Origin of the sequence: Chryseobacterium oncorhynchi (assembly GCF_002899895.1) — a bacterium.
In the GTDB taxonomy this organism is placed as follows: Bacteria; Bacteroidota; Bacteroidia; order Flavobacteriales; family Weeksellaceae; genus Chryseobacterium; species Chryseobacterium oncorhynchi.
The window spans coordinates 1,071,205-1,128,875 of sequence record NZ_PPEI02000001.1; the positions used below are offsets into that span (position 1 = coordinate 1,071,205).

49 protein-coding genes, 3 tRNA genes and 1 riboswitch (2 of these 53 only partly in view) are annotated in these 57,671 nt (G+C 35.5%); of the genes, 28 read left to right on the top strand and 24 right to left on the bottom strand.

All coding sequences use genetic code 11. The features are described 5' to 3' along the window. From C1638_RS04820 to C1638_RS04830, 3 genes are all read left to right on the top strand, one after another. Positions 1 to 357: the 3' portion of a hypothetical protein gene (locus C1638_RS04820; RefSeq protein WP_109618680.1), read on the top strand. The gene continues 306 nt to the left of window position 1, outside the view; only the last 357 of its 663 coding nucleotides appear in the window; its start codon lies off the left edge, out of view; the stop codon is at positions 355 to 357. 175 nt (positions 358 to 532) lie between these two features. Beyond that, entirely contained in the window at positions 533 to 1,330 is a 798-nt protein-coding gene (locus C1638_RS04825) for a hypothetical protein (protein WP_228428031.1), read from the top strand. Between the two features lie 33 nt (positions 1,331 to 1,363). Further along, positions 1,364 to 1,544: riboswitch (cobalamin riboswitch) on the top strand. A gap of 115 nt (positions 1,545 to 1,659) precedes the next feature. After that, positions 1,660 to 2,043 (top strand): acyl-CoA thioesterase, encoded by a 384-nt coding sequence (locus C1638_RS04830; protein WP_076352366.1) that lies wholly within the window; start codon positions 1,660 to 1,662, stop codon positions 2,041 to 2,043. Positions 2,044 to 2,146: 103 nt separating this feature from the next. Here the strand turns inward: C1638_RS04830 and C1638_RS04835 are convergent, their stop codons facing one another. Together C1638_RS04835 and C1638_RS04840 are read right to left on the bottom strand one after the other, a co-directional pair. Then, complete coding sequence (locus C1638_RS04835) at positions 2,147 to 2,737, bottom strand: HD domain-containing protein (RefSeq protein ID WP_109618684.1); 591 nt, start codon at positions 2,735 to 2,737, stop codon at positions 2,147 to 2,149. Between the two features lie 7 nt (positions 2,738 to 2,744). Then, positions 2,745 to 3,437 (bottom strand): XAC2610-related protein, encoded by a 693-nt coding sequence (locus C1638_RS04840; RefSeq protein ID WP_109618687.1) that lies wholly within the window; start codon positions 3,435 to 3,437, stop codon positions 2,745 to 2,747. A 597-nt stretch (positions 3,438 to 4,034) separates the two neighbouring features. On the opposite strand from C1638_RS04840, the gene C1638_RS04845 reads away from it, so the two are divergent. The 5 genes from C1638_RS04845 to C1638_RS04865 all read left to right on the top strand — a co-directional run bounded on the left by C1638_RS04845 (position 4,035) and on the right by C1638_RS04865 (position 8,699). Further along, positions 4,035 to 4,364 (top strand): PadR family transcriptional regulator, encoded by a 330-nt coding sequence (locus C1638_RS04845; RefSeq protein WP_109618689.1) that lies wholly within the window; start codon positions 4,035 to 4,037, stop codon positions 4,362 to 4,364. A gap of 11 nt (positions 4,365 to 4,375) precedes the next feature. Next, positions 4,376 to 6,100, top strand: a complete 1,725-nt coding sequence (locus tag C1638_RS04850) for a PspC domain-containing protein (protein WP_109618691.1) — start codon at positions 4,376 to 4,378, stop codon at positions 6,098 to 6,100. A 315-nt stretch (positions 6,101 to 6,415) separates the two neighbouring features. Continuing rightward, positions 6,416 to 7,012 carry a 1-acyl-sn-glycerol-3-phosphate acyltransferase gene (locus tag C1638_RS04855; protein ID WP_109618693.1) on the top strand — a complete coding sequence of 199 codons (597 nt, stop codon included), beginning with the start codon at positions 6,416 to 6,418 and terminating at the stop codon, positions 7,010 to 7,012. 32 nt (positions 7,013 to 7,044) lie between these two features. Further along, positions 7,045 to 7,473, top strand: coding sequence for a PaaI family thioesterase (locus C1638_RS04860; protein ID WP_109618695.1), 429 nt, complete (start codon positions 7,045 to 7,047; stop codon positions 7,471 to 7,473). Positions 7,474 to 7,730: 257 nt separating this feature from the next. Then, positions 7,731 to 8,699: a chorismate-binding protein gene (locus C1638_RS04865; protein ID WP_109618697.1), complete on the top strand. Its 969-nt coding sequence runs from the start codon at positions 7,731 to 7,733 to the stop codon at positions 8,697 to 8,699. Between the two features lie 68 nt (positions 8,700 to 8,767). Here the strand turns inward: C1638_RS04865 and C1638_RS04870 are convergent, their stop codons facing one another. From C1638_RS04870 to C1638_RS04920, 11 genes are all read right to left on the bottom strand, one after another. Next, on the bottom strand, positions 8,768 to 8,968 hold the full coding sequence (locus C1638_RS04870; protein ID WP_076352749.1) for a hypothetical protein: 201 nt from the start codon (positions 8,966 to 8,968) through the stop codon (positions 8,768 to 8,770). Between the two features lie 4 nt (positions 8,969 to 8,972). Beyond that, on the bottom strand, positions 8,973 to 9,575 hold the full coding sequence (locus C1638_RS04875) for a MarC family protein (RefSeq protein ID WP_109618699.1): 603 nt from the start codon (positions 9,573 to 9,575) through the stop codon (positions 8,973 to 8,975). 44 nt (positions 9,576 to 9,619) lie between these two features. Next, a complete protein-coding gene (locus C1638_RS04880) occupies positions 9,620 to 11,359 on the bottom strand; it encodes a BatD family protein (protein ID WP_109618701.1) in 1,740 nt (579 codons plus the stop codon). Beyond that, positions 11,359 to 12,102 (bottom strand): tetratricopeptide repeat protein, encoded by a 744-nt coding sequence (locus C1638_RS04885; RefSeq protein WP_109618703.1) that lies wholly within the window; start codon positions 12,100 to 12,102, stop codon positions 11,359 to 11,361. The genes C1638_RS04880 and C1638_RS04885 overlap by 1 nt, the downstream gene beginning before the upstream one ends. 100 nt (positions 12,103 to 12,202) lie before the next feature. Further along, positions 12,203 to 13,210 carry a vWA domain-containing protein gene (locus C1638_RS04890; RefSeq protein ID WP_109618706.1) on the bottom strand — a complete coding sequence of 336 codons (1,008 nt, stop codon included), beginning with the start codon at positions 13,208 to 13,210 and terminating at the stop codon, positions 12,203 to 12,205. Then, positions 13,210 to 14,202, bottom strand: coding sequence for a VWA domain-containing protein (locus C1638_RS04895; RefSeq protein ID WP_109618708.1), 993 nt, complete (start codon positions 14,200 to 14,202; stop codon positions 13,210 to 13,212). The genes C1638_RS04890 and C1638_RS04895 overlap by 1 nt, the downstream gene beginning before the upstream one ends. Next, positions 14,195 to 15,091 (bottom strand): BatD family protein, encoded by an 897-nt coding sequence (locus C1638_RS04900; protein ID WP_109618710.1) that lies wholly within the window; start codon positions 15,089 to 15,091, stop codon positions 14,195 to 14,197. Before C1638_RS04900 ends, C1638_RS04895 begins: the two co-directional genes overlap by 8 nt. A gap of 53 nt (positions 15,092 to 15,144) precedes the next feature. Beyond that, on the bottom strand, positions 15,145 to 16,008 hold the full coding sequence (locus C1638_RS04905) for a DUF58 domain-containing protein (RefSeq protein ID WP_109618712.1): 864 nt from the start codon (positions 16,006 to 16,008) through the stop codon (positions 15,145 to 15,147). Positions 16,009 to 16,037: 29 nt separating this feature from the next. After that, on the bottom strand, positions 16,038 to 16,496 hold the full coding sequence (locus C1638_RS04910; protein WP_109618713.1) for a GNAT family N-acetyltransferase: 459 nt from the start codon (positions 16,494 to 16,496) through the stop codon (positions 16,038 to 16,040). Then, positions 16,496 to 17,500, bottom strand: coding sequence for an AAA family ATPase (locus C1638_RS04915; RefSeq protein ID WP_109618715.1), 1,005 nt, complete (start codon positions 17,498 to 17,500; stop codon positions 16,496 to 16,498). The genes C1638_RS04910 and C1638_RS04915 overlap by 1 nt, the downstream gene beginning before the upstream one ends. 240 nt (positions 17,501 to 17,740) lie before the next feature. After that, positions 17,741 to 19,042, bottom strand: a complete 1,302-nt coding sequence (locus tag C1638_RS04920) for a hypothetical protein (protein WP_109618717.1) — start codon at positions 19,040 to 19,042, stop codon at positions 17,741 to 17,743. A gap of 305 nt (positions 19,043 to 19,347) precedes the next feature. On the opposite strand from C1638_RS04920, the gene C1638_RS04925 reads away from it, so the two are divergent. The 7 genes from C1638_RS04925 (at position 19,348) to C1638_RS04955 (ending at position 27,553) form a co-directional block, all read left to right on the top strand. Next, on the top strand, positions 19,348 to 20,619 hold the full coding sequence (locus tag C1638_RS04925; RefSeq protein ID WP_165826498.1) for a peptide-N-glycosidase F-related protein: 1,272 nt from the start codon (positions 19,348 to 19,350) through the stop codon (positions 20,617 to 20,619). Positions 20,620 to 20,950: 331 nt separating this feature from the next. After that, positions 20,951 to 21,421 (top strand): DinB family protein, encoded by a 471-nt coding sequence (locus C1638_RS04930; protein WP_076352382.1) that lies wholly within the window; start codon positions 20,951 to 20,953, stop codon positions 21,419 to 21,421. Positions 21,422 to 21,524: 103 nt separating this feature from the next. Beyond that, entirely contained in the window at positions 21,525 to 22,262 is a 738-nt protein-coding gene (gene rlmB / locus C1638_RS04935) for a 23S rRNA (guanosine(2251)-2'-O)-methyltransferase RlmB (RefSeq protein WP_076352383.1), read from the top strand. Positions 22,263 to 22,298: 36 nt separating this feature from the next. Further along, on the top strand, positions 22,299 to 23,348 hold the full coding sequence (locus tag C1638_RS04940; protein WP_109618721.1) for a DUF6263 family protein: 1,050 nt from the start codon (positions 22,299 to 22,301) through the stop codon (positions 23,346 to 23,348). An 84-nt stretch (positions 23,349 to 23,432) separates the two neighbouring features. After that, positions 23,433 to 23,663 carry a hypothetical protein gene (locus tag C1638_RS04945; protein WP_109618723.1) on the top strand — a complete coding sequence of 77 codons (231 nt, stop codon included), beginning with the start codon at positions 23,433 to 23,435 and terminating at the stop codon, positions 23,661 to 23,663. Positions 23,664 to 23,694: 31 nt separating this feature from the next. Continuing rightward, positions 23,695 to 26,229: a YfhO family protein gene (locus tag C1638_RS04950; protein ID WP_109618725.1), complete on the top strand. Its 2,535-nt coding sequence runs from the start codon at positions 23,695 to 23,697 to the stop codon at positions 26,227 to 26,229. Between the two features lie 31 nt (positions 26,230 to 26,260). Further along, positions 26,261 to 27,553, top strand: a complete 1,293-nt coding sequence (locus tag C1638_RS04955; protein ID WP_109618727.1) for a glycosyltransferase family 4 protein — start codon at positions 26,261 to 26,263, stop codon at positions 27,551 to 27,553. A 40-nt stretch (positions 27,554 to 27,593) separates the two neighbouring features. On the opposite strand, the gene C1638_RS04960 is transcribed toward C1638_RS04955, so the two are convergent. Then, positions 27,594 to 28,235 carry a hypothetical protein gene (locus tag C1638_RS04960; protein ID WP_109618728.1) on the bottom strand — a complete coding sequence of 214 codons (642 nt, stop codon included), beginning with the start codon at positions 28,233 to 28,235 and terminating at the stop codon, positions 27,594 to 27,596. A 142-nt stretch (positions 28,236 to 28,377) separates the two neighbouring features. On the opposite strand from C1638_RS04960, the gene C1638_RS04965 reads away from it, so the two are divergent. Beyond that, the gene (locus tag C1638_RS04965; protein ID WP_109618730.1) at positions 28,378 to 29,358 is read left to right on the top strand and encodes a YpdA family putative bacillithiol disulfide reductase; all 981 of its coding nucleotides are present in this window, start codon (positions 28,378 to 28,380) and stop codon (positions 29,356 to 29,358) included. Between the two features lie 439 nt (positions 29,359 to 29,797). Then, positions 29,798 to 30,316: a hypothetical protein gene (locus C1638_RS04970; RefSeq protein ID WP_109618732.1), complete on the top strand. Its 519-nt coding sequence runs from the start codon at positions 29,798 to 29,800 to the stop codon at positions 30,314 to 30,316. 58 nt (positions 30,317 to 30,374) lie between these two features. Here the strand turns inward: C1638_RS04970 and C1638_RS04975 are convergent, their stop codons facing one another. Then, entirely contained in the window at positions 30,375 to 31,568 is a 1,194-nt protein-coding gene (locus tag C1638_RS04975; protein ID WP_109618734.1) for an MFS transporter, read from the bottom strand. Positions 31,569 to 31,872: 304 nt separating this feature from the next. Between C1638_RS04975 and C1638_RS04980 the strand changes: the two genes are divergently transcribed. Then, positions 31,873 to 32,751 (top strand): helix-turn-helix domain-containing protein, encoded by an 879-nt coding sequence (locus C1638_RS04980; RefSeq protein ID WP_109618736.1) that lies wholly within the window; start codon positions 31,873 to 31,875, stop codon positions 32,749 to 32,751. A gap of 89 nt (positions 32,752 to 32,840) precedes the next feature. Then, positions 32,841 to 34,781, top strand: a complete 1,941-nt coding sequence (locus C1638_RS04985) for an oleate hydratase (protein ID WP_109618738.1) — start codon at positions 32,841 to 32,843, stop codon at positions 34,779 to 34,781. A 217-nt stretch (positions 34,782 to 34,998) separates the two neighbouring features. Here the strand turns inward: C1638_RS04985 and C1638_RS04990 are convergent, their stop codons facing one another. Then, positions 34,999 to 36,669: a glutamine--tRNA ligase/YqeY domain fusion protein gene (locus tag C1638_RS04990; protein ID WP_109618740.1), complete on the bottom strand. Its 1,671-nt coding sequence runs from the start codon at positions 36,667 to 36,669 to the stop codon at positions 34,999 to 35,001. A 155-nt stretch (positions 36,670 to 36,824) separates the two neighbouring features. Between C1638_RS04990 and C1638_RS04995 the strand changes: the two genes are divergently transcribed. Beyond that, complete coding sequence (locus C1638_RS04995; RefSeq protein ID WP_109618742.1) at positions 36,825 to 37,955, top strand: alpha/beta hydrolase; 1,131 nt, start codon at positions 36,825 to 36,827, stop codon at positions 37,953 to 37,955. Between the two features lie 482 nt (positions 37,956 to 38,437). Continuing rightward, positions 38,438 to 38,605 carry a bacteriocin-like protein gene (locus C1638_RS22250; protein ID WP_165826499.1) on the top strand — a complete coding sequence of 56 codons (168 nt, stop codon included), beginning with the start codon at positions 38,438 to 38,440 and terminating at the stop codon, positions 38,603 to 38,605. Positions 38,606 to 38,759: 154 nt separating this feature from the next. Here the strand turns inward: C1638_RS22250 and C1638_RS05000 are convergent, their stop codons facing one another. Further along, on the bottom strand, positions 38,760 to 39,764 hold the full coding sequence (locus tag C1638_RS05000; RefSeq protein ID WP_109618744.1) for an o-succinylbenzoate synthase: 1,005 nt from the start codon (positions 39,762 to 39,764) through the stop codon (positions 38,760 to 38,762). Then, entirely contained in the window at positions 39,765 to 40,781 is a 1,017-nt protein-coding gene (gene fbp, locus C1638_RS05005) for a class 1 fructose-bisphosphatase (RefSeq protein ID WP_106915080.1), read from the bottom strand. Positions 40,782 to 41,106: 325 nt separating this feature from the next. Between fbp and C1638_RS05010 the strand changes: the two genes are divergently transcribed. The 6 genes from C1638_RS05010 to C1638_RS05035 all read left to right on the top strand — a co-directional run bounded on the left by C1638_RS05010 (position 41,107) and on the right by C1638_RS05035 (position 46,705). Further along, positions 41,107 to 42,345 (top strand): aspartate kinase, encoded by a 1,239-nt coding sequence (locus tag C1638_RS05010; protein ID WP_109618746.1) that lies wholly within the window; start codon positions 41,107 to 41,109, stop codon positions 42,343 to 42,345. Between the two features lie 22 nt (positions 42,346 to 42,367). Further along, positions 42,368 to 44,209, top strand: a complete 1,842-nt coding sequence (locus C1638_RS05015; RefSeq protein WP_109618748.1) for a bifunctional lysophospholipid acyltransferase family protein/GNAT family N-acetyltransferase — start codon at positions 42,368 to 42,370, stop codon at positions 44,207 to 44,209. Positions 44,210 to 44,318: 109 nt separating this feature from the next. Further along, positions 44,319 to 44,391: transfer RNA gene (locus C1638_RS05020), tRNA-Phe, on the top strand. A 257-nt stretch (positions 44,392 to 44,648) separates the two neighbouring features. After that, a tRNA-Phe gene (locus C1638_RS05025) sits at positions 44,649 to 44,721 on the top strand. Between the two features lie 221 nt (positions 44,722 to 44,942). Then, entirely contained in the window at positions 44,943 to 46,289 is a 1,347-nt protein-coding gene (locus tag C1638_RS05030; RefSeq protein WP_109618750.1) for a DUF3472 domain-containing protein, read from the top strand. Positions 46,290 to 46,632: 343 nt separating this feature from the next. Beyond that, positions 46,633 to 46,705: transfer RNA gene (locus C1638_RS05035), tRNA-Phe, on the top strand. 95 nt (positions 46,706 to 46,800) lie between these two features. Here the strand turns inward: C1638_RS05035 and C1638_RS05040 are convergent. The 6 genes from C1638_RS05040 to C1638_RS05065 form a co-directional block, all read right to left on the bottom strand. Continuing rightward, complete coding sequence (locus C1638_RS05040) at positions 46,801 to 47,388, bottom strand: hypothetical protein (protein WP_165826500.1); 588 nt, start codon at positions 47,386 to 47,388, stop codon at positions 46,801 to 46,803. Positions 47,389 to 47,472: 84 nt separating this feature from the next. Next, complete coding sequence (locus C1638_RS05045) at positions 47,473 to 48,231, bottom strand: LytR/AlgR family response regulator transcription factor (RefSeq protein WP_109618755.1); 759 nt, start codon at positions 48,229 to 48,231, stop codon at positions 47,473 to 47,475. 74 nt (positions 48,232 to 48,305) lie between these two features. Further along, on the bottom strand, positions 48,306 to 49,625 hold the full coding sequence (locus tag C1638_RS05050) for a RagB/SusD family nutrient uptake outer membrane protein (RefSeq protein ID WP_109618756.1): 1,320 nt from the start codon (positions 49,623 to 49,625) through the stop codon (positions 48,306 to 48,308). A 12-nt stretch (positions 49,626 to 49,637) separates the two neighbouring features. Beyond that, the gene (locus C1638_RS05055; protein WP_109618758.1) at positions 49,638 to 52,970 is read right to left on the bottom strand and encodes a SusC/RagA family TonB-linked outer membrane protein; all 3,333 of its coding nucleotides are present in this window, start codon (positions 52,968 to 52,970) and stop codon (positions 49,638 to 49,640) included. 10 nt (positions 52,971 to 52,980) lie between these two features. After that, positions 52,981 to 55,563, bottom strand: a complete 2,583-nt coding sequence (locus tag C1638_RS05060; protein WP_109618761.1) for a zinc-dependent metalloprotease — start codon at positions 55,561 to 55,563, stop codon at positions 52,981 to 52,983. Positions 55,564 to 55,675: 112 nt separating this feature from the next. Further along, the gene (locus tag C1638_RS05065; RefSeq protein ID WP_109618763.1) at positions 55,676 to 57,259 is read right to left on the bottom strand and encodes a sensor histidine kinase; all 1,584 of its coding nucleotides are present in this window, start codon (positions 57,257 to 57,259) and stop codon (positions 55,676 to 55,678) included. Between the two features lie 351 nt (positions 57,260 to 57,610). On the opposite strand from C1638_RS05065, the gene C1638_RS05070 reads away from it, so the two are divergent. Then, a protein-coding gene (locus tag C1638_RS05070) for a thioredoxin fold domain-containing protein (RefSeq protein ID WP_109618765.1) crosses the window boundary here: on the top strand, positions 57,611 to 57,671 show its beginning. The gene runs 1,115 nt beyond the window's last position; only the first 61 of its 1,176 coding nucleotides appear in the window; the start codon lies at positions 57,611 to 57,613; its stop codon lies off the right edge, out of view.

Below are 57,671 nucleotides of genomic sequence, written 5' to 3' on the forward strand. Positions count from 1 at the left end.
GCCCCCAACCCATTTATTATTATTGCATTTTTGGTTGCCGTTGCAGGAATTATTGTACAGCTAATGAAAAGTATCAGAAAAAAATATGTGTATCATATTGTATTTTCCTTGATAGGGCTAGCCTCCTTTTTAATCTTTTACATTACATTCCAGTCAAAAATGGAAGGACTTGGAAATAACAAGGTCGGAATGGGACTGGGAAGTGGAGTTACCATCAGCTACGGCTTTGGAACTGCATTTTATGTATGTGGTATCTTATTTTTCCTTATGCTTTTATTTTATGGAACATATTCTTATTTCCTTAAAAATGATCCGGAGGCTATTTATGGTTCTTCCAAGCAAAATACAGAATCTTAAAATACGATATTTACAGATAAAAAAAGAGTGCCTGAATCAGGCACTCTTTTTTAGGTTTAAGATTTACTTTGAACCATTATTCAATATAAATATAAGATTTAAAAGAACTGCAACATTTTAATTATCATCTGAAATACATTTAATTTATATATTTGGGGATCTAAAATTTGTTATGATGATTTCAGTAAACAAAGCACTCTACTTATCCGCTTTCAGTATTTTTTCTTTAGCTTTCGTTAAGGGTCAGAATAAAGTTCCCTTTGGTGTTGTAAAAGCAGAGGAAGGATATGCCAATGTACGCGTACATAAGGATAACTACCGAAAAATTGTAGACAAGATCCGTATGCGTAAAGGTGATGTATTTGTTTATGTAAAGCCTGCTCCGGGAGAAACGGAATGGATCTGGATCAAATATCCTGAAAAACAGGATGATGATAAGCCTTTTGTACGCTATGAAACTCTTGACAAGGAAGGAATGGTCAATAAGGAACGTATCGCTTATATCGATCAGCTTCCGGCATATACCCCTTCAAAATCTAAAAACGGAAAATCATTAATTTTCACAGATAATTCTGATCCTAAAGTTCTTACTTCTCAAAGAAGCAAAGTGGTCATCGATATTTACCCTTCCAATGCCGGCTACCGTAAAAAGGAAAAAGATGCTGAAGGAAAGCTTCTTACTATTGATAAGGTAAAGCCTTGGGGAATAGGAAATGATCTTCCTGAAGGAATGACGGAAATTAAATCTATCAGAGTACAACAACCCGGAAGAGGGTCTGTTTTTGTAAGGGAAGCCATCAAAAATATGTTCCAGCCTACCATGGATTTCAACAACATAGGGGTTACTTCTCTGGACAACGACAATATTTTTCTTTATATGATCAATGGTTCGGGAGAAAACAGATATACCACTCTTTGGACGATCAAGAAAGGAAGAGTGATCAGCCAGATTATTTATCATAATCCGGAATAAATTCATTATTTTTGCACCGAAAAAGTTTAACGCTTATTCATCACAGAAACTGGTTCTGCCTAACCGCAGATTAAAAGGGAACCGTGTGAAAATCACGGACTGTCGCGCAACTGTAAGTAACTGAAATCTTTATCAAAAGATCCACTGTGCGAGGCATGGGAAGGAGATAAAAGATGTTACAAGTCAGGAGACCTGCCTTTTCTTAAACAAGAAACTTTCGCGATCTGAAGTTTTATTGATCTGATGGATTGTTTCAGGGATTTCCAAGATTCCTGTCATTATTCTGTTGTTTTAATATTATTTCATGTCGCCTTAATTAATAATGAAATATGACTACAGAAGAAAGAATTGAAGCAGCCGAAACCAGAATCTTTAAAGCGGTTTTCCCCAACACAACCAATCATTATGATACTCTTTTCGGAGGTACTGCCATGCAGCTGATGGATGAAGTAGCCTTTATTACTGCTACCCGATTTGCAAGAAAAAGAGTGGTAACGGTAAGCAGCGATAAGATCGATTTTAAAAAACCTATTCCTGCCGGAACTATTGTTGAACTGATTGGAAGAGTTTCACATGTCGGAAAAACAAGTATGAAAGTAAGTGTGGAGATCTTTACAGAACAAATGTACTCCTACGAAAGAGAAAAAGCAATTGTAGGTGATTTTACCTTTGTAGCAATTGATGAATTCAAAAAACCAATTCAAATACTATAATAATTTTCGGGCGGCCTTTGGCCGCCCGAAAATTATCCAAAACAGTAATAAAAAACCAATTTCTTTCTTTCATAGAAACAAGATCGGATATTGAGCTGTTTTATTATTTTACTACTTTTTCAGTTTCCAGATTTTTGTTTAACAAAAATTCAAATGCTTCACCCATCTCATCTGATGCTCTGGTAATGGCATTTTCAAGCATATTTCTGATCTGCTTTTCCGTAACGCCGGCTTCTGTCCAGCTTTTCCCTGAAGTATAAGAGTTCAGGATAAAAGGCATGATTCTATCGATAGCACAAGCAAAAACAGCATCAGGAGTTTTTTCCTCTTCAAATTCCAGCCATAAATTAAAGAACTCTGTACGCAAAGGCTCATCCAGAATTCCAAAGATCTTCTGGGCAGAGACTTTTTCTCTTTCAAATTTTCCAACCATTGCTTTCTCATCAAATAAGAAAGTATCCCCTGCCTCAATCTCTACAAGATCGTGAATAGAAAGCATTCTTATCACCCTCAATAAATCAATATCTGTACGGTTTTTTGCATATGGATAAAGGATTTGTGCCAGAATAATGATTTGCCATGAATGCTCTGCCGTATTCTCTCTTCGGGAGTCATCTGCATTGTAATTTCTTCTTTGTACGTTTTTCAGGGCATCCACTGCCAGGATAAAATCGATCTCTTTCTGTATCTTCATCTTACTTTTATTTATTATATCCTTCTGCTGGATATACCTTAGTTTTAGTTACCCATTTATTATTTATTTTTTCTTGTGTGATCACCTTTACATACTTTTCGTCACTCTTATCCTCTTCTTTTTCAAGCACCTTATCCAGTCCTTTATTCGGAATCACGCTATATTCTGTAGTGAAAAAATTGCAACACCCAGACTTTCCATAGCAAATCAAACGTTTACGTACAGGATCTGTTTCAAAAAGATCAAAATAGCTTGATGCAATGTCTGTAAGCTCTTTACTTTTCACAAAGGCCATCCGTGTACTGTTAAACACATATACATCATAAGAAGCACTGCTATAATTACCAAGGTTTCCATTTCTTATTGCTATGTCCTCCGTTCCGTCAAAATTGAAGTCATCAAAAACCACAGGACTTTGCTCCTTTTTTAGCTGAATCATTTTTCCCGGCAGCGGTTTTTGATCATTTTCAAAACTTAACACCAGATTATCAGACGTAAAAGTTTGCACCTTGGCATTTTTGTTATCAAACAATTCTACAGTTCCCTTACCCATACATCCGTCATTATAACAGTTTTCAATATGGATTACTGCTTCATAGCTTTTAGACGCATCTTTAACCTCAAATTGATATTGCCCAAAACACAAAGGTCCTAATAAAATAAAGGCTGATAAACTTTTGTAGTAATTTAAAATATTCATGATTATAGTAAATGTGAATTCAACTGTTTCTTTAAAAGTCTCTATAACAAAAATACAAATCCTATGAGCTATCTCAAAATTCGTCTGGTAATATATCTCAGAATCTCAAAAGATAAATCAAGTTTTTAGAAGCTATTCCCGCTATCCGCTCATACTCCTCGCACCACTCCAAAATCCAAGCATACTGTGGGGTAACCGCTCCTATCGGGGCTATGAAGTCTAATAATAATTAATACTACCATTCTATATCAATTGATTTGATTTCAAATACAAAATATTAGCTGCAATAAAATCCTTGATATTTTTATCATTTTTAAAGTACAACCAATAGTATTTCATTACATTTCTCAATCTTAAGCAGTCAATTTTAAAGTCAAAACCAATTATTTTGCCTCTACAATGAATTCACTAAAATTCAAATTAAAAATTATATAGTTGATTATCAGTTTATTACATATATTATTTTAAAAATTTCACTACTTTGTATTGCATAATACCATTTTATTTACATATCTTTGTAATGTAAAATTAGAATAGGCCCAACTAGCTAGGGGTATTTTTCTAAAATATATAACTAATTAACAAAACTTATCAAAGATGAATACTGAAAATACCAAAGCGCAAATGCGAAAAGGGATTCTGGAATTCTGTATTCTAAGTCTCATCAATAATCGCGAAATGTATGTTTCCGATCTTATAGATGAACTGAAAAAAGGAAAACTGGATGTAGTGGAAGGGACCCTCTACCCTCTTCTTACAAGACTTAAAAATGGAGAGTTTCTCTCCTACAGATGGGAAGAATCTACAGGGGGACCACCCAGAAAATATTATCAAATCACGGAAAAAGGAAAACTTTTCCTGGATGAACTTCTCAATACGTGGAATGATCTGACCGCCTCAGTAAACCAAATCACCCAACAAAATTAAAAAACAAAGCTATGAACAAGACACTCTCAATAGGACTCGCAGGTTTTTCTTTTACCATAGAAGAACACGCATATATAAAGCTCAGCGATTACCTGAACGCACTAAGAAGCTCACTGGATGCTTCTGAAGCGGATGAGGTAATGCATGACATAGAAATAAGAATGGTGGAGATTTTCAGAGATTCTCTGGGAAAACGTGAAGTGATCAACGATACAGATGTAGAAAAAGTAATCGCACAGATCGGAACCCCTGAGAAGATTGAAGAACAGGAAGAGGCTTATTTTTCTGAAAAAAATACAACTAAAAATACGAACAACACAGGAAATAGTTACACAGACAAAAAACAATTGTTCCGTGATCCTGAAAAACAAAAAATTGCAGGAGTTTGCGCAGGTTTAGCTCAATATGTAGGAATGGACATTACTGCTATGAGAGCCATCTGGCTAGGGATTTTCGTCTTAGGAATCTTCACAGCAGCAATTTCTTCTTCATTGATCGGACTTCTCTATGTAATTCTTTGGATCGTACTTCCAAAAGCTGAAACAGCAGCAGATTTCCTGAAAATGCAGGGAAAGCCTATGAACTTCGACAATCTTAAGAATGAGTCTAATAAATTGGTGCAATTTGCCAATGAATCTACTCAGAGAGTTGGAGAAATTTATACGGAAAACAAACCTTACATCAACAATGCCGGAAGCGGTATCTGGAATGTATTCAAGTACATCGTAGGAGGATTCTTCGTATTGATGGCCGTAGGAAGCATTATCGGAGTATTTGTATTGTTTGGACTTTTCGGAATGGATACTGATTTTCCAGGAGCCAATCAGATAAGATTTTATATGGATGATAATGGTCTGGATAAAGTATTGGCTGCCATTATGGTGATTGGAAGTTTAATTCCGGCAATTCTTTTCAGCTTATTAAGCATCAAGATCTTCTCTCCGAAAACTAAACTTAGAAATATAGGATGGGTAATAGGAGGTTTATTTCTTCTTCTAATCGGACTGGGAACTTACTTTGGACTTAGTATGGCAAAGAAAAACCTGATCTATAAAGGAAGCAAGGAAGACACAGAAAATGTAGCCATCAATACTACATCTGATACCATCTACGTAGACATAAAGCAGGTAAGCATTCCTCAAAACTACAAGGCTTATGATGATGATATCTATTCTGACAAAAACTCAGTATATGAGGAAGATTATATTTCTGTAGAAGTAACCAGAAAACCTGATGTAAAAACCCCTTATCTGATCATCAAGAAAGAAGGAAACGGGTACAACTATCCTCTTCAGTTGACAGTTCCTGTAGAAGTTGTAAACAATAAGGTTATACTTCCTAACTACATCAAATATCCTTACGACCACAGATTCAGAGACTACAGAGTAAATTATGAACTTGTAGTTCCTCAAACAGCCGTTGTTATTCCATTGAAAAAAGACAGAATTGATTTCAACGGAGATCTGGATGGAGATGGTATTAATGATGACGATGAGAACAACGATGAAAACCACCACGGTGTAAGAATCGAAAAAAATAAAATCACAGTAAATGGTTCTAGCATAGAATACAATTCTGATGATAAGGACAGTATCATTATCAATGGTAAAAAAGTTCCTAATAACCAAGCTAAGAAAGTAATTGATTCTGTAGCATCCGATATTAAGAAAATAAATAAGGATGTGGACATCAAAATCAAAGACGGAAAAAACGAAATTTCCATACAAACTAAATAATTAACTTTAGAGAGTGGTAGAAGATGTGAATGGATGGCAACCGTTTGAAATTCACATCCTTCTTCTCTCAAAAAAGTGAAAAAACAGAGTATTTAGTTCTCTATGTTAAAAAAAAAGTTTAATTTCGTATTGTTAAAATTTAATAACCAAACAACCAAAAACACACTCTTATCATGATACAATTTGCAATGGAATTCGTAATGAAAATCGTAGATTTAATCAACGGTTTGTTTTAAGAGCAATAATATTTCAATATATTTGTAAAAGTATAACCAATAATTGGTTATACTTTTTTTGTTTTTAATTCAAAAATCTATGAAAAAGCTGATAGGCAAACTGATGTTAAAATTATTAGGCTGGAAAGTTGTTCTACAGGGCGATGTGAACAACCTGAACAGATGCATCCTTGTGGTAGCACCGCATACCCACAATATGGAATATATTTTAGGAAACCTTGCCTATTGGTCCTTAGAAAAGCCATTAAAGATAATCATTAAAGATGCTCATACTAAAGCATGGTATGGAAGTGTTGTAAGAGGATTGGGAGGAATAGGTATAGACAGAAGCCAGAAAAATGATCTGGTTAACTTTGTCGCCAATCAATTTGCAAAGGAAGACTTCAGCCTTGTTATCACCCCTGAAGGCACGAGAAGCTGGGTTCCAAAATGGAGAAAAGGTTTTTATCACATGGCTCTGGCAGCAAAAGTACCTATTGTACTCGCAGCAGGAGACTTCAAAAGAAACACTGTTTATTTAGGTTACACCATCCCTTACGAAAGACTTGCATCCGTTCCCTTTTCAGAAATCATGCAGGAAATTGAGGAATATTATATAAAAAATGATATCGGTCCTAAAATTCCGGCTAACTGGAACCCTAATATTATGGGGAATGGAGAGGAAACTAAAAGTTAGAAGTTACATATTAATCATCTATTCAGCATACAATGAAAGGCCAAACAAAAGAAGAAATCTTAGCATTTATCAATAACTGGGGAGACGTAACCCTGGCAAAAACCCTTGAAATAAAATTCATCGATATTGATATCGAAAACGAAACCCTTACCGCTACCATGCCGGTACTTCCAAGAACGCATCAGCCTTTTGGAATTATGCATGGAGGAGCAAGCTGTGTTTTGGCTGAAACTTTGGGTTCAAGCCTATCTAATATCTTCATCGACGGTGAAAAATATTATGGGGTAGGAACAAATATTAACTCCAACCATTTAAAAAGTAAAAAAGACGGAGTGGTAACTGCTACTGCACGTTTTATCAGAAAGGGGAAAACCATGCATGTCTCCGAAATTGAGATCAGAGATGAGAAAGGAACCCTTATCAATCATACAACGATGACCAATAACATCATTCTTAGATAATCAAGAAAATAAGATAAAATATAAGGCTCAATTCTTTTTTGAGTCTTTTTTTATACTTACTATGACTCTTATTTTTTACAAGATTAAATAATAAGCTCTTTGAAAATATTACAGGAAATGAACAATGTTTCATTAAAAAACAGCACTTTTAATTTTGAGATCTTTAAGACTAATAATACCTTTGCAGAAAGGAAAATCAGCCTCGGAATTTCCTATATCATTTCCGGCCGGTGATTTTCAAAATCCATTCATAGCTAATGATTTATTTCAAACTTCCTTTCGATGAAAGACTGCATTCTGTAGATAAAGAAGCCCATCAAAATGCTGTTAATTTTTATTCCTACAATGGCCTTATCCAAGTTGACTTTAATGGAAACATTATCAAAGTTGATCAGGAGGAATTTAATAATACTCCGATCACCAGTGAATCATTAATCAATGACACTACAAACTTCACTGCTGAAACCAAAGAGAAATATTGCAATACCTTAGAACAGGTTATTGATGTTATCAAGGAAAACGATCTTCCAAAAATTGTTTATTCACGCAGGAAGATCTTCACAGATTTTAATACCATCGATTATAAAGAGAGTTTTAATAACTTATGTCAATCCTACCCAAATGCATTCAGATATCTTTTTAATGATGGTGAAAATGCCTGGATGGGAGCTTTTTCTGAGGTATTGGGAAAATTTAATAAAGCAACCCACGAGTTTGAAACCATGGCTTTAGCAGGAACACTTCCTGTTTTGGAAGAATGGTCTGAAAAAGAAATTGAAGAACAGAAACCGGTTACCACTTATATTCAGAATATCCTGAAAAACTATTCAGAGCAAATTCAACAATCCCAGACTTATGACCATATTTCCGGGAATATCAAACATCTTCGTACAGATTTTAAAACGACCATAAAGCCAGAAGATCTTGACAGAATTATTAAAGATCTCCATCCTACTCCTGCAGTTTGTGGTATTCCAAAAGATTTTTGCAATGAAAACATCAGGAAATATGAAAAATTTCCTCGTGAATTCTATGCGGGTTATATTAAAGTTGAAACAGAAGAAAGCATTCTATATTTTGTAAACCTACGGTGTGCAAGACTTTATAAAGATTCCGTACATGTTTTTGTAGGGGGTGGAATTACTGCACAAAGCAATCCGGAAAAGGAATGGACAGAAACAGAACTGAAGTCAGAAGCGATATTGAAAAATTTAGTTATTTCTTAATTCAAAAAAACAAAAAACCTCTTTCAAATTGAAAGAGGTTTTATATTATCTATTATGTAAATATTTGATTATTTTTTCAAACCGATTCTACTCCATGTATCCATTACAAAAAGTAGGATAAGGCCTATAGCAGCGGCTCCTGCTGAAAATACAAATCTCAGATTATCTTCATCTGCTAAGATATCCGGTAACTGCCAGTTTATAGCATAAAGATTAATGGCCATGAATGCAATAAACACTACTAAAAATACTTTATAAAACTTCTTCATAATTTTAAAAATTAACATAATTCAGCACTAGTTGTGCGAAATTTGCGGTAAATAATTTAATGGAAATTGCTAAAAGGATAATACCGAAAACTTTTTGAAGGATCATTAATGTAGCATCCCCTATTTTCCTCTCTAGCCATTTCGCTGATTTCAGCACCAAATATACGAAAATTGTATTAAGAATAATTCCGCAGATAATATTAATATCATGAAATTCAGCTCTCAGTGATAAGGCAGTTGTTAAGGTTCCTGCACCTGCTACCAGCGGAAATGCGATGGGAACGATGGATGCAGCCTTTGCTTCCGTTGTTTTATTGATCTCGATTCCTAAAATCATTTCCAGGGCTATGACAAAAATCACAAAAGCTCCGGCAATGGCAAAGGAATTTATATCTACTCCAATTAGTTTTAGAATTTTATTTCCTACAAATAGGAACACAATCATAATTGCTCCGGCAGTAATCGAAGCCTTTCCTGCTTCAATCTTTCCGAACTTCTGTTGAAGACCTACTATAATAGGAACTGAGCCGATAATATCAATAACGGCAAAAAGAACCATAAAGCTGGTAACGATCTCTTTAATAGAGAAACCATCAAAAATTTCCATCTCTTTGTAATTAAAAATTTCGCAAAAATATGAAAATAAATTAATTATTTGCTAATTTGTGAATATAAATTAACAATTATTTTCAAAAGTTCATCAATACCATCAGCAGATTTCACAGGAGAATATTTTTCCATCTGGATTTTCTGCTGTAGCTTTCCATATTCTTCTGCTATTAAAGAACCATTATTCTTCTCAAGAAAAGTCTTAAATGCCATAACAGAGCCTTGGGAATACTGGTTTCTTACTTCCTGATCCATTTCCTCCAGTGTTGCAAAGAACTTCTCATAATCGCCGTTGTCCTTAAGATTTTCAAGGTAACCAAAATAATCATTAATATCAGTTTTCAATGATTGTCTGATTTCTTTTTCTGTCTCAGCCACTGAACCTAAAGGTTTTTGAGATATGGTTTCCCTAACTAATGTACGTTTTTTTTGCCAAGTCTTAAATAACAGATAAACAACAAATAAGCCTAAAAGAATGGCAATATTGGTTAAAAGAATATTCCAATGGAACTTACTTTTTTCTTTTACTTTAAATGAAGTGGTCTTTAAAACCGGTGTATCTACTGTCTCTAGAAGATTATTTGTGTACTCATTTACTTTTTCTACAGCGGTGCGGGATTCTAAAATCTGATCATGAGAAAAAGCATTCACAGACAATGTTGCTTGCCCAAGATCTACATATTCTTTATTTTCAGGGTTAAAAAAGGCAAATTGTTCTGTCTTAATGGAAATTGCTCCTGACTTATTAGGAACAATCACATAACTAGCCGAAACCTCCCCCTTCATCCCAGTAGAACCAGGAGAAACTTTAGAGGTGATCTTAGGTGCAAAAACCTCATAGTCTGGAGAAGCCATTATTTTTGGAAGTTCCATATCCGGTAAATTACCCTCTCCTGAAACTTTTACAATAACATTTAATGGTTTCTTTGCTTCTGGTTTTTCCTTTGAAGTATTATAGACGCTTACATTAAAGTTTCCAACAGCATTTTTAAAGCATTCAGGAGCTCCCTCCGGAAGTTTTCTCACATTAAGCTTCACCTTATTGGAAACAATCTTATTTTTGTTAGAATAGGTACTTACTGACGCTGATACTCCAGGAACTTCAACATATCCGGCTTCATTGGGAAATACCATAAATACTGCCAGAACCTGAGATGCCATATTTCCGTTACCAGATGGATCTATTTCAGATTTATTAAAATTGACAGCATGTATGTTGATATTCTCCTGCTGCGGAAGACGGATATTCTTCACTTTACGGAGATTATCCATATTTCTGGAGTATACCTTAAGAACAGCAATGGTTGGTTGATCCTGATACACTTCCCTATCTTCAATCTCCATATTCAGATAAACATCATTGGAAGTGTTACTGGCCAATGCACGCTTATCTACAATATCTCGGATATTGACGTCAAAAGGTTCTGTTTTGTAAATTTTGTTATTAACGGTTACCAATACTGAACCAATTTTTATTTTTCCTTTTTTCTTGGGTTCAAGAGCTATTCTGGAAACTTTTTGGGTAATAAGTGTATTGGTTGCAGGGTCAATGACAGTATTGGTAACTGATCCGCTGCCTATAATATTGAATTTTGAAAGATCCGGAAGCTGGAAACCTGTCTGCTGAACAAGCTCACTTCCGTTCAGTTCCAAAACGATGGTAAGGTTTACAATATCTTTTCCGGCGTAATCAGATTTATCAGCATCAAGAGATAGATTTACCTGTCCGTAAGTAATTACGGATGCTAGAGTAAGCAATATGTAAATCAATTTGTGCTTCATCACCAATCTTTCTCGTTGCTTTCAGGCATCGAATAAGAATTCTTGTTTAAAATTCTTCTGGCGGTTTCTTTTTCTTTTTCGTTTATTTTGTCCAGGATTGCATTTTCAATATTTTTTGGTATTTTGCCCTCATTATTTTGATTCTGCTGAGGGTTATTACCTTGGTCACTTTTACCTTCGTTCTGTTGACCGTTTCCTTGATCTTGCTTTTGATCTTTATCTCCTTTCTGATCTTCTCCTTTGTTCTGATCGCTACCGCCACCTCCTTTTCCTGAGTTATTCTGCTGGTTCTTCTGTTGTTCTTTTTCCTTTTCCTTTAACTTGGCAATCTCATAGTTTTTTCTGGTTGCCTCACTGTATGGATTTTGCTTCAGAGCCTTCTTATAATAATCTGCAGCTTTTTCCGGCTGGTTCATCTGCATATAGGTATTTCCTAGATTATGAAGGGCTGCTGATTTATCGGGAATTGTTTGTGAAAGCTGCTGTGCCTTTTCAAACTCTGCCTTTGCATCCTCATATTTTTTACTTTTGTACAAAGCGTTCCCCATATTGTAGTGAGCCATAAAATCTTTGTCGTTGGATTTTACTGCTTCCATGTATTTTGAGGAGGCTCCATCATAGTCTTTACCATCAAATTTCTGATTGCCTTCATGAACCAATGTTCTATAGTTCTCCTGCCCAAACAAGGGGCTTGAGAATGAGAAAGCAACTATTAACGATAAAAATATGATTTTAGTATTCATCACTTGCAAAATTATTCCTTTATATGTTAAGAAACAGAGTTTTATTTGTTAAAATTCGGTTAAAGTAGCCGTTTTCAATCCTTATGAACAATAAAGAAAACTACACATTAAAATCATTCTTAGGGTTAAAAATATAAATTAAAAAGAAAAACAAGATAGATACCGCTAAGAAATATTGATAATAATGATTAGCATTCTGTGATTTCACTAGTGTTTCAGATCCTGAGGAATTCTTATTTACGGCATCAATGATCCTGTCCGGAGCTTCATTAATGTTATTTCCATCAATATAAGTTCCGCCTGTGGATTCTGCCATTTTCTTTAGAGCTTCTGTTTGTCTCTTTGAAATTACAGTACCACCGTTTACATCTGTTTTATACCCCATCAACTGGCCATACACATATTCCGGAACAGGAGCACCCTCTTCCGTACCAATACCTACAGAGGTAATGCTCACACCCTCTTTATTGGCAAGCCTTATCGCAGCATTATCATTTCCTTCATTATCTTCACCATCACTCAGCAGGATAATCTTTCGTGACCCTTTACTTACATTTTTAAATTTTTCAACAGCAGCCTGCATTCCTTTCAGGAAATCTGTCCCCTGAATTTGCATAGAATTGGTTTCAATACCACTGATATAGGTTTCTGCGGAATTATAATCTGTTGTCAAAGGCATAATTGAGGTTGCCTGCCCTGCAAAAATAACAATTCCGATCTTATCGTTTTTCATTTTCTGCATGGTTCCTATCATCAGGTTTTTTGCTTCAGTAAGACGACTTGGATTAATATCTTCTGCATTCATTGAATTGGATACATCCAGCATAAAAATCACATTATTCAGCTTTTGGCTGCTTTTCACCTCTTCTGAACCATTTAAAAGATCAATAATGGAGAATATCAGGAATAATGTTCCTAACAGATATAATGCAGGGAAAAACCTAATAAATCTTGAATCTTTTTCAAATAAGTTATCATGAAACTGGCTGGCTGCAAAAATTTCTCTCTTTTTCTTTCTCCATTTTAAAAAACGGATCAAAAAGGAAGCTAACAGCGGCAGAAGCAACAGTAATAATAAATACCAATAATTTCCTAACGACCAACTCATCAGCTTAAAATTTTATAAAATACCCACCTCAATAATGCATCCAGCATCAATACTCCTAAAGCAATCCATAGGAAAATTGCAAAATACTCATCATAGTTATACAATTTGGAAACCTTTATATCAGATTTTTCCAACTGATTGATTTCGTCGTATACCTCTTCAAGGCTACTGTTTGAAGTTGCTCTGAAATATTTCCCACCGGTTGTCTGTGCCACTTCTTTAAGGGTATTTTCATCGATGGTAACCTCTGCTTCTGTAAAAATAAGGTCTCCAAAAATATCCTGTGATGTTGGCATCAATGCATAACCATTAGTTCCTATCCCGATAGCATATACCTTTATATTATTGTTTTTTGCCAACTCAGCAGCAAGCTGTGGCGGAATAGCGTTTTGTATATTACTTACCCCATCCGTCATCAGGATAACCACTTTACTTTTGGCTTTACTTTTAATCAAATGATTTACAGCGACAGAAAGTCCCTCTCCAATGGCAGTTCCGGGCTCCAGTCCTGCAGAATTCAGGTTTTTAATTTCATCAATCACCACCTGATGATCTGAGGTTACCGGAACCTTTGTGAAAGCTTCTGCAGCATAAGCAACCACTCCTATTCTATCGTTCGGACGCTTCTGAACAAACTTCACCGCAATATCCTTTAACGCAGTAATACGATCGGGGTTAAGGTCTTTTGCCAGCATACTGAGAGATACATCTATTGACAGCATAATATCAACGCCCTTTGTATCGTCTCTGTCTTGGGAAACGGTAAAGGTTCTTGGTCTAGCCATTGCAATGATGAGTGCAGCAAGAATGATATACTTTGATAATTTTAATAAAAAAAGCACCCCTTGAATTCCATTGCTGGCATCCATATTTTTTACCGTAGGAACTTTTACTCCTTTCCTTTTCTGTTTACCTGCATCTTTTATAAAAAGGGGTATAAACAGTAGAAAAAGTAATAAAAACCACGGACTGTAAAACTCGAAATTAAACATCCTTTCTTAAGTTTTCAAATTCTAAATCTTTGGATGATCTTTTTACAAAATCTTTAATATCGGCAAAATCTTTTTCCATTGTTTGCTGATCCGGAAAAGTCTTGGCAAATTTCACCAAATCTCCTCTCAGGAAAACATCTTCAATTATTTTTTCGTTATCCTGGGAAATTGTGTTGTTCTTTTTCATGACATCAATAAGATCATCAGTAAGAAGAACATCCGCAGGCAAATGATACTGCGTGGCAATAAAATTCCTTGAAATATCGATCAATTCAACATAAAACGATCGGAAGTTTCCTCCTTCAATATATTTTTTCTTTTTAAGTGAATCCAGCTCTTTTAATGTTTGGTTCGTTACTACAACTGGAGAACTTTTTGATTTTCTTCCCCATTTTACGATCATAATGATGGCAACAATCAAAGCGATACCAGCTAATGCTGCAAGAATATAGAATTTGTATAGTTCCCAATAGTCTTTAGGAGCCAGCTTCACCTCTTTATTCTTCATGATATCATTAATCTGATCAGCTTTTTGAGCTGTATTAATGACTTCTATTTCGTAAGGAATTGTTTTAAGAACCTTATCTCCCACTTTAAATTCCAGTTCAGGGATGGTAAATTTCCCTTCATCAAAAACTGCAAATTCTATTTTCCTTTCATATGAATTGGCGTTTTGTCCAATGCTGTCCTTTGTTTCTTCAAAATGAAAAGGAAGCAATTCGTTTTTGGGTGCAGAGATCACCTGTTGATCATTAAGATTCTCAACTTTTATGGTAAGATGATTGACCTCACCAAGGGCAACGGTCTTCTTCTCTACATTGGAGGATAATATCTGTGAGAAAGCATTCGCACAGACTAGAAAAGATAGTATTAAAAGTATTTTTTTCAATGTTAAATAATAAAGGCTAGGCCTTACGTTTTATTTACGGTTAAAATCCGATGTTATTTTTTCTGAAAATAATTATATAATAATTTTGAGTAATCCGAACCTGTATTAATATTCATAAAACTAGCCGAACTGTTGGCAAAATCTTCTTCTAGTGCTCTTAGCTTCTGTTTTTGAGCCTCGGCGAAAGTATATCTCCATCTTGCACTGGAAGTATTTGCCCATATTTGTTTTCCTGTTTCTACATCATATAATAATGTATATCCTACATCAGGAATTTCATTGTCTTTTTCATCATAGATCCGCATGCCTAACAACTGATGTTTTTTGGATGCTACTCTCAGCATTTTGGAGTCATATTCATCCTCAAAATCTGAAAACAGGAATACTAATGATTTTCTTTTAAAGATTCCCATCATATATTCCATCGCTTTATCTATTTTGGACTCAGCCGGAACATAATCTGCAGTCAGAATATTACTGATAATTGAAAGAATATGCTTTCTTCCTTTTTGAGGTGGGATCACTTTATATACTTTATCTGCAAAAAGGATCAGTCCAACCTTATCATTATTGCCTGCTGCTGAAAATCCTAAACTGGCAGCAATTTCTGCTACATATTCTCTTTTCAGCTGAACTTTTGTTCCATAGTCCATAGAAGCAGAAATATCTACCAAAATCATCATGGTAAGTTCTCTTTCCTCTTCCATTACCTTAACGAATGGCTCACGGAAACGCGCTGTTTTATTCCAATCGATTCTTCTAATCTCATCACCAAACTGATAGGGACGGACTTCGGAAAAAGTCATTCCCTGCCCTTTAAAGGCACTGTGATATTGTCCCATTAAAGCAGCCTCCGTCTTTTTTCTGGTACGGATTTCTATCTGCTTTACTTTTTTTACAATATCTTTTATCTGCATATTATCGTTTTATGTTCAATGTATAAATTTTAAGCTTTGAACTCAATGGATACATTCAACCATTCATCATCAAACTTTGGACTGTATTTTTTATAGAAATTAATGGCCGGCTCATTCCAGTTCAATACCTGAAATACCATTCCACTGTATTCATTTGATTTTCCATGCTCCAATGTTGCATCAAATAAGAGTTTTCCAATCTGCTTTCCTCTCATTCTTTCGGTTACTACCAAATCTTCAAGATACAATCTTCTTCCTTTCCAGGTTGAATATCTGTCATAATACAATGATATCCCAACAACCTCACCATTGAACTCAGCAACGAAAGCGCCCCAAACAGGCGATTTCCCAAATCCATCTTCAATAAAATCATCCAGAGTTACGGTTACCTCGTGCAATGCTTTTTCATATTCCGCAAGCTCCTTGATTAATTCCAACATCGAAGCACAGTCTTCCTGAACTGCTTTTCTAATAATAATATCGTTCATTATGGTGCTTGAATTTTTCCTAATATTCTATTGATAATCTCTTCTGTTGAAATTTCTTCGGCTTCAGCTTCAAAAGTTAATCCCATTCTGTGTCTCAATACATCTTTTGCCAATGCTTTTACATCTTCAGGAATAACAAAGGCTCTTCCTTTTAAGAATGCATACGCTCTTGAAGCAATAGCAAGGTTAATGGATGCCCTTGGAGAAGCTCCAAAACTGATATAGTTTTTAAGCTCAGAAAGTCCGTAATTCTCTGGGTAACGGGTTGCAAAAACCATATCCAGAATATATTTTTCTATTTTTTCGTCCAGATAGATCTGGTTAATTATTTCCTTAGCCTCTACAATATCCTGAAGCGAAATCACAGGGTTCACAGTAGGCTGATGAGATGTAGAAACCATTCGCATTACCAGTCTTTCATCTTCGAAAGAGGGATAGTCTATGGTACACTTCAGCATGAAACGGTCACTCTGTGCTTCTGGTAATAGATAAGTTCCTTCCTGATCAATCGGGTTCTGTGTAGCCAGTACCAAAAATGGTTTTGGAAGCTTCATGGTTTCATCACCAATGGTCACCTGTTTTTCCTGCATCACTTCCAAAAGTGCAGATTGCACCTTTGCCGGAGCACGATTGATTTCATCCGCAAGTACAAAGTTTGCAAATACAGGACCTTTTTTTATAGAGAAATCGTTGTCTTTGATATTAAAGATCATGGTTCCCACCACATCTGCAGGAAGCAAATCCGGTGTAAACTGAATTCTTGAGAACTCACCATGAACAGCATCTGCCAATGTTTTAATGGCTAAGGTTTTTGCCAGCCCCGGAACTCCTTCAAGAAGTACATGACCATTCCCTAGAAGCCCTATCAAAAGGCGGTCTATCATGTATTCTTGTCCAATGATAACCTTATTGATTTCTTGTCTCAGAAGAGAAAATAAGTAGTTTTTTTCTTTTACTTTTTCCGTCAATTGACGAATGTCTTCTGCTTGATGTATATCTGACATAGCTTGATTTAAAATAGGTGGTAAATTTCTGATAAATACTTGCATTAATCAACACAATCAATGCCATTTTTGAGTTAAAGTTTGTTAAATATTCTGAAGACAATACCGAATTAAAAGCAATATTGCTTCAATTGTTTCACTTCACCATAACCTAAAATAAAAATGTTGCGATGATATTACCGCAACATTTTTATTATCGTAAATTACAGATCCGTTAAAAGAAAAGAATTTATTAATGCATTAAAGCTTTGTGATGGTAATAGTAAACACATCCTCCGGCTTATCTACTGAATCTTCGTAAGATCCTACATTTATATAATATTCCGTTCCTGCAGTGGTTGTAATAGTCTTAGTTTCGGAACTACCGCCGCCGCCATTATCTTGTGTACCTACACAAACTAAATTATTACATGTACCGCTATATATTCCTATTTTCGGATCAAAAGTAATTGTAGCAGGAGATGCCTTAATTGTAAATTGGCCTCCATCTCCCGTAAATTTGAACCATAGTCCATCATTCATTCCATCATTCGGACACGCAGTTATAAAACCTGCATTATTAGTAGAAGACATCCCGTCACTTTGTACGTAGGTATATGGAAAAACAGTTGCTTGTAAAGCTCCGGAACAAGCATCATTTGCCGGTATTGGAGGAATAGTTTTAAAAATATTATTCGCACAGCCAGTAGACTCACCATTGGCTGAAACAGCTGTCACTTTTAAATAATAATTGGTATCCCGATTCAAAACAATGGATGGTGAAAGATTAAAATTAGCAGCATTTACTGCCTGTTGATTAATAACCTCTGTACCTCCAGGTGTCGTTCCTAAGGAAATCTTATAGGAAGTAGCTCCTATAACGGGCTGCCAGCTAATATTAGGAGACAACGAAATATACTGGGCATTGTCTGTAGGGTAAAGTACAAAAGGACATCCGGGAGTAGCCTTAACCGTTAATCCTGAAATTGTTATTGATGATTTGTAATCAGCTCTTATTCCTCCAGGTGGAGATGCCGGATCAACAACCGCATTATCTCCTTTATAATAAAGGGTAGAATTTGGAATATATGGATAAACACGGAAAGCTTCATCGAAATTATTAATATCAATACTTGGCGCATTTTCTTTTGCTGCCACAACCAAGTTATCTGTATTATTATAGGCAAACGGCGCTGTAAAGACCACTTCTACTTTACCATTATTCTTTGTTACAGTACCTGCAAAGACCTGAGTAAGCTGTGATGAAGTAATCCAGTCTGTACCGGAAGCAAATGCTGTTTTATTGGTATGCCCCAGGTAAACCGTCCAATTAGACGAATCAGAAATAGTAGCAGATGGGTCCACATAAAATGTAAGCCCGGTAATATTTCCTGCTGCATTAGCATTTATCTCATTCTTAAGGTATATCTGTTGAACATAGGAATAGGAAAAAAAGCTGCTTACAGGCGCAGTTCCCACATTTGTACTTCCAATATTGAGATTGATTTGAGCCTTAACACCCAACACTGCAAGTAACAAAGACAAAAGTAAAATTCTTTTCATTATTAATAATATTAACATCGAATATGATGCTAATTTAATAATAAAATATTAATTTTTATAATAAAAAAAATTATTCAATCCTATATACTCATAAAGCGAATACAATAACCACAAATTTAATACCTTACAAAAAAAATATTTACACATTCAACAACAAAACCCATTTAACATAAAAATATGATTGTTAAAACAATATTTTTAATACATATTTTAATATATTTACAGGAAATACCCACCATATGTATAAAAGGCTATTTTTTTCAAGTATCTTCCTTGCAGGTCTTTTTAAGTCACAAACAACCACGATGACTAATCTAATCTCGCAGGCAGTATATTATGACGGTTATGCAGCACCTGTCTCAACTCCTGTACCATCCGGTCTCATCAGACTGGGAAATACCCGGTACGCAAAAAAAATTACAGATGCAGAACTGGATTCTTTTAAAGCAAAGATTGCCATGAGGGTAAGCATAGGAGCTTTATGTGATAATTATGACCGTCTCGGAGAGGTATTTTTGGCTATGGTTCCAAAAAACCAACCTACATACACTATGGATGATGCGAATGTTAAAAGAATTGAAGTAGGCAGATACATTACTCCATTCATGAACAAGAATCGTACTCCGAACGAAGTTCCTTATACCTACGACATCAGTAATCTTTATAATGTATTCCACGATACCACACTCCGAAACACCTATGATATGTATATGGAACTGGATGTTTTTGGAGTTCCTTATGCTGCCCAAACACAAGTTCAAGGTTGTACAGGAAGAATTGATGTTTTTTCCGGAACCCTGACTTTTTTCTCAACAGATGTAGGAGCAACGCCTACTGATTATAATACACTCGTTCCTCTGTTAAGCTATAGCAGAGTTAATAATTATAACAGTACAGACGTTACAGGTGAAACAGTGAGAATTGTAAATTTCAATTTACCAAACCCTGTTACCAATGCCCATTTTTCTGTAATATCCACTCCTCATGGTGCCGATGAAGGCGGTGAGGAATACGTAAGAAGACAAAATTACACCTATGTAGATGATGTACAGGTATTAACCTATACACCAGGAGGAACTTCCTGTGAACCATTCAGGGTATACAACACCCAAGGCAATGGAATTTATGGAGGAGCACCTTCTTCATTTGCAGAATGGACTGCATGGAATAACTGGTGTCCAGGGAATTCAGTTCCCATCAGAGGGTTTACACTTCCCAACATGACTGCAGGAAATCATACCCTAAAGCATACAATCCCTACAGCGGTCTTTAACCAGCAAAAAGGTGATGTCTATTTATCAGTTTATATGCAGGGAAAAAGTGATGCTACCTTAAATGTAAAGGACGTCAAAACCATTGATGTTAATATTTACCCCAATCCTACGGCAGATTTCGTGAATGTAAAATCTAAGGAAGATGTGGCTTCAATGAGTCTTTTCAGTATTGACGGTAGAAAACTCACTGAAATTTATAAAGAAAACAGAATTAATCTTTCCTCTTATACGGCAGGAGTTTATTTTTTAAATATTGTATTGAAAGACGGAACCACTTTTAAGCATAAAATCATAAAAAAATAATAGATTTTACTATTTATCAGAATAATAATTCATCTTCAAAATCTTTATGTTTTATAAAGATTTTCATAAAAGATAGTTAATAAAACAATAAAAAATCCTCCTTTGAAAAAAATCAAAGGAGGATTTTAGCTTCATAAAAACTTATAAATATCTAAAAAGTAGAAGTTAAATTTTCTAAAACCCGCTAGTATATTATCAAATATATTCCCTAAAAGAAAATAATAAATAATATGTTTTTTCAGCATTGCAGAACTTTTACTTTAATCCCCTGTCTAAAAAATTGTCATTTCCAGTTTATTAAACTATTTTTGGAGATTAAAATTTCTGCAAAATGAATTATCATTTTCAAGCACACAGACAGGTGAGAAAGAACCTTTTAGATATCCTGCAGAACACTTCTCATGAAGATCTTCTGCTGATTCCGGACGGTTTCAACAACAATATCTACTGGAATATTGCCCATACAGTTGCTACACAGCAACTTTTGCATTATTACCTTAGTGGAAATCCTTTCCGTATAGATAAGTATTGGATTGAAACTTATAAAAAAGGGACTTTACCTAACCTAAATGTTCAGAAATCTGAAGTAGAAGATCTGGAGTTTTTACTCACTGAAACTTCAAAGATTTTAATGAAAGATTATGATAGTGATTTCTTTTCAGACTACACTCCCTACACCACAAGTTTCGGAATGGATCTGAAGAGCATTCAGGATGCTATTATCTTCAACAACATGCATGAAAGCTTGCATTATGGCTATGCAATGGCGCAGAAAAGAGCAATTTTAGGAGAAAAATATTAATACAAAGCAGGGTAAAATAAAACAGGAAATTTGAAGTGACAATACTTTACAAACCCCTGTAATTTCTAATCCCAAAGCTTAAACATAAACATTAAACAACTCAATGAAAGACGATTTTATTTTCGGGTTACGTCCCGTGATTGAAGCAATTGAAGCAGGAAAAACGATTGACAAGATCTTTGTGCAGAATGCACTTCAGGGTCCTATTTATGCTGAACTGAAGGCGATTTTAGCAAAAAATAAAATTCGTCCTAATTATGTTCCGATTGAAAAACTTAATCGTTTTACAAGAAAAAATCACCAGGGGGTGGTTGCTTTTATTTCGGATGTTCCGTTTCACAAAGTAGAGGATATTGTTCCTCAATTGTTTGAAGAAGGGAAGACTCCTTTCTTATTGATTTTGGACAGACTGACAGATGTAAGAAACTTTGGAGCTATCTGTAGAACTGCAGAATGTGTAGGAGTAGATGCCATCATTATTCCTGAAAAAGGAGCAGCACCTATCAATTCTGATGCAATCAAAACTTCTGCAGGAGGTATTTACAATATCAAAATCTGTAAGGAAAATAATCTTGCACATGTGGTAGATTTCTTACAACAAAGCGGAATTACTGTATTTGCCGCTTCTGAAAAAGCTCAAAAGCTAATCTATGACGTTAACTTCACTGAACCATGCGCTATTGTTATGGGAAATGAAGAAACCGGAATATCTAAAGAAGTATTGCATCATGCAGATGAAAAAATCAAACTTCCTATCGAAGGGAAAACTCAATCTCTAAACGTTTCTGTGGCATGTGGTGCCATCTTATATGAAGCTGTAAGACAGAAAATGTTGAAATAATTAATTCGATAACACAACACTTAAAAAAATCAGAAAATGAAAAACATAGCAGCATTAGCGCTAATCTCATCTATAGCTCTTGTTTCTTGTAAAAAAGAAACGGCAAAAATAACTAAAGTAGATCCTAAAACCGGAAAAACGGTAACGGTAGAAGTACCGGCTGACTCTGTAGCAAAAGTTGCAGAAAACCCAGCTATCAAAGATTCTGCAGGGATCATTACACAATCTTTTAAGCTTGAAAAAGGAAAAACTTACCCTCTTACAACTTACCAGAGAGATGTAAAGACTATGACGGATCCTCAGGGAAAATCTATCACAGCGACTACTGAATCTACGGATGAAATGAACTTTACAGTAAACGATATTAAGGGAAATGTATATGAAATGACCCTTAACCTTGTTTCTAAAAGAAGTTCTCAGTCTGCACAGGGAAAAACAGTGGTAGTAGATACAAAACTTCCTCTTCCTAAAGAAGATGACCTAAAAATGATCTGGAATATCAACAAAGCGCTTACCAGCAACAAGCTTGATATGAAGATGGACACAAAAGGTAATGTAATTTCCATTACAGGTTTTGATGCTGTTTATACCAAAGTTACAACAGCTCTTACACCCCTAATTAAGGATGCCAATGAAAGAGCGAGCGTTGTAGCAAGTCTTAAGCAGTCTTTTAACGAGAAAGTATTAAAAGATCAATTCACTAAAAACTTAGCAGTTATCCCTAAAAAAGGAGTAAAAGTAGGTGAAAAATGGACTACTTCTGAAAATGCAGACCCAAGCGGAAACATTAAGGTAACTTCAAACTATGTTTTGAAAAGCCTAGGAAACGGAACTGCTGAAATTACAGTATCCGGAGGTATTCCTAAGAAAACTGAAAAGAAAGCTCAGGGACCTATTACTCATAGTCTTAGCAGTGAACTTGTTCAGAACGGAACCATTAAGTTTGACGAAAGCACAGGATGGATTACTAACCAGAACATCAACGTAAAAACAACTCAGATTGAATCTATTACAGACGGAAAACAATCTCAGTCTATGACAAGTGTTTCTAATTCTTCTGTAATGGTAAACCCATCTGCAAAATAATTGAACAACCAGGTTTGAAGATAAGCACAGGAGGAAAAACTAAAAACTTTAAACTCTGGACCTTAAACTTTAAATTTTAAAATTATGAAGTACATTCTTGAGTTAGTACTGTCTGCCATCGTTATTTTCTTTGTCTGGAACATTCTGAAAAGGATTTTCTTTAAGACATTTTATAGCTATCGTTTCAACAACAATAACGGTAATCAGAATAACAGGCAACAAGATATACACAACTCAAATAAGGATAACAACCTCAAATGGGATGCAGAAACGGTAGACTATGAAGAGGTGAAAGAGAGTAATGACAAAAGGTAAAAAATCCAAGAAATAAAAGATAATAACCAGCATGGCAAAAAATAAAAACTTAATTTATATTGCAATTTCATTAGTAGTATTTATAGTTTTAGCATTTTTATATTCCACTCCTGTATTTTCAGGAAAACAGCTTTTTCAGCATGATATTGTACAATACAGAGGAGGAGCAAAAGAACTGCTTGACTATAGAGCCAATACCGGAAATGAAACCTATTGGAGCGACTCCATGTTCGGAGGAATGCCTACTTATCAGATGGGTAGCCAGTTTAAAGGCGACATCATCAAAAAGATCGATAGCAATCTAAATTTTCTGCCAAGGCCGGTTAATTATCTATTCCTGCTTTTTGCAGGTTTTTTCCTTTTGGGAATGGTAGTGGTCAGAAACTGGAAGTATGCTTTGCTAGGAGCTACTTTCTTTGGGCTTTCCACCTATTTCTACATCATTATTGCGGCAGGGCACAATGGAAAAGTAAATACTATTGAATATTTCGCCCCGCTTTTAGCCGGAATTTTACTGGTATATATCAGAAAACAATATATCTGGGGATTCATCGTCACTACCCTCTTTATGGGGCTTCAGATTGCAGCAAACCACCCACAGATGACCTATTATCTGTTTCTGGCTCTAGGATTTTTATTCCTGTCTGAATTAATCAGAGCGATCCAGAAAAAGACCCCGATGAAACATTTCCTTATTTCATCAGGAATCATTGCTTCAGCATGTATCATTGGGGTTGGAATGAATGCACAAAGGATCATGGCCAACTCTGAATATGTAAAGGAGACCGTACGTGGAAAGCAGATCTTAACAAATGACAGCCATACTTCAGGAAAATCCGGAATGGATAAGGAAAGTATGCTGATGTGGAGCTATGGACAGCTTGAAACGTTAAACCTTTTCATCCCAAGATTAATGGGAGGCGGAAGCCAGGAACCGGAAGGAAAGGAAATGATGAACAAAGTTCAGCAACTGGTACAGGAAAATGTAGGCTCACAAGCTGAAATGGACAGAATTTCAAAAGGTTTCAGCGGCATGACCTATTGGGGTGATCAGCCGGGAACTTCAGGACCTGCCTATCAGGGGGCTATTGTATGTTTCCTTGCTTTATTAGGATTCTTCTTTGCCTGGAAAAAGTATCGTTATTGGATTTTGGGAGCTTCAGTCCTTACCATTTTATTGGCTTGGGGAAGCAACTTTATGCCATTATCAGATTTCTTTATTGATTTCGTTCCTTTTTATAATAAGTTCAGAGCACCATCTTCTATCCTGGTAGTTGTGGAATTATTATTCCCGTTAATTGCCATTTTAGGATTATACAGATTCTTTACGGATGAAAAACTAACAGAGGAATACAAGCAAAAGATTCTAACATATGTAAGTGGAGGTACATTAGGATTATTATTAATTCTTTTAATATTCGGAAAATCATTACTAGGATTCTCTACGGAAAATGAGAAGACCTACTTCCCTCCTTTCCTATTGGATTATCTGGTAGATGAAAGATTCAAACTGTTTAAAATAGATGCAATAAAGGCATTTATTTATGTAGCTATTGCTGCTGCTGCTCTATTCTTAAGCTTAAAGAAAAAATTAAGTCAGAATATCGTTTTGGTGATTATTGGAACTGTAAGTTTATTCGATCTATGGACGGTAAACAAGCGTTATTTAAATGACGAAAACTATGTAGATAAGATCTTTGCTGAAAATCCTTTTCAGACAGAAAGTTCAGATCTGTTGGCTGAAAAAGTTCAGGGAAATCCAAACCTTGAATCCATCTTATCTAATGTAAATATCAACAAGACATTAGAAACGATTGCTGATAAAGATAAAGCACACTACAGAATTTACAACCAGACTCTAGGAGTTACAAGTGAAACCAACACGTCTTATTTCAAGGCATCAATCGGTGGTTACCATGCTGTAAAACTTAGAAGATATGACGATGTATTGAATGAGTACATCAATAATATTAACAGTGTAAAAACACCTAAAATATTGAATTTACTGAACGCTAAGTACATGGTTTTCGGAGGTCCGGAGCAGCCACAGGTTGTTCCTAATCCAAAAGCCAATGGAAATGCATGGTTTGTAAGTGACTTAAAGTTTGTAGAGACACCTAATGAAGAAATAAAATCCATTGGTGTTATCGATAACAAGAAGACCGCAGTTATTGCATCGTCTGATAAGTCATATTTCAGCAATAAACCGGTTCAGGCAGATTCTACAGCCTTTATCAACCTAACCAAGTACCAACCTAACGAGCTTGAATTTAAATCACAGTCGAAGACACCTCAATTAGCAGTATTCTCTGAGGTTTATTACCCTCATGGTTGGAAAGTTCTTGTTGATGAACAAGAAGTACCTTACATTAAAGCAGATTACTTATTACGTGCAGTACATGTTCCTGCAGGAAATCACCATATCAGAATGGTTTTTGAGCCTGAAGTGATTGAAAAAGGAAAATGGATCTCGCTTCTATGCTTCGGATTATTCATTGCATTGGCTGCCTTTGGCATTTTCTGGATGAATAAGAATAAGAAAAAAGAACTTCCTCAAACCGTTTAAGTTCAAGTTTAATGCAGACTGTATCAAGTTAATGGAACAGAAGAAAATATTGATTATCACCTATTACTGGCCTCCTGCGGGAGGTCCTGGTGTTCAAAGATGGTTGAAGTTTGCCAAATATCTTCCTGATTTTGGCTGGAAACCCATTATTTATACTCCTGAAAACCCAAGCTATCCTTTGCTGGATGAGACACTGATGAAAGATGTTCCTGAAAATATTGATATCGTCAGAACAAAAATTTGGGAGCCTTATCAATTGGCGGAAAAGCTTAATAAAAGCAATAAAAAATTTAAAGCTGGGCAATTTGATGTAGGAAAAAACCAAAGCTGGAAATCCAAGCTTTCTATCTGGGTAAGAGGAAACTTCTTCATTCCCGATGCAAGAGTTTTTTGGGTAAAGCCCTCCATTCAATTCCTTGAAAAATATATTAAGGAAAACAAGATTGACACTATCGTCACCTCTGGCCCACCCCACTCTCTCCATTTGATTGGACTAGGTCTTAAAAACAAATTTTCCAATCTTAAATGGATTGCCGATTTCCGTGATCCTTGGACAGAAATATCCTATTACAAGCATTTAAAATTAACCAAAAGTTCAGATAAAAAACATCGTCAGCTAGAAAGTGCTGTTTTTAAAAATGCAGATATTACCCTAGCTACAAGCTATACTGATGCTGAGAATTTCCGTAAGGCCGGAGCTAATGCTTTTTGTATTACAAACGGTTTTGATGAAAGTGATGGAAGCAAAAAGCAAAAAGCCTTAAAGACTACTGAAGATAAGTTTACGTTAAGCTATATCGGGGTTTTGGAACAGCTTAGAAATCCAGAAAATCTTTGGAAAGCATTGGATGAACTGATAAGGGATAATGTAGAATTTGCCAAGTATTTCAGCTTAAAATTTGTGGGAAGAATTGATGATAAGATTCTCCATTCTATTGAAAATTCAAATCTGAAGAATCACATTCTGAATTTAGGTTACCTTTCGCATGGCAAAGCCGTTGAAGAAATGCAAAATTCAGAAATGTTATTGATTACCAACTTCCCGAATGAATCATCAAAGGGCATTATTCCCGGAAAAATATTTGAATACCTTGCTTCCGGAAAACAGATTCTTTCATTTGGACCGGATAAGGCGGATGTTTCAAAGATATTAGACGAAACGAATGCCGGAAAACATTTCAGCTACCATGATTCTGAAGCAATGAAAAAATTTATTCTGGAAAAATTTGACCTTTGGAAAAATGGAAACCTTTTGGAAAACACTCAGAATATTGAACAGTTTTCAAGAAAGAGCCTTACAAAGCAACTTACAGAAATTTTATAATAAAGAAAGCTGGAGATTTACCTCCAGCTTTCAGTTTTTTTTAGATCGTCCATTGGTCATTCACCACAGCAATCAGATAGTATTTACCCTGAAATTCTTCAAATACCAAGCGAAGTGTCTTCCAATCCATCTCACTGCTTTTTTCAGTTCCTTTAATATAATTTTCTGTAAAGTCATGCTTAGGATAGGCTTCCTCAAGATTGTTCAGTGAATTCCCACCCCCTACAAATTTATTCAGTGAATATTGAGAGGCTGTAAAATCCTTGGAAAAAACCCATTTACCAAGATAATCATTAACGGTTGCTTTATATGGATCTCCTGATCCATCCTTTGCTCCCCAGGTAAATAAAGTTTTTGTAGGTTGATATTTTTCGAAATCAGCTTTAGAGAAATGTTTATCTTCTTTTTGATCCACAAAGGCATACATGGAGAAGCTAATTCCTTTTTCAGGATGAATAAATGAGGCGAATGCCTTATAATCCTTGGCTTTTAAAGCTTTCAGCACCTCATCATTTGCCAACTTCAAAGCCTCTTCTTTCTTAGCTTTATCTTTAATAATTGTGGCGCTGTCCGCTTTTACCCGAACTATAGTATCAATCTCATTTGGAACCGGTTTTCCGGCTTCTTTTTTACAGGCTACAACAAGACCCAGTACCAACATCGAAACAAGTAGTTTTTTCATATTTTTATTTTGTAGTAGGTAAAAAACACCAAAACTGATGCCATAAAAGGATATAGGATAACAGGTAAAAGATTTAAAATATAAATGTATGTAATTCACAGTTCATTAATACATTTTCCCAATTACATCGTACATTTGTTATATGGAAATTTTGGATATTCTCATTATAGGAGCCGGACCCATCGGTTTAAACTGTGCCATTGAAGCTGAAAAAAATAACCTAACGTATTTAATACTGGAAAAAGGAACTATTGTCAATTCATTGTATCATTATCCTTTATACATGCGTTTCTTTTCAACAGCTGAGAAACTGGAAATTGATGGAACACCCTTTATTTCTACAGCTCCAAAACCAGGAAGACAAGATGCTTTGGAATATTATCAGGGAATTGCCCGACAAAAGAATTTGAATATTCATCTGTATGAGAAAGTTTTGCATGTTTCTAAAAAGGATGACATCTTTGAAATTGAAACTACAAAAGGAAATTATCAGGCTAAAAATGTAGTGATTGCTACAGGGTTTTATGACATTCCAAATCCAATGAATATTCCTGGTGAAAATCTCCCAAACGTAATGCATTATTATACGGAACCTTATCCTTATGCAAGACAAAAAATTGTAGTTGTAGGTTCTAGCAATTCAGCGGTAGATGCTGCTCTCGAAACGTATAGAAAAGGAGCTGAAGTTACCATGATCATTCGCCATTCTGAAATTTCAAAAAGTGTAAAATATTGGGTAAAACCTGACATTGAAAACAGGATTGCAGAGGGAAGCATTACGGCTCACTTTAACTCTGAAATGGTTGAAGTAAAGGAAAATTCTGTTGTTTTCAAAGATGAAAATAATCAGATCCATGAGATAGAAAATGACTTTGTTCTGGCCATGACCGGTTATCTCCCTGATTTTGATTTTCTGAGAAACGCCGGTATTGAGCTGAACGGTGATTGCCTGAATCCATTCTATAACCCTGAAACAATGGAAACTAATGTCTCCAACCTCTATCTGGCCGGTGTTGTTTGTGGTGGAAAGGATACTCACCTTTGGTTTATTGAAAACTCAAGGGTTCATGCCAGCATGATTATCAACTCTATTTTATCAAAATATCCTGCAAATCACTTATAAAAGAAGCACTCAACATAGTACTTATCAATGCCTAAAATCACCATTCTTCCCATAATTATAGCTATACTACAACTGGCGGGGATTGGTCGTATAGTATACTCCAATATTTATGGAAATAGCCATATTCCTCAGTCTTTTATAGAATTGAATATTCTAGCCGTCCTAAGTTTTGTAATATTAATATTCTCTTACTTTATGTATTACAAAACTACTAAAAAGATGAAGTGGTGGCTGATTCCTATCTGTATTTCAAGTCTTATCATACTCACATTGATTGTTTGCTATATTATAATGGCTGTTGATAAATACCAATAAATTATTATTAAGATTTAAACCTCTTCCAAGGAATCATAAAATTCATTATTTATGTATTTTTATAATGTAGATATATGATTAATAGTAGTCTATTAAACAATTATAGAAAAACCATGTCTATCCTATGAGCAATGAAAAATTAAGAACCATTACTTTTAATGATGAAGGTTTTATCCTGACGATTCCCATTTTGGATGAAAATCGTTTTGTGGCTTGGAGTTCAATAGACACGATTATTTATGGTCCAGAAATACTCTATCATGATCATTCCGAATTTATTATTTATTTAAATCAACCTCCTGTAATTAAGCTAAATGAAAATGCATGGTGGCTGAACCGACTTACATTCCGGATGAAGAATAAAGGAAATAAAAAGATCAGAATCTCTGATGAATGGAACAGGGATTTCTCTTTCTTTATACCTAATGCTAAGAAGTATCTTCAGAATGTACAGGACGTTGATATTAGCTGTGATAAAAGAAAAGGAACTCTCATCAAAAGAACTGAAGTTAGAAAAAATAATAGTACGGTAATCACAGAAAAATGGAAACCGGAAAGAACAACAGACCTTATATGGGAAATGGTATATGACAGATATAACAGAACAGTCGAAGATATTTATTCCAGAGACAAAGGTATTTAATGAATAAACCCTGGCAAAATAGTATTTGTCAGGGTTTATTGATATCAGTTAGAAATTATTAATCTTCTTTTAAAGCAAGATCTTCCTCCACCTTATTCTTATCTTTTAACATCCAGGGAATAACAAAGTAAAAAGCTATTGCAATAGCCGTAGCCAGTATTCCGGTTCCAATCCAAAGGGTATTGAAACCCAATTTTTCGGCAATTAATGTTCCTATATAAGGTGTAATAATAAATGCAATGGAAAAAGACATTCCGTTCAGTCCCATATAAGCCCCTTTATTGTTTTCTCCTGAACGAAGTGCTGTAATGGTTGCCATAAATGGGAGTGTCCAGATCTCACCTATGCAAAGAATCGTCATAGCGAACAATAATGTCACCATACTGTAATCAAAAGCCAGCATTGCATAAGAAAGTCCGCAAAGAAAAGTTCCTATTAACATGGTAAAGGCTAAAGTGAAATATTTCTCAGCAAGCTGTACAAAGCCCATTTCAAGGAGAACAATCAGAAAACCACTATATCCTAAAATATACCCTATATTCTGCTGGCTCAGTTGAGCTGTATCCTTATAAAAAATAGTCAGGGTACTGAACAACTGGAAGAAACAAATAGAGAACAGCATGCATAATAAACAGAATATTAAAAACTTATTATCGCGGTAAGGAGAATTTTCTTTTTTTATTACTATTGCTTCTTTTACTTTTTTTGCCTGTTGTTTAGCCAGCTTTGCCCGCCCTCTGAAGAACCAGATATACATCAATCCGGCCAAAAAAGCAGCCAAGGCATTACTATAAAACAGAAATTCATAGGAAATAGCAGACAAAATACCACCCAATGCAGGACCTATAGAAAACCCAAGGTTTACGGCCATTCTATTCAGAGAAAAAGCTCTGGTAATATTCTCAGGTCTGGCATATTTCGTAATGGCTACGGAGTTTGCCGGACGGAAAGTTTCGCTCACAATACTTTGAGCTAAAATAATTCCGGCCAATCCCACCTCAGTCTTAAAAAACGGAATTAGGCAGAAAAGCGGTACACTAAGCAGTAAGCTTAGGCTCTGCACCCTGTATTCACCAATTTTATCAGTCACCATTCCTCCAAACCAAGAACCAATAACAGATCCTATCCCGAAAAAGCTAAGTACAATTCCGGAATTTTCAATGCTAAAATGTAAATGATTTGTCATGTAAACTCCCAAAAAAGGAAGTACCATAGAACCCGCCCTGTTGATGAGCATTACCAACGCCAGCATCCAACTCTCCTGCGAGAGTCCCTTGAAAGAACTCGTATATAAGTTAATTAATCTCAAAATAATATTTGGTGGGGAAATTTAAGAATGCAAAGTTAGGCAAAATAGCCCCCAAAACCCCTTATTTATGCCTATTTTTATAAATAACATTCATAAAAATATACTATCGGCTGTATCCTAAAAAAAGAGAATATTTTTGATACATAAAGCTTAAATACTTTTATAAAATTCGTAAATTGCAGTAACAACAAGGTTTTCAGCCTAAAATATTTAAAAACACATATAAAAAATTAACCAATACGTAAGAATGGTAACCTACGAAAACTTACACGACACTTTATCTTTTTACAGTATTGACTGCCATCAATCCTACTATATTTCTTCGGGAAACCCCATCTTTGAGTTTCCCAAAGCTCCTTTCCGCATGGATTATTATGCCTTGTGCATCTGCACAGCCGGAGAAATAAGCATTGAAATAGACCGTCATCAATATAAAGTAGAAGCCAACAGCTTTCTTATATCAGCACCTTCTACTATTGTAAAATTTCTGAAAACCAGTGATGACTTTATGATGAAGCTATTATTTTTTGATAAAAATTTTCTGATCAAAAATATTTCCAATCCTTTCATCATTGAAAAAATGGATCTTTTCTCTAAAGGATCTTATAGCATTGTAAAAACCACTGAAAAGAATTCAACATTGCTTCAAAGCCTTCTCGACTATCTTAAAAAGAAATCGAGAAAACAAGGAAAGTTCACTGAAGAAATTGTTCGTACCATTATTTTCAATCTTCTGCTGGAAACAGCTGAGATGATGGAAAAGAAAAACTTTATAGGTTCTGATAAAGAGGAAGGGAAAAAAGACCTTTATCTCAAGTTCAGTAAACTCATCCGGGAAAATATTCGACAACACAGAACCGTACAGTTCTATGCCAATGCACTTTGTGTTTCTAATAAATACCTTATTGAAATTATTAAAAAGGCAAGTGGAAAAACACCTCATGAGGTGATAGATGAAACATTACTCAAGGAAGCTTATGTGATGCTTGGAAATCCTGACATAACAATTTCTGAAGTAGCCTTTGAACTTCAGTTTAATTCGGCATCAGCTTTCGGACGTTTTTTCAAAAAACACACTTCTCTTTCTCCCTCTGAATACAGGTTTAAGGAAAATATCCAGTCTTAGGAATTTGGGGATACTAATTCCGACATTAGGGATATATGTTGCTTTCTGAATAGAGGTACCTTTATAATGTTAATTAAAAACAATACAAAATGAGTACGATCAATTCAAAATTCGGCAACGTTTTAAATACTTCTGAACAGCTCGGAAAAGTAAACCATGAACCGGATTCAAGCAAAGAAGTCCAGATTAACACTCCTGAAAAGACAATGCCTTTTTCAGACCAAATCGGAAATTATCAACGAAATAAAGGAATTCCTTTACAATCTTACGAAAACAGCAAAATCTATATTGTAGGAAGCGGAATTGCAGGGATGTCTGCAGCGTACTACTTCATCCGTGATGGCCATGTTCCCGGTAAAAATATTATTTTCCTTGATCAGCTTAATATAGAAGGCGGATCTCTGGATGGTGCCGGAAATGCAAAAGATGGCTACATCATCCGTGGTGGAAGAGAAATGGACATGACCTATGAAAATCTTTGGGATATATTTCAGGATATTCCTGCATTAGAACTACCTGCTCCTTATAGTGTACTGGATGAGTACCGCCTTGTTAATGACAATGATCCCAATTATTCCAAAGCAAGATTAATCCATAATCAAGGACAGATTCAGGATTTCAGCAAATTCGGACTTGAGAAAAAAGACCAGTTGGCTATTGTCAAACTTTTATTAAAGAAAAAAGAGGAGCTTGATGATCTGAGCATTGAAAATTACTTCGCAGAATCATTCCTCAACAGTAATTTCTGGTTTTTCTGGCGTTCTATGTTTGCTTTTGAAAACTGGCATAGTTTGCTAGAACTGAAACTGTATATGCACAGATTCCTGCATGCTATTGACGGAATGAAAGACTTTTCATGCCTTGTATTCCCTAAATATAACCAGTATGATACATTCGTAACGCCATTAAAAAACTTTTTGGTTGAAAAAGGAGTACAGATACAGTTTGACACCTTAGTAAAAGATCTTGATATCCATATCAATACCGAAGGAAAAACTGTTGAGGGAATTATTACCGAGCAAAACGGAGAAGAAGTAAGAATACCAATCGGGAAAGAGGATTATGTGATTGTAACCACAGGATCTATGACTGAGAGTACATTCTATGGAAACAACACGACTGTTCCTGAAGTTACGATAGATAACAGCAGTGCAGGGCAAAGTGCCGGATGGATGCTTTGGAAGAATCTTGCTGCAAAATCTGAAGTCTTCGGAAAACCTGAGAAATTCTGTAGCCACATCGAAAAATCTTCTTGGGAATCTGCAACGTTAACATGTCGACCATCTGCATTCACTGAGAAATTGAAAGAACTATGTGTCAATGATCCTTATTCAGGAAAAACAGCTACAGGAGGTATCATTACGATTACAGACTCTAACTGGGTGATGAGTTTTACCTGCAACAGACAACCGCACTACCCTACTCAGCCTGATGATATCCTTGTAGTATGGGTATATGCTCTTCTAATGGATAAAGAAGGGAACTACATCAAAAAAACAATGCCGCAATGTACCGGAAACGAAATTATTGCAGAACTATGCCATCATTTGGGGCTTATCGATCAGCTTGATAATGTGGTAGAAAATACAATCGTTCGTACTGCATTTATGCCTTATATTACATCTATGTTCATGCCAAGAGCTAAGGGTGACCGTCCAAGAGTGGTTCCTGAAGGCTGTACCAATTTAGGATTGGTAGGACAATTTGTAGAAACCAATAATGATGTTGTATTCACTATGGAAAGTTCTGTAAGAACGGCAAGAATAGCGGTATACAATCTCCTTAACCTTAATAAACAAGTTCCGGATATTAACCCTTTACAGTATGACATCCGACATTTATTGAAAGCAACTCAAGCCTTGAATGACTACAAGCCATTCCTTGGAGAGGGAATTTTAAGAAAAGTATTGAAAGGAACCTATTTTGAACATGTACTGGTCAACCGTCCTGAAGAAAAAGAAGAACATGAATCTTTCTTTATGGAACAGGTAGGTAAATTCCAGGAATGGATCAAGGGAGTTAAAGGCTAGAAAGTATAAGGATGTTGAAGCTGGACAACGCAAAGACGCAAAAATTTTATACTTCGTACTTCAAGATGTCATGATTTTATCTTTGAATTTCTCAAGCTAAGATCTGCATCACATAAAAAACCGCGTCTTTGCGCTTATCCAGTGAACATCATTAAACATAAAAAAGCAGGACTTACAATAAGTCCTGCTTTTATTTATTTTAGATATCCTTAAATTATTAAGGCTTAAAAGAATCCTTTAAAGTTACCGTACGGTTGAATACCAATGTAGAATCCGTAGAATCCTGATCCTTTGTAAAGTATCCGATTCTTTGGAACTGAAGAGGTTCTCCCACAGCTACATCTTTTAGACTTGGCTCTGCAAAACCTTGAATAGTAGCTACAGACTCCGGATTGATAAAGTTTAAGAAGTCTACATCTTTTTCAGCATCAGGCTGTTCTACCGTAAACAATTGGTTGTAAATTCTTACCTCAACTGGGATTGCATGTTGAGCAGATACCCAATGTAAAGTTCCTTTTACTTTTCTTAAGCTTTCTTCCGTTCCGCTTCCAGACTTACTCTTTTCATCATAAGTAGCATAGATCGTAGTAATCTCTCCATTCTCATCTTTATCTACTCTTTCAGCTTTGATGATGTATCCTGACTTCAGACGAACTTCTCCGCCTAATTTCAGTCTGAAGAATTTATTGTTAGCTTCTTCCTTGAAGTCTTCACGTTCAATATATAATTCTCTTGAGAAAGGAACTTCTCTTGTTCCTGCATTTTCCTGCTCAGGATTGTTTTCAGTCTCCAACCACTCTTCCTTACCTTCAGGATAGTTTTCGATCACCAGTTTTACAGGATCTACCACTGCCATTACACGCTTTGCTACCTTATTCAGATCTTCACGTACACAGAAATCAAGCAACTGAATTTCAATCAGGTTTTCTCTTTTCGCAACTCCTACCTTATCAATAAAGTTTCTGATAGACGTTGGTGTAAAACCTTTTCTTCTCATTCCTGAAATGGTAGGCATTCTAGGGTCATCCCATCCTGTTACCGCTCCTTCAGCTACCAATCTCTGTAGCTTTCTTTTAGAAGTAATCATGTAGGAAACATTCATCCTTGCAAATTCTCTTTGCTTGTTTTTAACTTTTCCTTCTTCATAAACCTGATCCAAATACCAGTTGTACAAAGGTCTGTGGTTTTCAAACTCCAAAGAACAAAGCGAGTGTGAAATTTGTTCAATATAATCGGATTCACCATGAGCCCAGTCGTACATTGGATAAATTTTCCAAGCGGTACCTGTTCTGTGGTGAGGCTTATTCAAAATTCTGTACATAACAGGGTCACGCATGTTCATGTTTGGCGAAACCATGTCGATTTTTGCACGAAGAGACATTGAACCGCTTTCAAATTCTCCGTTTTTCATCCTTTCAAATAAATCTAACGATTCTTCAACAGGACGGTTTCTGTATGGAGATTCAATTCCCGGTTCTGCAGGATTCTTTCTTTGTTCAGTAATTACTTCAGACGGTTGCTCATCTACGTAAGCCTTTTCTTCTTTAATTAACTGAACTGCCCAATCGTAAAGCTGCTGGAAGTAATCGGATGCGTACAAAACTTTATCCCATTTGAAACCTAGCCATTCAACGTCTTTCATGATAGAATCTACGAATTCCTGTTCTTCTTTTTCAGGGTTCGTATCGTCGAAACGAAGGTTTACGGGAGCGTTGTATTTTTCACCAAGACCGAAGTTGATGCAGATGGCTTTTGTATGCCCTACATGCAGGTAACCATTCGGTTCAGGTGGAAAACGGAAACGGATCTGATCTTTATTCAAACCGTTTGCCAGATCATCTTCAATAATTTGCTCAATAAAATTGAGTGATTTTTTTTCTTCTTCCATTAAGATTAGCTTTTATTTTTTAGCAAAAAAAGTTGCACAAAGTTACGGAAAAATAAGCTTTTGTGAAAGTGCTAATTTAAAACGCTTATTCATTGTAATTCAATATTTTTTATTAATTTAGAGAAAGCTAAAACCGTTTAAACCAATTAATAATCATGGCCGTTTATATATTAAGCAACCGGAAGATTATTCGGCATCAAGGAGAAAAAGTGGATTCTTTTTCCAATGATGAATATTCAATCCCAAATTTCAGGATTGCCAAATGTAATTTTGACAATCACAAGGAGCCTACTGCCCAAGCCAAAAAAAAGAAAGATTATACGAATCGGAACATTTTAGATTATCAACTCTTCTCAGAGCCTGAAAAACAAGGCTACGGAGAAGTATTGGATGTTCTTTTGAGTGAAAAGGGAATTAAGAAATCTCCCCTCACAGTCAATAATCTTGGCGGAACCCAAAGGATGTTCTATGAATTGTACAAAAACATGTCTGCCACCAAGGACAGAAGTGATGTTCTGATATTTATCCATGGCTACGCCTATGATTTCGATGATGAATTAAAGGCTATTATTGACCTCAAGAGATTATTCATTGATAACCCAGCTTCTCCGGTAGAACACATTTTATTTGTAAGCTGGCCTGCATCAAGCAGCATAGTTCCGCTCACTTATTTTGATGATAAAGCATCAAGCATCAACTCCGGAACTTCACTATTGAGGCTTTTCTATTTTTACACTCAATTTTTAAAAGATATTTTCTCCAACAGAGATCTTGTACCGTGCAATCAGAGAATCCATATCATGACCCATTCTATGGGAAACAGGGTTCTTCAAAGCATGCTCTATAGCCTTAAAAGGGAAAATATTCTTAGGGTTATCGATCAGGTATTACTCTTAAATGCTGATGTGAGTTATAAAGTATTTGAAGATTCCGAAGATTCTTTCAATAAGCTTCCTTTGCTTGCCAACCGGATTTCTATTTACCTGAACAGACAGGATGCCATTCTTGGAATTTCCCAGTTTACCAAAAATATTCTTACCCCGCGTTTGGGTAAAAATGGGCCGAGTGACATTGCTCATTACAAGGATATTGTTTCTATCATTGATTGTACCTTTGTAAAAGATGACCTGCTGAATAGCTTTAAGTTTGAAGTAGGAAATCACTGGGGCTACCTTTCCAGTTCACAGGTACAGAATGATATTTTCCAAAATTTATATGGAATAGATAGGAATCTTATTACCAATAGAACTAAGGATAACGAAAATGTTTTCACAATTATTTCTTAACGGTTAATTAAAAAAATCCTATAAAATTAACTCCATGTTAAAGTTACTAATAACCATAAAGATGGCATAGAGATTGCCAATTCATAGCATAGAGAATTACAATTTTTTTATTATGAAAAAAATTAAAAAAAAGGTTTCCTATATTCTAACATATATAAAGAAAGCCATTTTCGTAAAAGATGTGATTTAAAATGAATATTAAATTAATAAAACCATACACTATCCGACTCAATAATTACTTTATCCTTTAAACATCTCCGAACTACTTTATAATTCCTACACCTATTTTGCAGGGATTTATTTTCATGATATTATTTATAACTGATTAAGGATAATGGATAATATATTCTGGCTTTTACTTTTTTGATATTGATATAAAAATTCTATTATTATGTTAAAAATCAATAAAATAACTCACCATTCATTGTGTAATTTAAAATGATTTTGGATATTTACTTACCAATCAAATTAAAATATTTACAATGAAAAATCTAAGAAAATTAAACAAAGGAGAATTAAAGATTATCTATGGAGGAAGACCTCCACTTGGATGTAACAGCTGGAACCCATCCACCATGTGCTGCAGATCATGGGCACCTGATTACTGTGGCAATACTACCTGCCCAGATTCACCACCTCCATTTTGCTAGTTCATTTTTCACAACTATATTTTGAATCATGATAAATTATTTCTGAGATTTAATCCGGATTCAAAATCATTAACAAAAAAGCTCCAATGTCTAAGCCTTATGACATTGGAGCTTTTTATGATTCGGATCATCGGACTTTCCGTTAATTAATCTCTTATACTTTAAACCACAGCAGCTCATTTCTGAGATCCAAGCTGGATTCAAAATTATTAACAAATAAAGCTCCGGTTCCTAAACCTTGAGGCATTGGGCTATTTTTTGTAAAGGTATACTGAGCAATGGCATTTAAGCCGATATTACTTTCCAACGCCGAAGTGATCCACCAGCCGATATTCAGTTGTTCTGCCAGTGAAATCCACTCATCAGTACCTGAAAAACCACCTACTAAGGCTGGTTTCAGAATAATATACTGAGGTTGTATTGCTTCTAAAAGCTTTTTCTTCTCTTCGAGATCAGTAATTCCTATTAATTCTTCATCCAAAGCAATAGGAGTCGGAGTTTGGGCACACAATTCAGCCATATCACTCCAATTCCCAGCCTTGATAGGCTGCTCAATAGAATGAATATGTAAATCTGCCAGTTGTTGCAAAACAACTATAGCTTCTTCTCTTGTAAATCCGCCATTGGCATCAACACGAAGTTCCAGCTGATCTTTGGAAAATTTTTCTCTTAATTTCTGTAGAATAATATGCTCTGATTTCCAGTCAACCCCGATTTTTAATTTAATGCAGTGAAATCCTTTTTCCAGCTTATCCTGAATTTGCTCCTCCATATAACCTACATCACCCATCCAGATCAGTCCATTGATAGTAATTGCAGATTTACCCTCTGTAAATTCACTTGGAAAATAAAGACTTTCTCCATATTTCAGATTCTGAACTGCCTGTTCATACCCAAACCATATAGACGGAAAATCTTTCAATTCTTCTTTTAAAAAATCTGGACCTGTGTCAATATTCTCACATAGCCATTTTAGCTTCTCTTCATAATCAGGTCTATCATCAAAGCTCAACCCTCTGAAGATTGCACACTCACCCACTCCTTTCTTTCCATGATCTGAAATTTCTAGGATAAAGGTTTCCTTATCAAGCAAAACGCCGCGAGATGTTCCACTCGGGCGTTTGAATTCTAATAAATATTTATGATATGATGCTATCATTTATTTTACACTGTCAATACGCATAAATTCCTCTGCTTTCTCTACCATGTCAATACTTCCACAGAAGAAAGGAATTCTTTGATGAAGTTCTGTAGGTTCTATTTCAAGGATTCTTCTGAAACCGTCCGTAGCCTTTCCTCCTGCTTGTTCTGCAAGAAATGCCATTGGATTACACTCATATAGTAATCTTAGTTTACCATTTGGAGCCTGGGAATAAGATGGATAAATATAAATTCCTCCTTTAAGCATGTTTCTGTGGAAATCTGCTACCAAAGAACCAATGTATCTGGAAGTATAAGGACGATCACCCTCTTCCATCTGGCAATATTTAAGGTAATTTTTTACTCCTTGAGGAAATTTGATGTAGTTTCCTTCATTGATGGAATAAATTTTTCCGGTTTTTGGGAAAGTCATATTAGGATGAGAAAGATAATAAGTTCCTAGAGATGGATCCAACGTAAATCCGTTAACTCCATTTCCTGTTGTATAAACAATCATTGTAGAAGAACCATAGATTACATATCCTGCTGCAATCTGGTTAACTCCTTTCTGCAAAAAGTCTTCCAGTTGTACAGGAGTTCCTGGTTCAGAAACTCTTCTGTAGATAGAGAAAATAGTTCCTACGGAAACATTTACATCAATGTTTGAAGATCCGTCCAAAGGATCTATGAGTACAACATATTTACTTAAATGACCGTTTTCTCCACATTTAATGTCAATAAAATCATCATTTTCCTCAGAAGCAATACCACAAACAACCTCTCTTTGAGACAAAGCCGTAATAAAAATTTCATTAGCGATCACATCAAGTTTCTGCTGCTCCTCACCTTGAATATTTTGGTTTCCGGCAGCTCCTGTTATATCTACAATTCCGGCTTTATTTACTTCTCTGTTTACCACTTTCGAAGCCAATCTTATTGCACTCAGAAGACGAGAGAATTCACCTGTAGAATACTGAAAATCGTCCTGTTTATCTATAAGAAATTCTCCTAAAGTCTGTAATGGTTGATTTGACATATTTTTCTTTTTACGTTTTCCCCAAATTTCGGAAAATTTATCGCATTAAGGAAATTTAATTACAAAAGAGATTACACACTGTATTTCAACACAATACAAAGCAAACTAAACATAACATCAAGCAGTTATTGAAAATTACGTCTCCAAATTAGTGATCTCAGACTCACGAAAAATTCAGATTATTTCATTATTTTTTGATTTTTAAGGAAATCTTAATTCTATCCACCCATCGGGCTATTTCATATCTCGTTGTAAATTTATAATTTTGACGTCCGTAAAAAACTCATGTAATTTTTAATCTAACAATTTTATTTTTAACAATTTAATGAAAATTTTCAAGTTTGGTGGAGCATCTGTAAGAGATGCCGAGAGTGTAAAAAATGTATCCATGGTTCTAAAAAGCCAAGGATTTGCTAAATGTTTGCTGGTGATTTCAGCAATGGGCAAGACGACAAACGAGTTGGAAAAAGTTGTAGAACTTTATTTCAAGAAAGATAATTATCAAACTGAGATTGAAAAGATAAAACGAAAACACATCGAGATTGCGGACGGTTTGTTTCCTGAAAATCATGCGGTTTTTGCTGAAATCAATATCTTTTTTGATGACATCGATTCTTTTTTAAGAAGAAATAAATCTCCTAATTACAGCTTTGTCTATGACCAGGTGGTAAGCTGTGGAGAAATGATTTCTACAAAAATCCTAAGTGAATATCTGAATGAGATTCAGTTTACCAATCAGTGGCTAGATGCCAGAGATTATGTAAAAACCGACAATTCTTACAGAGACGGGGTTGTAGATTGGACAAAAACAGAAGCTTTTATTTCCAATTTGAATCCTGAAATCTGCTATGTGACTCAAGGTTTCATAGGTTCTGACGAAAACAATTTTACAGTAACGTTAGGAAGAGAGGGTTCTGATTATTCTGCTGCTATTTTCGCTTATTGCTTAGATGCTGAAGCCATGACTATCTGGAAAGATGTACCTGGGGTAATGACCGGAGATCCAAGAAAGTTCAAGGATGTATCTCTTCTTTCTAATATCTCTTATGAAGAAGCTATTGAAATGGCTTATTATGGAGCAAGCGTTATTCACCCAAAAACATTGCAACCGCTACAACAAAAAAACATTCCTTTTTATGTAAAATCCTTTGTAGATCCTACCAAAGAAGGAACTAAAGTAGGAGCTTCAGAAAAAAACCAACAGGAAGAAACTTATATTTTAAAAGAAAATCAGGAACTCTTGAAGATTTCTACCAGAGACTTCTCTTTCATTGCGGAAGATCATATGAGCTTAATTTTCGGATATTTATCTAAATATAAGATTAAAGTTTCCTTAATGCAGAATTCTGCGATCTCCCTGGCACTGTGCCTTGAAGATAAATTTAATCATCTAGAAGAGCTTAACGAAGAGCTTCAAAAAATTTTTAAAACTGAAGCAATTAAAAATGTATCTTTATTCACAGTAAGAAATGCGAAGATGGATCACATTGATAGATTTTACCATGAAAAAAATGTATTATTGGAACAGATTTCCAAGAATACTCTTCAAATGGTAACACAATAATATTAATTGCGACTAAACACACATGAGTTTAATTTCGAAAAACGATCTGATCAAAGCTTCCGGCTTAAGTAAAATCGGGTTCCTCAAGAATCCGGTAGCATCTGCTGTTATGAGCATTGCTAAAATAAATGAAGTAAATAGACTATACGATAAACTAAAATACAAGGAAGGCAAAGACTTTTTCGACTCATTTGTAAGAGAAAGAAACCTAAGCTATGTAGCTTTTGAAGAGGATCTTGCAAAAATCCCTAAAACGGGGCCATTTATTTTGGTCTCCAACCACCCGCTGGGTGCCATTGACGGGATTTTGATGTGCAAGATTTTATCAGAGGTTCGTCCGGACTTCAAGGTAATGGGAAATTTCCTCTTGGAAAAGATCAAACCTATGGAGCCTTACGTAATCGCTGTAAATCCTTTTGAAAACAGAAAAGAAGCTTACAGCAGCTCTTCAGGAATGCGCGAAACACTCAAGCATATACAAAACGGAGGCTGCGTAGGTATTTTTCCTGCGGGAGAAGTTTCTAACAAGAACAATCCTTATGGAGAAATTTTAGATAAAGAATGGGAAAAAACGGCACTTAAGCTTATCAGAATGGCTAAAGTGCCGGTAGTTCCTATGTATTTCCATGCTAAGAACAGCCGTCTATTTTATCAGGTGGCTAAACTTCATCCCAATTTACAGACGATCATGCTTCCCTCTGAAATGATGAATGACAGAGAAAAGCCAATCAGAATAAGAATCGGGAGACCTATTACTGTAAAGGCAATGGATGATATGGAAACCATTGAAGAGCTTGGGGAGTTTTTGAAACGTAAGGTTTATATGATGAAATCTTACTATGAAAAAAGAAAATCACTGGCTCAAAGCATCAATCTTCAGAATTTATCTGTAAAATTTCCTCTATTAAAGGAGGAAAATATAGTTCAGAACATTATTGATGAAACTCCATTGGAAGATATCGTAAAAGATGTTGACAAGCTGAGAGGAACGGATAAAATGTTATTCAGCAACGGGAACTATGAGATCTACTTTACGACGTATGAGGAAATCCCATCTATTATGAGGGAAATCGGGCGTCAAAGAGAGCTGACTTTCCGTGCAGTAGGCGAAGGAAGTAATCTTCCGTTTGACCTTGATGAGTATGACAAGCATTACCATCATCTTTTCCTTTGGGACAACGGTGAGAAAAAACTAGCGGGAGCTTACAGAATGGCTCTTGGTAGAGAGGTAATGAAAAAGTATGGCATCAAAGGCTTCTATACAAGTTCTTTATTTGAATTTGAGCAAGACATTCACCCTTTCTTTAAAAAGGTGATCGAAATGGGCCGTGCTTATATCTGCCAGGAATATCAGCAGAAACCTCTTCCTCTTTTCCTTTTATGGCGAGGAATTGTACATGTATGTCTGAGAAATCCTGACCACAAATTCCTAATGGGGGGTGTAAGTATCTCCAATAAGTTCTCAGAATTTTCAAAGTCTCTGATGATCGAATTTATGCGTTCTAATTATTTTGACTCTGCAGTGGCTCAATACATCACTCCGAGAAATGAATATAAGGTAAAGCTTCGTGACAGGGATAAGAATATCTTCTTTGAAGAAATGGAATCGGATCTTAATAAGTTGGACAAGATTATTGATGATCTTGAACCTGAATTAAGATTACCTGTTTTGATTAAAAAATACATTAAGCAAAATGCAAAAGTAATTGCTTTCAACGTTGATCCTAACTTCAATGATGCGATTGACGGATTGATGTATATCAGAATTAGTGATCTTCCGGAAAACACGATCAAACCTGTATTGGAAGAGATGAGTGAGCAAATCAGAAAGGAACAGGAAAATAATCCGGCTGATAATCAATAAGTTTTTTAATTTTAGTAAAAAAAGTACGATGAACACTTGCTTTGTATACTAAAACATGCTACTTTTGCATCACTTTAAAACAACGAAGTAAGTCAAACAAAAATATAATGGTTTCTTAGCTCAGTTGGTAGAGCAATGGATTGAAAATCCATGTGTCCCTGGTTCGATTCCTGGAGAAACCACTTTAAAACCTCTGATTAGTCAGAGGTTTTTTTGTTTTAAAAAAAAGACTGTAAACCCCAGAAATTTGGATAGCAAAAGGGAGTTAAATAGATCAAGAGCTTTATTTGTGAAATTTTACAGCCTGTTATTCTTACTCTTAGGTATAAAATCAAATAATTAGTAATAAAAAAGTTTAAAAATCTTAGAAGAATATAAAAAAATGTATTACTTTTGCATCACTTTAAAAACAACGAAGTAAGTCAAACAAAAATATAATGGTTTCTTAGCTCAGTTGGTAGAGCAATGGATTGAAAATCCATGTGTCCCTGGTTCGATTCCTGGAGAAACCACTTTAAAACCTCTGATTAGTCAGAGGTTTTTTTGCTTTTATTAAAGAAGTCTGCAAACACCAAAAATTGTATAATTTGAGGTGATATTTTCAATCACCCTACAAGATGCATACTGTTTCAAATATGATTACAAAAAAAATTAATCAAAATAATGGGAATTAATTTTTTATTTGATGAGTAAGACTTAATTTAGTAGGATAAACCTAATTACAAAGACTATTATGAAAGCAAAATTATTGGCCGATACTTTTCTGGGTATCGTCGCTCTGCTCGTTTTTCAATCATGTGCAGAAAATATTATAGCAGCAGAGGATACTACTACCCAAAAAAACGTATCCGCTTTAAAGAAAGCATCCTCTTTCAGTGTTCCAATTGCCGGAAATTCTTTTTTAACCGTAAAGCCCTCGGGAGCCAATGAAGTAATCACTTCTAGTAAGTTGGGTAACTGGACCAACTCTAATACTGTTATCAGTACTTATTTCAGGGTGAGTAATACAGGAGCATTAAACATCGGATTAAAAGCTTCTGTTCCTTCGGGTACAAGTGTTGTAAAAGTAACGGTAGGTGGCACATCCAAAAATGTTACTTTAACAGGATCTGCTTATAAAGAATATACCGTTGGAGATTTTAGTGTTTCCACTCCAGGTTATGTAAAAGTTGATCTTCAAGGTGTCTCCAAAACCGGTGGGTACTTTGCAGATGTTACAGATGTTACTTTCAGTGGAACAGCTTCTACAGGAACCAATGTATACAGTAATGATCCTTCTTACTATTATTGGGCACGTAGAGGACCTTCCTGCCATCTTAATTACATAATTCCAACCACCAATAATGTTAGCTATTATTATAATGAAGTAACGGTTCCTACGGGAGAAGATAAGATTGGTTCTTATTTTATGGCCAATGGCTTTAGTGCAGGCTATTTTGGAATGCAGGTTAACTCTGCTACGGAAAGAAGAATTTTATTCTCTGTATGGAGCCCATTTGATACGGATGATCCCAATAATATTCCTCCTGACCATAAAATTATTCTAAACAGAGCAGGTACCGGTGTAACGATTGGAGAATTTGGCAATGAGGGCTCTGGCGGACAAAGCTATTATAAGTACAACTGGAGCGCAGGACAAACCTATAAATTCTTATTAAAAGGCGAACCGGACGGTAACGGAAAAACAGATTTTACAGCTTGGTTTTTATCACCTGATACGACAACATGGAAGCTGATAGCAAGCTGGAAGAGACCTCAAACCAGTACTTATCTTAAAAGCTTCTACAGCTTCGTTGAAAATTTCAATCCTGAAAACGGATATCAGGGCAGAAAAGCGGAATTCAAAAATCAATGGATAAGAACTTCAGATGGCAACTGGGCCGCCATTTCCGGAGCAAAGTTTAGTGTAGATAACACTTACAATGCACAACAAAGAATAGACGCAATGGGAGGAACAAGCAACAATGCTTTCTTTTTGCAAAACGGAGGATTTTTTAATACAACTGTTGCTCCTGGCTCACAGTTTTCTGTTATAGCGCCCACACAAGCTCCAAATATCAATTTATCAACTCTTCCTTAAAATTATAACCTAAAAATAATCAGCCAGTTCCTATATAATATAATAAGAACTGGCTTTTTAATACGGATAAATATAAAATATAGAGTACCATAGGATCTTCAGGGCCTATAAAAGATTCCTTAATGTATTTCTTTCCTAAAAATTCAACCTTAAGGAACAGTTTAAAATAATATTAAAAAAACAAAGCACACAAAACCACTGATGAACAGCACATTGAAGTCGAAAACCAGCTATAACAACACATTTATTCAAAAAAATAAATCAAAATATTTGCACGGTATTACAAAAAGTTATACTTTTGCATCACTTTAAAACAACGAAGTAAGTCAAACAAAAATATAATGGTTTCTTAGCTCAGTTGGTAGAGCAATGGATTGAAAATCCATGTGTCCCTGGTTCGATTCCTGGAGAAACCACTTTAAAACCTCTGATTAGTCAGAGGTTTTTTTGATTTTATGATCCAAGCCAATATGGTGTAGGATATGAATGAGCTTATACAATATATACCAAGTTACTTTTCAAACTCCCATTCTCCATTTTCTTTCTTTAACCTTAACCCAACAGTCCCAAATCTAATTTGATCTTTTGGGAGGTCTATCTGAAGATAAGCTCTTTTTCCACTTTTGTCAAACAACACTCTATGAAATTTATAATGTCCTACGTAGTTTTTGTTATCAATAGCTTTTGCAACTCTTTTTATATTTTTAAAATCTTCAATCCTACTAAAATCGACTGGAATTGCCTGATCTGATCGGTTCTTAACTTCATTAAAAATATAATTATAATGAAGAGCGTCCCAATTATCCTTTGAAATATCTACTGCATCCAGTGTATCAGACATGGTAAAGGTATATTGCTCATTTCTCATTCTGGCGTCTATAATATCTATAGCTTCACTGCTGCTTACTTTATACTGATTGGCTATTTTCGATATTTCTTCCGGATCTAATTCTTTAAAGACATATTTGCTTATTGCTAAATTTAAGATCTTGTATTCATCATTATCTAATGAGCTACAAGAAGAAAGCATTAATAATAGAAATAAAGCAATCAATTTATTTTTTCTTAAGATTCTCATATGATGTTTTATAATACTCATATCACGTTATTAATTTTTATTTTCATCAGGGGATCAATCTGTACATGATATATACATCATCAATGCTTAAGTCCCTCTATTTCATTAGTTTCTTAACCAGTTCAGACACTCAGTGATCTGTATTTTACTGATAAAAACACCTGTATTTACTTCAGGTTCAGGAGAAAGCCTAAGTTCTACTTTCTGGCTTGAATGCTTAATGATTTCTGTGACTGCTTCTTTGTTGATGATAAACTTGCGGTTAACTTTAAAAAATAAATCTGGATTCAGTTTTTGAATGATATCCTTGATGGTATCGTCATAAATATAGGTATGATTGTCCTTTGTAGTGAGAAAAAGATATTTTCCGGAAGCAAAAAAGTATGCTGCATTCTGTTCATCCACAGATTTAAGTTTATTTCCCTCTCTTACCATGAAACGTTTCATCACCTCAGAATCATCCTGACGTAAGGTAGAAATGGATCTCAATACAGGTTCAGGATCAAAATTACTGATGGAAATAAATTTTTGTAATGCTTTATGTAAGTCCTCTTCTTCAAAAGGCTTCAGAAGATAATCTATGGTAAAATGCCTGAAAACCCTCATAGCATATTCATCAAAGGCTGTTATGAAAATGATTGGTGTAAAAAGTTCAACCTGTTCAAAGATTTCAAGACTCATCCCATCTCCCAAATTGATATCCATAAAGATAAGGTCTGCGGAGTCATTTTCGAAGAATTCTATTGCCTGTTTTTTTGACCGAAGAACCACAGTCTCAGTGACAGAGACTATGTTTTGTGTATCCAATAAATTCTTCAGATAATTAACTGCCAGCAATTCATCTTCTATAATTGCAATTTTCATAACATTGCAAAAGTACAAAAAAACCGCTAAAACAATCAAGTTCAAGCGGTTTCAAGGGTTGTTAATATGAAGTGTTATAAATTAGGATTATTCTTCTTCGCACTCATCGGATATTCTATTGTATATCTCACGTCATTTTGTTGAAGAATATATTCCTTACCATTGATGGTATGTGTAATTTTTTTCTGGTTTGCTCTTCTCAGATCGAACCATCTATGTCCCTCTGCTGCAAATTCTCTGAATCTTTCATCAAGAATAAAATTCATGAAATCAGTAGCATTCATTGGGGTAATATTATTTTGAACTGAAGTATATCCTTCAGGGGTATATCTGTTTTTTAATACTTTTGATAAGATCTCTTTTGCCTCGCTAAGTTTCCCAAGCTTCAATAATGCTTCAGATTTTATAAAATACATTTCAGTAGTTCTAAAGGATACTTTGAATTCAGAACTTCCTCTTTTAATGATTTTATACTGGCTACCATTTTTTTCAAAATAAATTTTAAACCTTTTATCTGTAGCGTCGTTGTATTTTGAAATCAAATCTGTAGATGCAAAAGATAAGTTTTGTGCAGCACTGTCAAATACATCATCCAAAGCCATAATAGACTCTACAGACATATAATGATGAGGGGCTGTATTGCTCGTGTTTAGGTTGCTCAGCTCTCCTTTTACTGCCAATACCTGATCTGCGTAGGATAAGGCTTTATTCCAGTCATTCTCATAAAGGGCAGTTCTGGCCTGTAGAGCCAACAATGCTACCTTAGAGAATCTATAATTGATGCCGGCAGACTGCTGCTGCTCTACCATAAGCCCTTCTGCTTTGCTCATATCTGCATGAACCTGGTTATATACTTCCTGTACAGAAGAAGGTTTCAATACTGCTTCAAGATCCATTTCAAGATTGATAGGAACTCCTTTGTCTGTAGAGGCTGTAGCACTATTGTATGGTTTACCATATAGGTTCACCATGTCAAAATACACATAGGCACGCAATGCATAAGCTTCTGCAAGGATCTGTTGTTTTTCAGGAGAGTCTTGCATAGTCTTACTTCCTTCATTGATGATCTGGTTCAGATAAAAGACTACTGAATAAAACTTCACCCAAGGAAATTCTGCTGTTGCCGAGTCATTATTGGTATCCTTCCACATTGCAATTTCACGATAAACGTTGAAATCACTTATATTTTCATTAATGTTTACCTCATCTGTACGAAGCACAGACAAAGATTTGTGAGACGGATATTTTGCATAAGCTGATGTAAGAACTTTACGGTAATCTTCTACCGTTACCGGGATAACTTTTCCTTCTGGCTGTACATCCAAAAATCTGTCACACCCTATACTGGTAAAGCTGATTGCTGCTAATGCTATAATTGTAGTTATTTTTTTCATTGTTTTCAAGTTTTAAAAAGAAACATTAAATCCTATTGTAACAGATTTGGTAATAGGCTGTGCATAGATATTACCATAGGTTTCCGGATCAAAATATCCTTCGTAGCCATTACTGAATACAAATAGGTTACGTCCCTCAACGCTTAGCCTAAGACTAGTGATTCCCATAGGAGCGGTAAATTCTTTAGGAAGTGTATATCCTAAACGAATACTGCTGATTCTTACATAGCTCACCTCTTTAGCCCATATATCCAGTAAACCATAGGTATTGGAACGGTTACCAGCAAACCATTTGTTAGCCATCCATCCATCAGGATTTGCATCCATATCAGGACTTGTAATTCCCGGCAATGAATTTCCTGCTTCGTAAATCTCCCTTGTATAGTTTCTTCCTCTGTCTAAATCCATTCCTCTATAAGATGGAGTACGCATTACTGTCTGCTTGAAATTGAATGTAGCAGCAACAGTAAGGTCAAAATTATGAACCTTAAAGGTGTTGATAATCCCTCCGGTGAACTTAGGGTCTCTATCTCCTACATAGGTAAACAGGTTTCTCAATTCTTCGTTTGAAAGTTGTGTATCTACAAACTGACCCGGAAGAAAATCTGCATATACATCATAAAGCTTGAAGAAATCTGCAGCTTTTACCTTTTCATTTCCTTTCCAGAACATTGGGTTTCCATTTTCATCCATTCCTGCAGTTTTTAGAGCAAAAACAGCATTTACAGGAAGTCCTTCTCTGGACGGAAGCATTGCATTGTCACGAGGCTGCTCGCTAAGAACATTACTCTTGTTATGAGCAAAGTTGATCGTCGTTGACCATTTGAAATTCTCTTTGTTGATGTTTCTGGTTGATAATGCCAATTCAAAACCTTTGTTGGTAAGACTTCCCCAGTTCATCATAGTATATTCGAATCCGGTTTCAAGAGGAGTTTCTTTCATACTGATCATATCCGTCCCTTTTCTGTTGTAAACATCTGCGGTAAGATTCACACGGTTATTAAATAACCCCAAATCAAGTCCAAAGTTGATATTGGTTGTTTTTTCCCAACGAAGTTTATCATTTGGCGGGCTGATCACATTGATTACGTCTTCTCTCATCCCCGGAAGAATGTTTGCATAATTGTATTCACCAATAAAGAATGGTGAAGTATTACGGTCAATATTCCCCTGCAGACCATAAGAAGCTCTTAGCCTAAGATTGGAAACAGGTGTGATATTCTTCATGAAGTTCTCTTTCGTAACCAACCAAGATCCTGAAACAGCCCATATTGGAAGATACTTATACTTTTTATTAACTCCGAATAAATTGGTCCCGTCATATCTTACACTTCCAAAAAAGGTATATTTTTGGTCATAGGTATAGGAAGCTGTCGCAAACATAGATGCATAAGCGTTCTCTACAGGAGGCATTTCACGATAAGTTTCATATCTCTTGTCTGCTGCAAAATTGGAGGTAGGGAAAGCTATAGGAGTTCCTGTTCTCGTATTTTTATTATAACCAAAAGCTCTTGTAAGCGTAGTATTATCTTCCGTTTTACGAAGTTCTGTTCCTGCCATCAAATCAATTTCATGTACAGAATTGATTTTTGTATTGTAGGTTCCCTGTAGCTTCCAGTTATATTGAAAGAAGTCGTTATTCCAGTTTTGCTTAATATCTCCGGCAGGCAGGAAATAACGGTATGCACCATCTTTATAGTAACGGGTTCCCTCTTTCATCTTTCTGGTAAAGTAAGTCTCCTGTCCGGCATATTTCTCCGTCTTATTGGTATCATACTGAATACCTAACTGTGAAGTAAATCTCAAGTTTTTGGTTGCCTTATACTCTAAGTCTAATATTGCCTTTAGTGAGTGATTCTTCAGTGCATAGTTTGTATTCTCTCTTTCCTCTAGGAAATTGAAAGGAATATAAGTATCTGCAAAACCATCTATATCTTTGTCATATCTGTAACTTCCATCCGGATTGAACGGATTCATATACGGATTGGCATTTCTTGAATAGTTAACAGGACTCGCTGCAGCATCTGCATCCGTCATGAACGATTGTCTCTCGCTCTGTGTACCGAAAATAGAAATTCCTGCATTTAACTTATCACTTAGTTTATAATTATTTTTTAGGGTTAGGTTATATCTTTTAAAACCAGTTCCAATTGTTGTTCCTTCTTCATCAAAATACCCTAGTGAGAAATAATAGTCAGAAGTATCGCTACCTCCGGAAATGCTTACTCCATACTGTTTGTTGATAGCATTTCTGTATAGTAATTTTCCCCAGTCGGTATTATTATTTCTTAACGAGTTAAGCTGCTGACGTGTCAATGGATTCAAAGCATCCAAGCCTCCACTTCTGAAATCATCAAGCTGGTGGTTCTGAGTTAAAATTCTCATCACCTCTCCTTTATCTGCACGGTAAGTAAGATCTGCACGTTTTGCAAGCATTAGCTCAAGGTCTACCTTTTCAGATGCATTCAAAAGGTTCAGACGATCAAAATCAGGACGAGCGGTGATGAAAGTATCAGCAGAGAAGTTTAATTTCATGCTTCCCTTTTTCCCTTTTTTTGTTGTAATGGAAATTACTCCATTAGCAGCTCTTGCTCCGTAAATTGCTGTTGCAGCAGCATCTTTCAGGATCGTAATATCCTCAATATCGTTAGGGTTTAATCCTGCAATAGAAAAATTCTGAAGCTGATCAATATTGTCTTTATCAGTGAAGTTGGGTACATCATTTCCTTCTAATGGAAGCCCGTCAATTACCCATAGCGGATCCTGTGGACCGGACAATGAAGCCGTTCCACGAATTCTGATTTTTGCCGGTGCCCCTGGAGCCCCGGTCTGAGGAGCAACTGCAACCCCTGCAATCTGTCCAGCCAACATTTGGTCTACACTCGCTACCCCAGCCTGGCTTATATTATCCATTTTTACCGTAGCAACTGCTGAAGTCTGCTTACGTTTTTCAATCTTCTGATATCCGGTAATGATAACCTCCTGAATTTTATTTTTATCTGAAACTTCAGAACTCAGTCTCACCGTATAATTGGTTTTATCTTCATTGATCAGAATCATCCTGGACTCATATCCCGGATAACTTACCAATATAGATTTTGTATCTTTTGGTACTTCCAGTATAAACTTTCCGTCCTTATCTGCAACTGTACCTACTGATACACTTTCAATAATTCCGTCCAGATCCGTTTTTGTAGAAACAGATTGGGCTTCTATTTTTATGGATGCACCGGCAATTGCGCCGGAAGTACTACCATCTTCTATCTTTCCTGTGATCGTTTTCTTTTCCTGAGCAAACGCAACCTGAGCAGCTAAAAGAGGTAAAAGTATTAGAGTTTTTTTCATAGCTGTTTATTTATTTTAAAGCCTCTTCAATACGAATGATTAAATCTGTGTAATGAGCTCTTGAGGAGTCATCACCTTTGTATCTGGTTCTATTCAGTAAATCCAGAACTTTCTGTAGCTCTGCTCTTTTATAGGTAGTTACTTCAGATACTCTTTTCATGGATGAATAATTAATGTTTCTAAGGTTCTTATCTTCTTCATGATAATTACAGATCATTGGCATATTCAGATTATGATCTGTCTTTAACCCTTTCACTGCTGTTTTTTCGAACAGTTTATTCACTGAAACAATCATCGCATCTACATAGTTCTTCTGTGCCATCTTTTCAAAGATTGTAAGGCTTCCTCTTTTATTAAAAATGGCTCCTCTTACCTGATCAAATAGATTTTCAACAGTATAAATCTCATCCTTAGAACCTGAAACTTCATTTTTCAACTCATTTTCAAGTAACCTAAGCAATCTGTCATCCATAAACAGGGAATAAATATTGGCATACTGCATTCCTCTTGCCAAGGTATACGGCGTCTGCTCAAATGGTCCCATCGGTGAGTTTTTAACCGGATAGGTCTTCTCTGTAATTGGATTGAAGAATAACCACTCCGGAAGGTTGATCGCATTTTTAACAAGATAATCAACCGCTCTTCTCTGTGTTTCCGCAGGAACCGGTTCGTATGCCTTTTTCTTGTTACCAAAAACAGTGTTATTCAGGTAAATCCCTCCTACATTAGCCATCACATGACCTGTATACAAGTCCCATTGCCCAATAGCTTCCAAATACAATTTACCTGTCGCTGTGTAATCTTTACCATCTTCATAGGTCCATTTTAAAAGGTTATCTACAACAACTTTCAGGTTCTTCATTCCGTATTCGCTTGCCTTCATTGCATCATCTCCCAAATCTTCAGACTGCGAACGCGGATCTATTGTTTCAAGATAACTCTGCTGTTCTCCGTAGAAGTACATTGGATCGTCTTGATGTTTTTCAATCAGGTTTCTTAATGCTTTTTTCTCAACAAACTCATCCGGGTACCAACGATAGCCCCACTCAATAGCATATTTATCATAAAGCCCGATTTTCGGAGTGATTGCTGTAACACCATCTTCCGGCTGGGCAACATAGTTGTAACGTGCATAATCCATAATGGAAGGTGCAGTTCCACCCATTCTATCTGTAAATTCCTTTGAACGAAGTGATTCTACGGGGAATGAGAAAGATGCTCCCATATTATGCTTCAATCCGAATGTATGTCCTACTTCATGGGATGAAACAAATCGGATAGCTTCTCCCATATGCTCATCACTAAATTTATTTCCTCTGGCTTTTGGATCTATTGCCCCTGTCTGAATTCTCATCCAGTCATGAAGAGAAGTCATTACATTATGCCACCAGATGATATCCGCTTCAATAATTTCACCACTTCTCGGATCTACTACTGACGGCCCCATGGCATTAGACTTAGGTGAAGCCGCATAGGTGATTACAGAATATCTTACATCATCAATATCAAAATCTTCATCCTTTTCGTCCGGCATTTTTGCAATCACAGCATTTTTAAAACCAGCCTGCTCAAAGGCAACCTGCCAATCATGTACTCCTGCGATGATCTTTTCACGCCATTGTTTTGGAGTAGCAGGATCTATATAATAAACAATTTGTTTTTTAGGCTCTACTAATTCTCCTCTAAGATATTTCTCCTTGTCTTCATCTTTAGGCTCAAGGTTCCATTTGGTGATGAAGAATTTTTCATCCATTTTCTGCTGACGGTCATTGAAAGTCCAATGCTTTTCAGAGAAAAACCCTACTCTTGCGTCTGAAACTCTGGGTTTCATAGGTACACTAGGAAGCAATACAAGATTACTTGTAACCCCCAATGTCACTGGTAAATCTACACCTCCCTCATTCACGGAAGTACTCAATTGAGACTTCACAACAAGGTTTTGTGGAAATGTTTTTACTCCTTCTATATAGGAAAGACTTGATTTTACTGATCCTCCAAGACCTACATTCGCCAAAACATCATTAAAACTCTTCTGATTTCCGTCAAAAACCTTGTTCACCTTAATGGCTACTGAAGTGGAGTCATTGTTTTGTGCTTCAATATCAAAAACTTCAATTACAGATTCTGAAAAGTTATCCTTAACAGATTTTGTAATGGCATCATTTTTAGGTGACGACACTTTAGCTTCAGAGGTTTTAACCCATACTTTCTTGGCTAATCTGTCACGGTGAAAAGAAATGATCTTATTTTCATAGTTCATTCCCTTATTTAAACCCGCTTCATTCACCTGCATAGGTACCTGAGATAGTTTGTTGACCACCAAAAACTGGCGCCCCATCAAACTGTCAGGTATTTCAAAATAAACATCCGTTTTTACCTGTATCGTATTGAAAATACCTTTTTTATAGGTACCTTTTTTGATCAGTTCGTCAATTTTCTTTGTTTTTTTTGATGATGAAACATCTGTTTTTTCAGCTTTGTCCTTGGCCGTTTTTACAGTATCCTTTTTTTGTGCCATTACCGCCGGCGAAGCCAATGCAAGTCCTAGATACAAGGCAAGTCTGTAATTCTTCATTAAAATAGTCCGATTCATTCCAAATAGTAAATATCTTAGTTTCAGCTAGCAAAGCTATAGGTATAGTGAATTATTAAATAATATTAGGGAGTGAGAGGATGTTTTTTGGGAGTGAATGGATTTTTTTATTTTACTTCATTAATGGCAAAAAACATATGAAATTTTCACCATCTACAGAAATATGAAGCAGATTATTCTTAAAATACTCATAAACCTGATTCAAATAATCAATTCCGAATTTCTCCCCCTGAACGGCTTCCGTTTTCGGCTGCCAGGTGTTCTTCACCATAATCTCATTCTTTTCTATTATAATAATGATCTCCAACGGTTGATCTATCGTCGCAATATTATGTTTTATCGCATTTTCCACTACAATTTGCAAGGATAGATATGGAATTCGTTTTTCTAAACTTTCCGGGCTATTGATGATTAACTCAAATCTCAGCTCTTCATCAAACCTACTTTTCAGAAGCTCCATATATTTTTGGATAAAATCAATTTCCTTGGCAACAGAAACAATATTTTCCTTTGGAGGGACAATCAGATACCTATAAATCTTGGAAAGGTTCATGGTAAACTTCTGAGCATTCTCTTTATTGATTCCGATCAGCATATAAAGCGAGTTCAGTGAATTGAACAAAAAATGCGGATTGATATTATTTTTAAGCTGCTGCAACTGATTAATAACCTCTGCCTTGTGCATCTTTTCATTCTCAACCAGCAGTAAGTTTTTCTCCGTCTGTATTTTTTCTTTTTCTCTGTAAGCAATATTTGCTGATCTTTGAAACAAAATAAAGACCGTTACAATCAGGAATAAAGCAGCAAGAAATATATAAATGGTATAGGTTTTTACTTTGTTGGTATTTTCATCAATAATAAAATTAACATGATTTACCACTGTATATCCATCAAAATTATCCGTTTTTAGTGGTTTTATAAATCGGGTGACTCCCACCCCAAGATATTCAGAAACGGCAGTTCTTTCTGTATATCCAGATTTTACAGTATTGCATATCGTATCTTGGGGTTTGATATCTGTAAATTCGAAAATACTTTTTCCAAGATATTTCTTTTCCGGATGGGTAATACAAATTCCCTCCTTTGTAAAGACGTAGGCATAAGTATTTGAGCTTTTATCTACATTGATAAAATATTGATGAAGATCATCCAGACTCACTGTAGATCCATAATACAGCCTATTTTTACCAGGAAGTACAAGAGAGTCATAGCTCACCCAATAGATGCTGTCTTTACGTGTAATCAGAAGATCCTTAAAGTGTCCCGGCCCGTTACTTTTTATAGCAACAGACTTTTCTGTGCGCTCTCTATTTTTAAAAAGATCGGCTAAAGGATTATTACTTTCCGATTTTCCGGTTCCATTCTTATCATAATAGTACCAGCTGTAAGTTAAAAGATTTCTTTTTTTGTTTAAACCATTTAAAACCAAAGAATAGTCCTTATAATTTTTCAGACCATCTTTTTGAATCAATTCACGAAGAAGGTATTGATAGTCTTCTATATTTCTAAATTCATTTTCTACCGATTCATATTTCCGGAAGAAAGTTTTTCTTGCAAAATCCTCAGTATTTTTACGGCTGTCTTCTGTAATTAAAAGACTTAGAACAGCAAATGCTGCCACTGCAATGAAGCAGACAGAGATTGCTGTAATGTAAACTGATTTTCGGGATAGGGTATGTTTAAATTGAATACTCAAGATCTTCTACATTGTTATTTTCATCAAAAGAAAGACTTAGGCAATACTATAGTAAAGCCTATTCTTGTGATTCTTCCGCAGATAATTTATTAGTTTGCAAAGATATAACAAAGATTTCAGGACCAAAAAGTGAATTAAAATTATATGAAAACAAGTGATAAATAGGAACATCTTGAGGGTATAAACGTATGCTCAAAATATTTTTTGTAAAAAAAAAGTTTTTTCTATGCCTTAAAGCAGGCCCAGAAAATCTATAAATCTTAAAATTAGTTAATATAGATGTTCAATCAACAGATTACGCTCTTAAATATTTTGAAATTAGTTATCTTCGCCTACAAATCTAATTTGAAAATGAAGAAGATCATCTCCGGAATATCTATTTTTTGTTCTATCATTATTTCAGCACAGGAAT

Bases quoted from the DNA above. Each gene is read 5' to 3' on its own strand.
- C1638_RS04825 (WP_228428031.1), top strand. From the start codon at position 533: ATGATTTCAGTAAACAAAGCACTCTACTTATCCGCTTTCAGTATTTTT.
- C1638_RS04830 (WP_076352366.1), top strand. From the start codon at position 1,660: ATGACTACAGAAGAAAGAATTGAAGCAGCCGAAACCAGAATCTTTAAA.
- C1638_RS04835 (WP_109618684.1), bottom strand. From the start codon at position 2,737: ATGAAGATACAGAAAGAGATCGATTTTATCCTGGCAGTGGATGCCCTG.
- C1638_RS04840 (WP_109618687.1), bottom strand. From the start codon at position 3,437: ATGAATATTTTAAATTACTACAAAAGTTTATCAGCCTTTATTTTATTA.
- C1638_RS04845 (WP_109618689.1), top strand. From the start codon at position 4,035: ATGAATACTGAAAATACCAAAGCGCAAATGCGAAAAGGGATTCTGGAA.
- C1638_RS04850 (WP_109618691.1), top strand. From the start codon at position 4,376: ATGAACAAGACACTCTCAATAGGACTCGCAGGTTTTTCTTTTACCATA.
- C1638_RS04855 (WP_109618693.1), top strand. From the start codon at position 6,416: ATGAAAAAGCTGATAGGCAAACTGATGTTAAAATTATTAGGCTGGAAA.
- C1638_RS04860 (WP_109618695.1), top strand. From the start codon at position 7,045: ATGAAAGGCCAAACAAAAGAAGAAATCTTAGCATTTATCAATAACTGG.
- C1638_RS04865 (WP_109618697.1), top strand. From the start codon at position 7,731: ATGATTTATTTCAAACTTCCTTTCGATGAAAGACTGCATTCTGTAGAT.
- C1638_RS04870 (WP_076352749.1), bottom strand. From the start codon at position 8,968: ATGAAGAAGTTTTATAAAGTATTTTTAGTAGTGTTTATTGCATTCATG.
- C1638_RS04875 (WP_109618699.1), bottom strand. From the start codon at position 9,575: ATGGAAATTTTTGATGGTTTCTCTATTAAAGAGATCGTTACCAGCTTT.
- C1638_RS04880 (WP_109618701.1), bottom strand. From the start codon at position 11,359: ATGAAGCACAAATTGATTTACATATTGCTTACTCTAGCATCCGTAATT.
- C1638_RS04885 (WP_109618703.1), bottom strand. From the start codon at position 12,102: ATGAATACTAAAATCATATTTTTATCGTTAATAGTTGCTTTCTCATTC.
- C1638_RS04890 (WP_109618706.1), bottom strand. From the start codon at position 13,210: ATGAGTTGGTCGTTAGGAAATTATTGGTATTTATTATTACTGTTGCTT.
- C1638_RS04895 (WP_109618708.1), bottom strand. From the start codon at position 14,202: ATGTTTAATTTCGAGTTTTACAGTCCGTGGTTTTTATTACTTTTTCTA.
- C1638_RS04905 (WP_109618712.1), bottom strand. From the start codon at position 16,008: ATGCAGATAAAAGATATTGTAAAAAAAGTAAAGCAGATAGAAATCCGT.
- C1638_RS04910 (WP_109618713.1), bottom strand. From the start codon at position 16,496: ATGAACGATATTATTATTAGAAAAGCAGTTCAGGAAGACTGTGCTTCG.
- C1638_RS04915 (WP_109618715.1), bottom strand. From the start codon at position 17,500: ATGTCAGATATACATCAAGCAGAAGACATTCGTCAATTGACGGAAAAA.
- C1638_RS04920 (WP_109618717.1), bottom strand. From the start codon at position 19,042: ATGAAAAGAATTTTACTTTTGTCTTTGTTACTTGCAGTGTTGGGTGTT.
- C1638_RS04925 (WP_165826498.1), top strand. From the start codon at position 19,348: ATGACTAATCTAATCTCGCAGGCAGTATATTATGACGGTTATGCAGCA.
- C1638_RS04930 (WP_076352382.1), top strand. From the start codon at position 20,951: ATGAATTATCATTTTCAAGCACACAGACAGGTGAGAAAGAACCTTTTA.
- rlmB (WP_076352383.1), top strand. From the start codon at position 21,525: ATGAAAGACGATTTTATTTTCGGGTTACGTCCCGTGATTGAAGCAATT.
- C1638_RS04940 (WP_109618721.1), top strand. From the start codon at position 22,299: ATGAAAAACATAGCAGCATTAGCGCTAATCTCATCTATAGCTCTTGTT.
- C1638_RS04945 (WP_109618723.1), top strand. From the start codon at position 23,433: ATGAAGTACATTCTTGAGTTAGTACTGTCTGCCATCGTTATTTTCTTT.
- C1638_RS04950 (WP_109618725.1), top strand. From the start codon at position 23,695: ATGGCAAAAAATAAAAACTTAATTTATATTGCAATTTCATTAGTAGTA.
- C1638_RS04955 (WP_109618727.1), top strand. From the start codon at position 26,261: ATGGAACAGAAGAAAATATTGATTATCACCTATTACTGGCCTCCTGCG.
- C1638_RS04960 (WP_109618728.1), bottom strand. From the start codon at position 28,235: ATGAAAAAACTACTTGTTTCGATGTTGGTACTGGGTCTTGTTGTAGCC.
- C1638_RS04965 (WP_109618730.1), top strand. From the start codon at position 28,378: ATGGAAATTTTGGATATTCTCATTATAGGAGCCGGACCCATCGGTTTA.
- C1638_RS04970 (WP_109618732.1), top strand. From the start codon at position 29,798: ATGAGCAATGAAAAATTAAGAACCATTACTTTTAATGATGAAGGTTTT.
- C1638_RS04975 (WP_109618734.1), bottom strand. From the start codon at position 31,568: ATGCTGGCGTTGGTAATGCTCATCAACAGGGCGGGTTCTATGGTACTT.
- C1638_RS04980 (WP_109618736.1), top strand. From the start codon at position 31,873: ATGGTAACCTACGAAAACTTACACGACACTTTATCTTTTTACAGTATT.
- C1638_RS04985 (WP_109618738.1), top strand. From the start codon at position 32,841: ATGAGTACGATCAATTCAAAATTCGGCAACGTTTTAAATACTTCTGAA.
- C1638_RS04990 (WP_109618740.1), bottom strand. From the start codon at position 36,669: ATGGAAGAAGAAAAAAAATCACTCAATTTTATTGAGCAAATTATTGAA.
- C1638_RS04995 (WP_109618742.1), top strand. From the start codon at position 36,825: ATGGCCGTTTATATATTAAGCAACCGGAAGATTATTCGGCATCAAGGA.
- C1638_RS22250 (WP_165826499.1), top strand. From the start codon at position 38,438: ATGAAAAATCTAAGAAAATTAAACAAAGGAGAATTAAAGATTATCTAT.
- C1638_RS05000 (WP_109618744.1), bottom strand. From the start codon at position 39,764: ATGATAGCATCATATCATAAATATTTATTAGAATTCAAACGCCCGAGT.
- fbp (WP_106915080.1), bottom strand. From the start codon at position 40,781: ATGTCAAATCAACCATTACAGACTTTAGGAGAATTTCTTATAGATAAA.
- C1638_RS05010 (WP_109618746.1), top strand. From the start codon at position 41,107: ATGAAAATTTTCAAGTTTGGTGGAGCATCTGTAAGAGATGCCGAGAGT.
- C1638_RS05015 (WP_109618748.1), top strand. From the start codon at position 42,368: ATGAGTTTAATTTCGAAAAACGATCTGATCAAAGCTTCCGGCTTAAGT.
- C1638_RS05030 (WP_109618750.1), top strand. From the start codon at position 44,943: ATGAAAGCAAAATTATTGGCCGATACTTTTCTGGGTATCGTCGCTCTG.
- C1638_RS05040 (WP_165826500.1), bottom strand. From the start codon at position 47,388: ATGAGTATTATAAAACATCATATGAGAATCTTAAGAAAAAATAAATTG.
- C1638_RS05045 (WP_109618755.1), bottom strand. From the start codon at position 48,231: ATGAAAATTGCAATTATAGAAGATGAATTGCTGGCAGTTAATTATCTG.
- C1638_RS05050 (WP_109618756.1), bottom strand. From the start codon at position 49,625: ATGAAAAAAATAACTACAATTATAGCATTAGCAGCAATCAGCTTTACC.
- C1638_RS05055 (WP_109618758.1), bottom strand. From the start codon at position 52,970: ATGAAAAAAACTCTAATACTTTTACCTCTTTTAGCTGCTCAGGTTGCG.
- C1638_RS05060 (WP_109618761.1), bottom strand. From the start codon at position 55,563: ATGAATCGGACTATTTTAATGAAGAATTACAGACTTGCCTTGTATCTA.